Below are 54,743 nucleotides of genomic sequence, written 5' to 3'. Positions count from 1 at the left end.
CACGGCTATTTCGCGCTGCTGCCGGACAGTTTTGGTCCGCGCGGCAAGGCGCACGGCTTCGGCCGCTACACGCATGACGATCCTGATCGCAGCGACGTCAATGAAAAGACCGTGCGGCCGCTCGACGCCGAGGGCGCGCTGAGCTGGCTGCGCAGCCAGAAGGAGATCAGCAGCAACCGCATCTTCCTGCAGGGATGGTCGAATGGCGGCAGCACCGCGCTGAACGTGATGCAGCGGCAAGGCGCGACGACGTCGGGGTATCGCGCCGCGCTCGTGTTCTATCCGGGCTGCGGGCCGGCCGCGCTGCTGGCGCAGACGCTCGGGTCGGCAGCACCGATCACGATGTTGCTCGGCACGGACGACGAGGAAGTATCGCCCGACCGCTGCCGGGACGTCGCCAGCCGCTCCGTTGCTGCCGGCAGCAAGATCGATGTCGTGGTTTATCCGGGTGCCACCCACGATTTCGACGATCCCGGCCGTCGCCGCCAGTCGAATCCCGCCAACAGCGCGGCGCTCCAGGACGCGATGGTGCGGGCGATTGCCGCAGTGGACGGCTTGAAGGATTAGGCCGCCGCAAATCGACCAGAAAGCACCCCTACCCGGGCCGGCGATCCAGCAAGGAACCGAGTCGCTTGGGCAGGAAACTGAAATACGCGGCAGCGGCGATCGTTGCCGTCGCCGCCGCAATCTACCTCAACAACACGAGCCTTCTCGCAACGCATGCCGGCGGCAAGCCGGTGCTGCTCGCCCATCGCGGCATGGCGCAGCGTTTCGACGAGCGCGACCTCAAGAACGACACCTGCACCGCGGCGCGCATGCTGCCGCCGACCCATGACTATCTCGAGAACACGATCCGCTCGATGCGGGCGAGCTTCGAGCGCGGCGCCGATATCGTCGAGCTCGACGTCCATCCGACGACCGACGGCGAGTTCGCGGTGTTTCACGACTGGACCGTCGATTGCCGCACCGATGGCCAGGGCGTCACCCGCGAACAGCCGATGGCGCGGCTGAAGATGCTCGATATCGGCTATGGCTACACGGCCGATGACGGCAAGACCTTCCCGTTCCGCGGCAAGGGCATCGGCCTGATGCCGTCGCTGGACGAGGTGCTTAAGACCTTTCCGGATCGCCGGCTCCTGATCAACGTCAAGAGCCGCGATCCCTCCGAAGGCGAGAAGCTCGCAACGGTCTTGAACCGGCTCGCCGCCGAACGGCGCAAGCTGATCATGGTTTATGGCGGCGACGAGCCGATCGAGACGATCCGGCGGCTTGCGCCGGAGACCCGAACCATTTCGCGCGCGACGCTCAAGAGATGCCTCGTCCGCTATATCGGCTATGGCTGGACCGGCATCGTGCCTGATGCCTGCCGCAACGCCATCGTGCTGGTGCCGATCAACTACGCGCCCTGGCTATGGGGATGGCCGGACCGCTTCCTCAACCGCATGGCCGCGGCCAACAGCGCGGTCTTCGTGCTCGGGCCTTATCAGGGCGGCGAATTCTCGACCGGGGTCGACGATGCCGACCTGTTCCGGCGCCTGCCCGAAAGCTATTCCGGCGGGATCTGGACCAACGAAATCGAGACCATCGCCCGCCTCGCCGGGCGTTAGATCCGGCCTCCTCCTGTCATCTCTCCGTCATAGAAATTGTGCGACTGAAGCGGCCCGTCGCATCGAGGACAACGCTATGAACGCACCGAGCCTGACCCGCCCCAAGATCGCCGAAACCGTCATCGAGCCGACGGTCAAGCTGCGCGAGGTCAGGGTCGGACGTTGCTGTGAGGTTCTCGGCGACACCGCGATCGAATACACCGAGCTTGGCGACTACTCCTATCTCGGCAGCGGCTGCATCGTCGCCGACGCCGTGATCGGCCGCTTCTGCGCGATCGCGGCGCAGGTCCGGATCGGCGCGCCCAATCATCCGCTCGAGCGCCCCTCCCAGCATCGCTTCACCTATTGTCCGGAATATTACACCGCCTCAGCCGAGCGCGATCATGACTTCTTCAGGAACCGACGCGCGGATCGCGTCGTGATCGGTAACGACGTCTGGATCGGCCACGGCGTGATCGTGCTGCCCGGCGTCACTGTCGGAGACGGCGCGGTGCTGGCGGCCGGCGCCGTGGTCTCGCGCGATGTCGCGCCCTACACCATCGTCGGCGGCGTGCCGGCCCGGCCGATCAAGGAGCGGTTCAACCGCAAGATCGCCGCCGAGCTGTCGCAGATCGCCTGGTGGAACTGGCCGGCTGAAACCCTCTGGGAGCGCCTGCCGGAATTCCAGTCCGGCGACGTCGAGGCGTTTTGCGCGCGATGGCGGACTTGAGCTAGCTCCGCAGTCCCGGCGCTTCCTGGCCGGTACGCGCGACATACTCAGTGTAGCCGCCGCCATATTGGTGGATGCCGTCAGGGGTCAGCTCCAGCACGCGGTTGGAAAGCGCGGCGAGGAAGTGCCGGTCGTGCGAGACGAACAGCATCGTGCCTTCGAACTCGGAGAGCGCTGATATCAGCATTTCCTTCGTGGCGAGATCGAGATGGTTGGTCGGCTCGTCGAGCACCAGGAAGTTCGGCGGATCGAACAGCATCTTGGCCATCACCAGCCGCGCCTTCTCGCCACCCGAGAGTACCCGGCACTTCTTCTCGACGTCGTCGCCGGAGAAGCCGAAGCAGCCGGCCAGCGCGCGAAGGCTGCCCTGGCCGGCCTGCGGAAACGCGTCCTCCAGCGACTGGAACACGGTGCGCTCGCCATCGAGCAGGTCCATCGCATGCTGGGCGAAATAGCCCATCTTGACGCTGCCGCCGACCGCGACCGCGCCGTCGTCGGGCTCGGTTGAACCGGCGACCAGCTTCAGGAGCGTCGACTTGCCGGCACCGTTGATGCCCATCACGCACCAGCGCTCCTTGCGACGGATCATGAAGTCGAGGCCGTCATAGATGCGCTTGCTGCCATAGGCCTTGTGGACGTTCTTCAGGCTGACGACATCCTCGCCCGAGCGCGGCGCCGGGTGGAACTCGAACGCCACGGTCTGCCGTCGCCGCGGCGGCTCGACCCGCTCGATCTTGTCGAGCTTCTTCACCCGGCTCTGCACCTGGGCTGCGTGCGAGGCGCGCGCCTTGAAGCGCTCGATGAACTTGATCTCCTTGGCGAGCATCGCCTGCTGCCGCTCGAACTGCGCCTGCTGCTGCTTGTCGGAGAGCGCGCGCTGCTGTTCGTAGAACTCGTAATTGCCGGAATAGGTGGTGAGCTGGCCGGCGTCGATCTCGACCACCTTGTTGATGATCCGGTTGATGAACTCGCGGTCATGCGAGGTCATCAGCAGCGCGCCCTCATAACCCTTCAGGAACTGCTCGAGCCAGATCAGGCTTTCGAGATCGAGATGGTTGCTCGGCTCGTCGAGCAGCATGACGTCCGGACGCATCAGAAGAATACGCGCAAGCGCGACGCGCATCTTCCAGCCGCCGGATAGTTTGCCGACGTCGCCGTCCATCATCTCCTGGCTGAAGCCGAGACCCGCCAGCGCCTCGCGCGCGCGGCCGTCGAGCGCGTAGCCGTCGAGCTCCTCGAACTGATGTTGCACCTCGCCATAGCGCGCGATGATGTCATCCATCTCGTCGGCCTTGTCGGGGTCGGCCATTGCGGCCTCGAGTTCCCTGAGCTCGGCCGCGACCACGCTGACGGGCCCAGCCCCATCCATCACCTCTGCGACCGCGCTGCGGCCGGACATCTCGCCGACATCCTGGCTGAAATAGCCGATCGAAATGCCGCGATCGAGCGAGACCTGGCCCTCGTCCGGGATTTCCCGGCCCGAGATCATCCGGAACAGCGTGGTCTTGCCGGCGCCGTTCGGCCCGACGAGGCCGATCTTCTCGCCCTTCTGGAGCGCCGCGGAGGCTTCGATGAAGAGGATCTGGTGGCCGACTTGCTTGGAGACGTTATCGAGGCGGATCATGCTCTAATACTGGGGAACTGAGGGTTTGCGGCCTCTTATTCGATCTGGGCCGTGGGTGGAAGCCCATTCCGCAGGTTCGTGCCGCGTTTCGTGCATGCCACGATCGTTGCCAATCGAATATGACATGAAGCGGTTCGACGATCGGTTTTGGGGCATCTTATGCAAGTCTGGTTTCTCTATCTGCTCGCGCTCGGCGCCGGCATCTGCGTCGCCGTTCAGCAGGTCCTGAACGGCAATCTCAGGTCCGCCCTCAACTCGCCGGCCTGGGCCGGGCTCGTCAGCTATCTCGGCGGGCTCGTGACGATGGCGGTCGTGCTGGTCGCGACGCGCGAGCCGGTGCCGTCCTGGAAGCTGGTGACGGCGGTGCCGTGGTGGGCCTGGAGCGGCGGCGTCCTCGGCGGCATCTTTATCCTGCTGATGATCCTGCTGCTGCCGCCACTCGGCGCCGCGACCCTGCTGGCACTGGTGGTTGCGGGTCAAATGCTCGCGGGCATCGCGATGGACCATTTTGGCCTGTTCGGGCTGGCGCAGCACCCGGTGTCGGTTTCACGGCTGGCCGGCATCGCGCTGATCATCGGCGGCGTGCTTCTGATCAAGGATTGACGGGCTCTCGTCAGGCGCGGCGCATCAGGCGCAATTCGGCGGACAGGCGAAGGCTGCGCTTGCCGGCCAGCGCGATGCCTTCGAGCTCGGCACCGTCCGCACGGCACGAACCGGCAAAACCGATGCCGACTTCATAACCGCCGAACACCGGGTACTCGCCCTTCGCCGGCGTATGCTCCTGGTTGACGATCTCGCCTCGCCAGCGGCCATCGGCCGACGAATACGAACCGAGATAGTAGAAGAACGCATCGCCGCCGAGGATGCGGCCGTCCATCAGCAGCATGACCCCGGTGAGCCCGGCATCGACCCCGTCGAGCGCGCGCAGATGGATCGAGTACAGTCCGTTGACGATGCCGCCGGGACCGACCGCCCCGCGCGGCGGCAAGGCCTCGTCGTCGAGCGGCGCCAAATTCGCCCAGAACACGCCGTCCGGCATGGCGTCAGCCTTGCCCTCGAGCAGGATGGTGGACCCCTCGCTCCTGCCGCGCACCTTGATGACGGTGACGTCGGCGCCCATCAGCGGCTTGAAGTTCGGATCGTCATTGTGGCGCTCGGTGATCACCTCGGCGGCGATCTCGCCTTCCGTCACCTGATAGGTGCCGAGATGGGCAAAGGCCGAATTGCCGCCCAGCATCTTGCCGTCATGCATGCACATGATGCTGCGGCCGAATGCGCCGTTGATGCCGTACTCGACCTTGTAAAGTCCGTTGAGCACGCAAAAATCCAAAAAATAAAATTGATTCTATTCGCCCCATAGCACCAGGCCGAGCGCCGCACCATTGCGTCTTTTGGCGCAGGCACGCCCGCAATGTCCGGGTGTGGACAGCAGCCGATTCGTCGCTTAGCTGTAGGCACCGCCCGCGTCGTGCTGCGTCACGCGGGATCCGGTCTGCCGGTTCTCTGATCTCCCAGTTCACTGTGTCCAAGCATTTGCGCATTCCGCCAATGGTCGCGCGGCCGCTCCGGCCTCGACACAGGCGAGGCTTCGAGGAGCATCACATGATCAATCGCTTTGGCCTGGCCGCCGCGCTGGCGCTGCTGCTCGGCAGCGGCGGCACAGCCCTGGCCCAGTCGCTGCCCGACTATATGGGGCCGATCTCCGGTAAGACCTCATCAACTCCGGCCGACGTCGCGACCAAGGACGTGCTCGCGCTCAACACCGGCATGTTCGAGCTCTATGGCGATGCGGCGCGGATCTTCCAGAAGAACATCCTCGACAAACACCCCGTGATCCTCGGCCTGTTCTCCGGCGCCGGCGGCCGCCTGATCCTGTACCGGCCAGGCAAGCCGCCGACCGAGGCGCCGCAGGTGCCGATCGTCTATCAGCTGCTCAAATCGGTCGGCCACAGCACGATGGCGCTGGCCGAAGTGGTCGGCCCCTATGTCAACAATCCCGACGACAAGGCATGGCGCGGGTCGATGCAGGCCTATCGCAGCCGGATGCAGTCGGCGCTCGACGGGCTCGATGCCACGCCCATGCAGGCGGACTGGCGCGACAACAACCGTGCCATCCTCAAGAACAACATCGCCTTCATGGATGAATGCCTCACCGCCGGCGCGATCCCCTTCGCGACGCTCGAGGCGTTCGGCAAGAAGCAGGCGCCGCTGCTCGCCAGGAACGTCGCCTGGGCCGCGCAGACCCAGGTCGCGCACTGGATGACGGTCATGGCCGACTGGAAATCCCAGCTCGGCGCCGACTGGGACAAGACCTACGGCGCGAGCAACACGATCTATGTGGCGCGGCAGAACAACGTGATCTTCAGCGTGCTGGCGCAGTTCTTCGGGCCTGACGCCATCAACAGCCGCCTGATGCTGATCGAGACGATCTCCTTCACCACGACGCCGTCGGACATGCTGGAATCGCTGACCCGGATCATCGCGGACCGCTCGGTCGGCGCGCTGTTCTTCGGCAGCTATCACCTGATGGACTATGAGCTGATGGGGGGCGACGCGCGCGAGGCGATCATCGCCGAGACCAGGAAGCGCGGCATGACCGCCTTCCTGCCGCCGCTGGTGCCGTTCGGTTCCAAGCAGTGGCCGACGCTGATCACGCCGGGTCCGGGACCGGCCACCATCGCCGACCTGAAGTGAGCCCAAAGCTACAAGTGAGGCAGCTACGACCTATTGCGGCGTTGCGGTTGCACTCGCTTTGCCGCAATACTTTCGCGTGTATTGCACCAATTATTAAACCCCGGCGCGATATGCCGTCGTCGAGGTGTCGATGAAAGATCAGACCATGCGGCCTTCGCGACGCGATTTCGTGAAGTGGTTGTCGGCAGGCGGCATCTCGGTCAGCCTGTCGCATCTGGCGCTGGCGAAGGAACCGGCTTTCGCGACCCGCGAGACGCTGCCCGGCCGCGGCCATTTCAACCCGGCGGAAAAGGGCGCCGGCCGTGTCGACGGCGTCGCCAAGGTCACCGGCGCAAAACTCTACGCGTCCGACTTCCGCGCCGCCGACATGCCGGGCTGGCCCGCGACCACCGCGCACGCCATCCTGGTCCGCGCCGATGACGCGACGCATGTCTATGCCGGCATGGACCTCGCCCGTCTCGATGGTCCGGCAAAGCCGTCGGTTATCGTAACCGCTGCCGATCTCGACCGGATCGGCACGCGGGTCCCGGAGTTCTACACCGGCGACCTGTTCTGCCCGGTCGGCAAGACGCCGCTCTATCTCGGACAACCGGTCGCGCTGTTGATCTTCGAGCAGTTCGACGCCTTCGACCGGGCGCGCCTCGCGCTGCGCGACGGCGGCTTCGTCAAATTCGGCGACGAGACCGGGCCGGTCATCCTGCCGAACTACGGCGCGTATCGCTTCACGCGCGTGGCTGGCGCCTCGCCTGACGCGCCCGACGTCTATTCGCCGATCCAAGCCGGTTGGGTTTCGCCGAGCCGCATCCAGAACGCGGCGCTGCCGGTCTGGCTGCCGCTCGCCAAGGAGACCAAGGCCGACTACGCCAAGGCCGCAGCCCATGGCGAAGCGATCCGCGCCCAACTCGCCAAGGACGATCCGACACAGCTCGTGCTCGACCGCGAGTTCGAGACCCAGTCGGTCGATCCGATGTTCCTGGAACCGGAGAGCGGGCTCGCCTGGTACAGCGACAACAGCGGCAATCTCGAACTGGTGCTCGGCGTGCAGTCGCCCTATGAGGCGACCGAGTCGATCGCCTTCATGCTCGGCAAGGCTCGTCCGCCGTTCCGGCCCTCGCACATCAACGCGCAGTTCGCCCATGTCGGCGGCGGCTTCGGCGGCCGCGACCATACCCCGTTCGTGCTTTACGTGGCGCTGGCGGCGATGTTCTTCCCGGGCCGGCCGGTGCGGCTGGCGCAGGACCGCTACCAGCAATTCCAGGGCGGCATCAAACGCCACCCGATCAAGATGCGCTCGCGGATCGGCATCGATCGCGCCAGCGGCAGGATCACGGCATTTGCCGCCGATCATGTGCTCGACGGCGGCGGGCTGGCCAACTTCTCGGCCAATGTCGCTGTCGTTGCCGCGACCGCCGCGATCGGCATCTACGACATCCCGAAAGTCGACGTCACCACCGTGGCGCTGCATTCGCGCGGCGTCACCGCAGGCTCGATGCGCGGCTACGGCACGCTGCAGACCATGACCGCGCTCGAAGTCCTGGTTGACGAGGCGGCGAGCGAGCTCAAGGTCGATCCGATCGCGTTCCGGCGCAACAATGCGCTGAAGCAGAACGGCCGGACCATGACCGGCAATCCCTACATCGTGTCGGTGCGCACATCAGACATCCTCGACAAGCTCGAGAAGCATCCGATCTGGCGGCAGCGCGCTGACTTCAAGCAGAAGGCGCCGGAGGGGCGGCTGGTCGGCACCGGCGTCGCCTGCGTCACCAAGGACTACGGCTCGGGCGCGGATTGCTCGCTCGGCCGGGTCGAGATCGACCCCGAGGGACGGATCGCGATCCACTGCGACCACGTCGAGATGGGCAACGGCGTCGGCACCGCGCTCGCCAACCGGGTGGCGAGCCATCTCGGCGCCGTCGCCGACGAGGTCGCGGTCTCCCGGGTCGACAGCTACGACGCGCTCGGGCTCGTCACCTCGGGCGATCCCTACACGATGGATCAGAAGACCCAGGATCTCGCCGAGAAGAACCCGCGCTGGGTGCCAGCGATCAGTTCGGCAACCAGCGCGTCGATCGGCGCCCATGTCGGCACGCACTCGTCGGCCGAGGCGGCCCGCGTCATCTTCCGCTTCGGCCTGTGGCCGGCGGCGCTCGAGCTCTGGCACATCGCCAAGGCCGATCCCCGCACCCGCCAATGGGACAAGGCGCACTGGAAGGATGGCCAGCTGGTGCTCGACGATCTCGCGCCGCTACCCTTGCCAAAGCTTGCCGCGACCGCGCATGCGCGCGGCTTCGTCACCGGCGCCATCGCGCACAGCTTCTCGCGCTGGGCCTGGTCGCGCGCCCGCTTCCCGCTGTTCGGCGAGCAGTACCGCGCCGAGATCGACGCGCTCGCTATTCGTCGCGGCCGGAGCCAGTTCGAGCGGATCGACCGAACAAGCGTGAAATTTCCACCGACCGACAACAACCGGATCGGCACCGCCTACACCTCGATGTGCGGCACGCTGGTCCGCGTCGAGATCGAGCGCGCGACCGGCAGCTTGCGCATCGCCAATGCCTACAGCGTGTTCGAATGCGGCCAGGCGCTGGTGCCTGAAGTGGTGCTCGGCCAGTCGCATGGCGGGTTCGCGATGGGCGTCGGCTACGCCCTGCTGGAAACCCTGCCGCCGTTCGAGGGCGGGCCCGGCAACGGGCAGTGGAATCTCGGCCAGTACCTGATCGCGCGCGGCTCCGACCTGCCGCTGCACGATCTCGAGATCGAGATGCTGCCGCCGCTGACGCCGGACGAGCCGCCGAAGGGCATGGCCGAGGTGGTGATGATCCCGATCGTGCCGGCGCTGCTCAACGCCATCAACGATGCCACCGGCCACCGCTTCCGCTCACTGCCGGTGACAACAAGCCTGCTCAAGGGAGCGCTGGCGTGACGATGCTCAACCTCACCATCAACGGCCAGAAGCACGGTCCGATCGAGGTCCGCGACGACCTCTCGATGAACGATTTCCTTCGGGAAATGCTCGGGATGACCGGCACCAAGTTCGGCTGCGGCGCCGCGCAATGCCTGAGCTGTGCCGTTATCATCGATAATCCCGACGGCACGAGCTACACCACCCCGACCTGCGTGGTGCCGGCGGCCAATTTCGACGGCAAGGCGATCCGCACCGTCGAGGGCCACGCCAGGGACGGCGAACTCTCGGCGTTGCAGCGCGCCTTCATCGACCACTTCGCGTTCCAGTGCGGCTATTGCACCGCCGGTTTCCTCAACGAAGGCCAGGTGCTGCTCGAACGGCTGGCGAAGACGCCGGTGGCGCGGGACCAGCTCGAGAGCGTCATTGCGGATGCGCTCGACGGCCATCTGTGCCGCTGCACCGGCTACATCAAGTATCATCAGGCGGTGCGCGACGTGATCCTCGCCGATTCCAAACGCTATCTGACCGCCAGCAAGTGAGCGCGCGAGCAATGCCATCGCAAACGCGGTTTCGGATCGTTGCGGTGCTGACGGCGCTCGCGACCAGCCTGTGCGCAGGCTACGCGGCGTCGGAAAGCGCGAGCCACGCCCTCGCCTCGCCGGAAAGCTTTGCCGGCATCGAGAATGTCGAGCAGCGCTCGGCGGCGATCTTCACCGAGCTCGGCAAGGTGTTGACGCATCCGCGCTGCACCAATTGCCATCCCGCCGGCGACAGCCCGCGGCAGGGCGACATCAGCCGCATGCATCAGCCGCCGGTGACGCGCGGTGCGGACGGCCACGGCAAGGACGCCATGCGCTGCTCGATCTGTCACCAGCACGCCAATTTCGACCCCGGTCGGGTGCCGGGACACCCGGAATGGCACCTTGCGCCGCGCGAGATGGCATGGGCCGGCAAGACCGTCGGCGAGATTTGCGCGCAGGTCCGCGACCCGGCGCGCAATGGCGGCCGCAAGGTCGAGGAGCTGATCGAGCATATCGGCAAGGACACGCTGGTGGGCTGGGCCTGGCATCCCGGCTTCGGCCGCGCACCGGCACCGGGCACGCAGGCGCAGGCCGGCGCGCTGGTCGAGGCCTGGGTGAAGACCGGCGCGGCCTGCCCAGTGCCTTAAGTCGCGCAACTCCGAACTAGTGGCGCTTGAAATACTGCACGTCGCGCTCGTGCTTCTCCGCCGCCGCGCGCGACTTGAAGGTGCCGAGATTGCGGCGCTTGCCGGTCTTCGGATTGACCTTGCGGGAATAGAGCCGGTACTCGCCGGAACTTAGTTTGCGGATCATCGCAACGCCTCGCCAATGCCTTTCGCATGTCAACGACATGCCGCGGAGAGCGTTCCAGTTCGGTTAGAAGCAGAGATTGGTCACGGCATTGCCGCGCTTGTCCTTGATGACATAGGGACAGCGGGCCCGCTCCAGCGCCTTCTTGGCATCCTCGTCGCCGAGCGCCGCCGCCCGCTCGTAATAAGCTTTCGCGGCATCGCTGTCCTTCGGCCCGCCGCGACCGGCCTGCGCGAAGGCGCCCATCCGCTCCAGCGCGCCCGGATGGTTCTGCGCAGCGGCCTTCTCGAACAGCGCCCGCGCGCCGACATCGTCCTGCGCGCCGCCCTGGCCTTCGGCCAGCATCATGCCGAGCTGGTACTGCGCTTCGGCATTGGTCTCGGCGGATTTGGCGAGCAATTCGCGCGCGCGTGCCGGATCAGCTGCCGCGCCGCCGCCGCCGAGCGCGGCGAGATTGCTGACGCCGCGCGCGTTGCCGGCCTGCGCCGCGCGCTCGAACAATTTGCGGGCCTGCGCCTCGTCTTTGGCAACGCCGGTGCCGTTGCCGTAGAGTACGCCGAGCTCGACCATCGCCGAGGTCGAACCCTTGTCGGCGGCCTTGCGCCAAGCGCTTGCGGCTTCCGCCGTCTGCCGGTTGGCGGCATAGGCCCGGCCGAGCTGGTACATCGCGCGGCGCGACGATCTTGCGGCCACCGCGCAGTACTTGATCGCGGTCGCGATGTCGGCCGACGCGATGTCGGGCACACCCTTCACGTCGGCCGGCTTGTCGGGATCGGTGGGATCGGCGGCGAGCCGGTCGCACAGCACGAGATCGGCGGATTGCGCGTGGGCGAGCACCGGCGCGGCCAGCGCAGCGACGACGACAATAGCTTGGAGAGGTCTGAACATGGGCGGCAGGTTGCGTCGCTGTGCGGGCAAATTCAAGGCTCAAGCCCGGTCTCGCGCAGCACCGGCGCCACATCGGCTGACGACAAATAGCGCAGCAGACGATCAGCCGCTTCCATGCGCTCCGACGTCGTCATACGGCCCGCGGAGAACACCGCCGGCGTCTGCAAACCCAGCGGAATTGGCCCGACCACCTCGATGCCATCGATCTGCTTCAACTCGCTGATCTGCTGGATCGCCAGGTCGGCTTCGCCAGTGACGAGCTTTTCCGCGGTGAAGCCCATCGGAATGATCACCGCCCGCGCGTTGATCGCCTCCACAATGCCGAGACGCTCGATCAGCTGCGCGAACAGGATGCCGCTGGCGCCGAGCCGCGAATAGGCCACCGCCCGCGCACCGAGCAGCGCCGCACGCAGCGCGGCTTCAGTCGCGATGTCGGGATGAGCCGCCCCCGCCTTCACCGCGACGCCGACATAGGAGCGCGCGAGATCAACGGCACTTTCCCGCGCAAAGCGGCCCTCGCCGATCATCTCGTCGAGGCCCTGGCGGGTCAGGATCACGAGATCGGAGCCCTCGCCGCCGCGCAGGCGTTCGAGTAGTGCCAGCGTCGGGGCGAAATCGGCATCGATCGCAACGCTGCTTGCCACCTGATAGGCCTCGGCAAGCCGCGCGACCGCGCCCTTCAGCGCCAGTGTCGAAAGAACGCGAACCGAATTGCCCATATGGCCTATGCCCGCCGCATCAGCTTGAGCGCGGCCGTGAGGCGCAGACTGCGCTTGCCGGCAAGCGCGGTCGCCTCCAGCACGGCGCCCTCGGCGTCGCAGGTCCCGGCAAAGCCGATGCCGACCTCATGGCCGCCAAAGATCGGGTTCTCGCCCACCGCCGAAGTGTGCTCCTGATTGAGGATCTGGCCCTTCCAGCGGCCTTTCTCGGAAGTGTAGGTGCCGAGATAGTAGAAGAAGGCGTCGCCGCCAAGGATGCGGCCGCTGTTCAGCAGCATCACGCCGGTGAGGCCGCCGTCGACCCCGTCGAGCACGCGGATGTGGATCGAATAGAGCCCGTTGATGACGCCGCCCTCGCCGACCCCGCCGGCGAGCGGGATGTCCCCCTCGGTGATCGGCGTCATCACCGACTGGAACGGCACGCCGGGCAACTCCTTCAGCTCGCCCTGGAAGCGGTAGAGCTCGCCGTCCGGCCGGCCCTTGGCGATCAGCGTCGCATCATCGGTGCCGGCCATCGCGCGGTAGTTCGGATCGGGGTTGTGGCGAACGGTCTGGATTTCGACCGCGACCTCGTCGCCGTCTTTCTCGTAGGTGCCGATATGGGCGAACGCCGAATTGCCGCCCAGCATCTTGCCATCGCCGACATACATCACGCCGCGGCCGACGGCGCCGCCGAGTTCGAACCGGACCTTGTAAAACCCCTCAAACAAGCGCCGCATCCCCGGCAGCCAAGATGCACCCGTTATCTAGCGCGCTTCATAACGCGGCGAAACCGCTTTCGGTGGAGAGCCGCCTGCAAACGCTGTCGTTAAAATGCAAAGGTCCGCCAAGGCAATCGCCCCAGCGGACCCTATTGCGGTACCGGATGGCTCCATCCGGGTCCGATAGCAGCTTAGGCCGCAGCCTTGGCGCCGGTCGGAACCTCGGAGATCGTCTTCAGGATCTGCGAAGCGATCTGGTAGGGGTCGCCTTGCGAGTTCGGGCGACGGTCTTCCAGATAGCCCTTGTAGCCGTTGTTGACGAAGGAGTGCGGAACGCGGATCGAGGCACCACGGTCAGCCACGCCGTAGCTGAACTTGTTCCAGGGCGCGGTCTCGTGCTTGCCGGTCAGGCGCTTGTCGTTGTCCGGGCCGTAGACGGCGATGTGATCCATCAGGTTCTTGTCGAAGGCCTTCATCAGGCTCTCGAAGTACTCCTTGCCGCCGACTTCGCGCATGTACTTGGTCGAGAAGTTGGCGTGCATGCCCGAGCCGTTCCAGTCGGTGTCGCCGAGCGGCTTGCAATGGAATTCGATATCGATGCCGTAGCTCTCGGTGAGGCGCAGCATCAGGTAGCGGGCCATCCACATCTGGTCAGCGGCGGTCTTGGAGCCCTTGCCGAAGATCTGGAATTCCCACTGGCCCTTCGCCACTTCGGCGTTGATGCCTTCGTGGTTGATGCCGGCGGCGAGGCAGAGATTGAGATGCTCTTCGACGATCTTGCGGGCGACGCTGCCGACGTTCTTGTAGCCGACGCCGGTGTAGTACGGGCCCTGCGGCGCCGGATAACCCTCTTCCGGAAAGCCGAGCGGACGGCCGTCCTTGTAGAAGAAGTATTCCTGCTCGAAGCCGAACCAGGCGCCTTCGTCATCCAGAACGGTGGCGCGCTTGTTCGAGACATGCGGCGTCTTGCCGTCGGGCATCATGACTTCGCACATCACCAGCACGCCGTTCTCGCGCGCGGCGTCGGGATAGCAGGCGACCGGCTTCAGCACGCAGTCAGAGCTGTGGCCTTCAGCCTGCTGGGTGGACGAACCGTCAAAGCCCCACAGCGGAAGCTGTTCGAGGGTCGGGAACGACGCGAATTCCTTGATCTGCGTCTTACCGCGCAGGCTCGGCGTCGGCGTATATCCGTCGAGCCAGATATACTCGAGCTTGTACTTGGTCATTGAACCTCTCTGTTGATGATGCAAAACCGTGAGGAACCGAAAGCCAGTCGGCCGCCGCACGCGTACCCGGCCACCATCGGCCGGCTCTTACTAAGCAATTAAAATGCCAGTCGCTGCACTGCGGCGGCCGCCCGGCCGCGGATGTCCACAGCGGAGATCGCATTTTTTTCTGCGACATAGCAGCGCGGCTGACATGCGCCGCGGTCAGTCAAAATCTTCTCCCAGCGCCCTCCGCCGCCCGTTTCTGCAGCAAATTCGGCTACGGCATCGCCTGCCGCTTAATGCGGCGGCAGGGCCATGTGACAGTTCGTGTCCAACGATCGGGTGCCCCGCAACCATCGTCGCGGCTCAAGCGTTGGTCAGCAGCATCCTGCCTCACAGGAAGCAAACCCGAATCTGCCCACGAATTGATCAAGCAATGACTATTTCTTGTTCACTTGCACCCCGCCCAGCCCGGGCCGATATCGAAAACACGGTAACCACACGCGAATGAGTCGGGCGCACCATGGAGGCTCGCTCCGGCCAAAGGAGACTTTGACATGATCACCACGGGCCAAAACCAAGGACCGATCCAGGGATCGGCAACGATCTATCAATTCCCAGCAGGAGGCCGCGCGGCTCTCGGCGGACGCCGCTACGGCGAGACGCGGACGGCGCTCGAACTCGCCGCTGAGGTAGAAACCTCGGCCTGCAGCGAGAGCTGGTACCATCAGGCGGCCATCGACGACGCCAAGCCGGGCCGCGATCACTGATGCCGATGCGATCGAGGGGCGCGACGCAAAAACGTCAGACAGCAGCAGAACAATAACAAGGGTCGGAACGCGAGCGTTTCGGCCCTTTTTTCATGCCAACTCGCATGCCGTCGCCGGCCGCCTCGCATGCCGGAGCCTGGCAAGCCCGGCCCGGCTGATCTCGAGCGTGACCCCGCCGCCCTTGTAGCGCGTGCCCGTCAGCGACAGGCGCTTCTTCAGCGTCACCGCCTTGCCGTCGAGTTGCAAATGCGCGCGCGTATCCCCGTTGAAGAACCCGGCAATGAATTGCGTGCCGTCGGCGCAGCGATAATTCCGGAAGGCGGACTGCGCCGACACGTTCGAGGAACCAAAGAGTTCGAAAAGAATTGCGCCGATGACAATGGCGCCCCCGCGATAAGTCATATTCTCCCCCCAACGGGCCGGTTATAGACCTGTCTGCGCCGCTATTCCTGCGCCAAGACCTCATCAGCTGCAACAGGCCCGCCCGATGTCCGAAGCCCCTGCCCGTCATCTCAATCTCGCCGGCGCCAGCAATTTTCGCGACCTCGGCGGCTACCAGACGCGCGACGGGCGGACGGTGCGCTGGCGCCAGATCTTCCGCTCCAACCATCTTGCGCATCTTACCGAGCAGGACGTCGCCGTGGTGCGCTCGCTCGGGGTCAGAAGCGCGTTCGATTTTCGCGGCGTCGCCGAGCGCGCCGAGGCGCTATGCGGCATGAGCGACGTCACCGTGCATTCGCTTCCCGTCGAGCCGACCGTGGTGGCTTCGCTGCGCGAGATCGCCAGCAACCGTCAGCTCTCGGAAGCCGATGCGATCGACGTGATGCGGGACTCCTACCGGGGCTATGTGCAGGACAACACCGCGCGCTACCGCACGCTGTTTGCCCATCTTTTGGAAGACCGCGCGCCGCTGGTGATCCACTGCACCGCCGGCAAGGATCGCACCGGCTTTGCCTGCGCGCTGATCCTGCACGCACTCGGCGTATCCGATCAGGTGATCGCGGACGACTATCTCCTGACCAACCGGTTCTACAAACGCGACCCGGCCCACAGCACCGAGCTGCCTGACGACGTCAAGCAGGTGCTCGGGACCGTGCGCGCGGCATTTCTGGAGGCTGCATTCGAGGCGATCGATGCCGACTATGGCAGCCTCGACGGTTATTTCCGCGAAGGCCTCGGGCTCGGCCAGGCCGAGCGCAAGGCGCTTGAAGGCCGCTATCTGCAGGCCTGATCAGTTCGCCCGACTTTTCGCCCGACTTTTCGAGCGACGTGCACACCGGTTCGCGTGAAGAAAATGCGGCTGAACCAAAAAAGCTCAGGCCGCTGCGGCCTCGAGCTCGAGTTCCGCATCGAGGTCGGCAATCACATCCTCGAACGCCGAGATCGCCTGCTGGATCGCGGCGATCTGCATCAATTCCCAGCTGCCCACTGGTCCCTTGCGGTTTTGCAGCGCCACCACGAGATCGCGCCGCTGCTCCTTAAGCTGAACCAGCGGTAAACCGTGATCCGGAAGATTTCCCATTCGCATAACCCCTACCTTGGCTGGAGTTCCGCTTCTAAGGAAAGGGTTCTGCAAACGACTTACAGAACTGCTGCAAATTTTATCCAACAGGCCCTACCCCGTAGTCTTACGTAGTCGGGCCGACGTCGTTGGGCTTACGTGATCGCCTCCGGTTTCAAGGCGTCGTCGATCGCGCCGAACAGCGACTGGGTTACGCAATTGGTCGCCCATTCGCTGGTATGAAGCAGCCCGCCATCGTCGAGCTCGGCGAGTGGAATCCCGTCATCGGTCCAGCGCTTCATCAGCGCGAAGCGGCTGAACAGATTCACCTTCTTGCTTGCAGTCACTTCGGCGATCATCGGCATGATCACGTTGGCGAGATTGAGCGCAGCTTCCGTACCGACGATCGCCTGCGTGTACTGGGAATCCATCACGACCACGTCAAGCGGAAGCGCAGCGAGCACGTCGAGCCCGGCCTCCAGCGCCGCACGCACCTCGGCCGGATTGTAGCTCTTGTAGACGGCGTTGGTGCCGACCTGCCAGATCACCAGCACCGGCGCCTCAGCCGTCACGTCGGACTCGATGCGCGAATATTCCTCCGGCGCCTCCTGCCCGCCGATCCCGCGATTGATCACGTCGATCATCCGGCCGAAGAAGCGTTGCCGCAGCAGCATCTCGAGCCGCGGCGGGAACGGCAGGATGTTGTCAGCGCCCGCGGTCGAGGACGATCCGAGCGCCACCAGCTTGATCTTGCGCTGATCCCGGAGCGCATCCGCGAAGTGCGGCAGCTTATGTCCGAACCTGACGAGATCGGGATGGGTTTCGCACGGTCTGGGTGTCGGCATAGCAAACATCCTTGAGGTGAATGAATTGATGAATGCGCGCAGTAGGCGGCGAAATTGGCGGCATTGCAAATGAATTCCGCCTGATCATAGTGGGCATTCGTTTGCTCGCGAATGCGGAGACCGCCATGCACGGAAAAGCCATCGTCATCACGGGCGCCCTTGGCGCGCTTGGCAAAGTGGTCGCCACAGAGGCGCTGGCGCGCGGCGCGCGCGTCGCCGGCATCGATCATGCCGCGTCAACGCTTGCGGCGACGGCCGACCATATGGAGCTGGGCGGTGTCGACCTCACCGACACGGCGCAGGCGACCGCCGCGATCGACAAGGCGGCCGCGCATTTCGGCCGGCTCGACGGGCTGATCAACATCGCCGGCGGCTTTACCTTCGAGGCGGTCGGCGACGGCGACCCGGCGACCTGGCAGCGCATGTATGCGATGAACGTGATGACGGCGCTCAACACCTCGCGCGCCGCTATCCCGCATCTCACCAAATCGGGCGCCGGACGGATCATCAATATCGGCGCACTCGGCGCCTTGCAGGCGGCCTCCGGCATGGGTCCCTATGCCGCCTCGAAGGCCGGCGTGCACCGCCTTACCGAGTCGCTCGCCGCGGAACTGAAGGGCAAGGTCACGGTCAACGCGGTGCTGCCCTCGATCATCGACACCGCAGCCAATCGCGCCGCGATGCCGAAGGCCGACATCTCCAAATGGGTGACGCCGAAGGAGCTCGCCCAGGTGATCCTGTTCCTCGCCAGCGATGCCGCGAGCGCCGTCACCGGCGCGCTGCTGCCGGTGAACGGGCGGGTTTAGATGCGCTCCCTCTCCCGGATGCCTTTCGGGTCGATCTGGCCGATGCCATATGCTCGTGATGACTACTGCAGAAGACATCGAAAAGGCCGTCGAACGGCTGCCTCCTCGTGAGCTGGCCCGCTTTCGCGCCTGGTTTGAAACGTTCGATGCCGAGCGTTTCGATGCAGCGATCGAACGGGACGCAAAGGCCGGGAAACTCGACGCCTTGGCGGACGAGGCTTTGGCAGCTTATCGCGCCGGACAGTCGCGCGACTTGTGAAGCACTCGGCCTCCCCCAAATTTTGGACTGCCTACGAATAACTACCCGTTGCAATCCGTGAGCTCGCCGACGCGAACTTTGCGCTGTTGAAGCGCAATTCACGTCATCCATCTCTACAATTCAAGAAGATCGGGCGATTTTGGTCCGTTCGGGCTGGCTTGCGCTATCGCGCGCTTGCCGTCGAAACAAACGAGGATACCTCTGGTTCTGGATCGGCTCGCACGCAGAATATGATCGCCTGATCAGCTGAGGCCGCGAGCGCGACTAGCATCGGCAGTTCAGTCCGCAACCAGCAGCCGCAGCTTCGACCGGAAGCGGATGCTCTGCTTGCCGGCGAGCGCCATGCCGTCACCTTCGGCTGTCTGGTCGGTGTAGGTGCCGGTAAATCCGATCGTGACCACCTTGCGTTCCCACACCGGGCGCTCGCCATAGGTCGGCGAATGCTCCTCGTTGGTGACCTCGCCCTTCCACTTGCCATCGGCTGCGGTGTAGCTGCCGTAGGCAAAGAAAAACGAGTCGCCGCCGCGCATCTGTCCGTCGCGCAGCACCATGACGCCCTGGTTGCCGCCATAGACGCCGTCGAGAAATTCGACGGTGATATGATAGAGCCCGTTCCGGATCATGAGCTGCGCCTGGTCCCGGTTCCGACAATAGCCGCACGGCCGTGTCTTGGGCAAATTCCAATCGCATCGGCGGGCGCAATTCCGCGCTATGCTGGCGCACCGAGTCGCGGCCGATGCCGCAGGAGCCTGCCTGTTGGAAACCGCGCTTTATCTGCCCGTCAAACGCTTCCTGGAAAAGCTCGGCTTCACGGTGAAGGGCGAGATCGGCGGCTGCGACCTCGTGGCGCTGAGCGGCGATGATCCACCGGTCGTCGTGGTCGGTGAACTCAAGCTCGCCTTCAATCTCGAACTGATCCTGCAGGCGGTCGATCGCGCCGGCGCCGCTGACGAGGTGTGGATCGCGGCCAAGGTGTCGGCCCGCGGCAAGGGCCGCGAGAGCGACGCGCGCTATCGTAATCTGTGCCGGCGGCTCGGCTTCGGCATGCTCGGTGTCACCGACCGCGGCGACGTCGAGGTGCTGGTGCCGCCGCCGACCGCGGCGCCCCGCCGCAATCCGAAGAAACGTTCACGGCTGATCACCGAGCACCAGAAGCGCAAGGGCGATCCCGCAATGGGCGGATCGACGCGGGCGCCGATCATGACCGCCTACCGGCAGCAGGCGCTGGCCTGCGCCTGTGCGCTTTCGGATGGGCCGCGGCGGGTGCGCGACCTCCGCGCGGATATTCCCGACGCCGGCAAGATCCTGCTGCATAATGTCTATGGCTGGTTCGATCGCGCCGAGCGCGGCATCTATGTGCTGACCGATGCCGGTCGCGCCGCGCTGAAGCGCTGGCCGCAGCAACAGATGAGTGCATCCGGGGCAGAAGCCATCCCGTAGAGCATGATCCGGAAAAGTGCGAAGCGGTTTTCCGAAAAGATCATGCTCAAACAAGAACCTAAAGTGCGATGATGACTTGGCTTCATCGCGCATTGGAGGGGGAAATCATGATCGTCGTCACCGGCAGCGTCACCGCCCGCCCCGACTCGTTCGACGAGGTGCGGCGGCTGAGCCTTGAACATGTTCATCGCTCGCGCACCGAGCCCGGCTGTATCTCCCACGCGGTCCACGTCGACTGCGAGAATTCGCTCAGACTGGTGTTCTTCGAGCAATGGGCCGACCGCGCCGCGCTGGCGGCGCATTTCGCGGTCCCTGCGTCACGCGATTTCGTCCGCTCGCTGCAATCTCTCGCGGCCGCGGCGACCACCATCGAACTTTATGACGCTCACAAGATTGAGAGACTCTAGCTGCATGGCTGGATTGCCATCTCACATTCATATTGCAATGCAACATTGGGGACCTTACGTATCTCTCGCGATTCAATGATGAGGCGGCGATGAGCGGAGACTGGAACACCAAGTATGGCACCCGGCGCGTGCGGCATGATCCGCCGACGCTGGAAGAAGCAATCTTCGCTGCCATCGGCATCACCGATGACGTGGAGGCCCAGGCCGAGATCGCGTCGGCCCTCATGGGGCTGCCCTATGACGACGTGCTCGCCGAGGTGAAGAAGACCGCGCGCGTCAGTGCCCGCACCGGCACGGCAACCCGTGTCATCGCCGGCGAACAGGGCGCGCAGCGCTCCGTGGTAGTCGAGCGCCGCGTGGTCCGCCGCTTTGCGACCGACAAGCGCACCGGCACCTGAGACGCACCATCCAATTGCTGAAAGAAAAAGCGCAATCCATTGAGTGGATTGCCCTTTTTCGTTTGATCTGGGATTCTTGTTGGACGCGTTTCCTTCACGCGAACTGGTATCCACTTCGCTTGGAAACGCTGCCGATTCAGGCCGCCCGGCCCCAGCCGGAGATCTGCATCACCATGCGCCAATACGCGCGGTTCATTTCGACGATCGCGTGCGCAGCCTCGACCGGCGTCACCGCGGCGACAGCCGGCGCCGCTTCGGGCTGCTGCTGCTCGCTCAGGTCGATGCTGCCGGTCGACTCGCCATGACGGAAGGTCAGCTGGGCACCGAACTTGGTGGCGAGCGCCCGCATCGCATCGTTCTGTGCGCCAGTGGTGATGCGCAGGCTGCCGTAGCCCTTGGCGTGCGCCTCGGCGATCAGCTTGCGGAACAGGGTGCTGCCGACGCCCTTCCGCCGCGCCGACCGCTCGACGCTGAAAGCGATCTCGGGCTGGGCATCCGGTGACTGCTCCGGCGGATGCAACTCGGCCGCGCCGCGGACCACGCCGTCCTCGAAATAGGCGATGATGACCGTGCCGTCATTGGCGCAGCGCTCGGCGTAGCGGCGGATGAAACTGTCGTCGATGAAGCCATGAAAACGATCATGACGGCTGGTGCGATCCAGCCGCAGCAGGTGATCGCGCAGCAGCGGAAGCTCTTCCTGCTGGCTCAACGTCCGCACGGTGCCCTTGGCGGCCGTCGAACGAATGGAATCATAGTTCATTTCATAACTCCTCTTGGTAGCCCTCGAGGAGGCGTCGAGTCCCTAGCAACCCCTATATTGTGCGACGCACCATAAAATTCAAGCGCCAAGATTCATTCAATTAAGGCATGTGGTGATTGGTAAATCACATTATCGCCCCATCATAGTACCAGCTGTGTCTGGGTCACCACCGCGACCAGCTTGCCGTCTTCGGTCTCCAGCCTGGTCTGCCACACCTGGGTCCGCCGCCCGCGGTGAACCGGTGTTGCGGTCGCAATCACGGTCGTCCCCTCCTTGGCGCCGCCGATGAAGTTGGTCTTGCTCTCCAGCGTCGTGGTGCCCTTGGCGTCCCCAGGCAGGTTGATCACGGTCGCGGCGGCGCCGACCGAGTCCGCAAGGGCCATCACCGCGCCGCCATGGATCGTGTTGCGGAGGGTGCAGAGGTCCGGCCGCACCACCATTTTCGCGACCACCCGGTCCTGATCGGCCTCGATGAACGTAACGCCCTTCAGTTCCGCAAACGGCATCTTCATCGACTGGATCTTTTCGAGCGGCGTCATGGGCACTCCCTGCTTTGTGGCCTTCTTCGAGGTTGAGATCGGGCATGATGGATTGCCAGAGCGGGCCCGGCAATGACGTCTGAGGTAATGGCGCGAATGACGTCATGACATCAGTGACAATGTGCCTCGGAGCCTGCATACCGCCTGCCATGCGCGACTTCCCTCCCCGTCGGATCGTCTGCCTGACCGAAGAGACGGTCGAGACGCTCTATCTGCTCGGCGAGCAGGACCGCATCGTGGGCGTCTCCGGCTACGCGGTGCGGCCACCGCAGGTCCGCCGCGAGAAGCCGCGCGTGTCGGCGTTCATCTCCGCCGACATGCCAAAGATCCTGGCGCTCGACCCCGATCTGGTGCTCGCCTTCTCCGATCTGCAGGCCGACATCGTCGCCGATCTCGTGCGCGCCGGCGTCGCCGTCCACGTCTTCAACCAGCGCGACGTCGCCGGCATCCTCGCGATGATCCGCAGTCTGGGCGCAATGGTCGGTGCCGCCGACCGCGCCGATCGGCTCGCGCAAAACCTCGAACAACGGCTGGCGACGATCGCGGCAACGCCGCGTCCGGCACCGCGGCCAAAGGTCTATTTCGAGGAATGGGACGATCCGCTGATCAGCGGCATCGGCTGGGTGTCCGAACTGACCGAGATCGCCGGCGGCGAGGACGCGCTGCCGCATTTGTGCGTTCACAAGGCGGCCAGGGATCGCATCGTCACGCCTGACGCGGTGCGCGCGGCGATGCCCGACGTGATCCTGGCGTCCTGGTGCGGCAAGAAGGTCGTGCCCGACCGCATCCGCAAGCGTGAGGGCTGGAGCGAAATCCCGGCGGTGCGCAACGACCGCATCGTCGAGATCAAGTCGCCCATCATCCTGCAGCCCGGCCCCGCGGCGTTGACTGACGGGCTCGATGCGATCGTGAAGGCGTTGTGGGCGGAGCGCTGAAACCTCCAGCGTCGTCCCGGCGCAGGCCGGGACCCATACTCCGCGGCTAATGTTGTGATCGGGACTCGTCCTCGCAGCGCTGCACAACAAGCAAGATTTGTGGTTATGGGTCCCGGCCTGCGCCGGGACGACAGCGAATTTGTTGCGCAATCACGCACAAGACTATGATTGCAATGGCATAGGGAGAACGAAGCTACGCCTTCTCTACGCCGCACCATTCCGCGATGAACAGCGCCATCGCCTTGGTCGCTTTCCGCAGCGACTCCAGTTCGACATATTCGTTGAAGCCGTGCATCGCCGCGCCGGTGGCGCCGAAGCAGAGGCTCGGGATGTTGTGGTTCAAACCGTAGAAGCGCGTGTCGGTCAACGCGGTGAAGGCGCGGTCTTCCACAGCGCCGCCATAGACGACCGAGTGCGCCTTGGCGAAGGCAGCTTCCGGTGCCTCGGAGTTCACCAACTCGTAGCCTTCCGACAGGAAGCCCGACCATTCGACCTGCGGCGGATTGTTGGAGAGGAAGCGATGATCGCGCGCCGCCGCCGACACGCAGGCCAGAATCTCCTTCTGGCACTCGGCGATCGACCAGCCCGGCAAGACCGCGATGCGGCAGTCGACGTCGCACCAGGCCGGCACGCTGGAGGCCCAGTCGCCTCCCTTGATGATGCCCGGATTGAAGTTGATCGGGTGATTGACGCCCTTGAAATGGCGGTCGGCCTTGGCGCGCTCGTTCCAGGCGATCTCGAGCTTCTCCAGCGCATGCACCAGATGATACGTCGCCATGATCGCGTTCGAGCCCGCGCCGGCCTCGAACACATGCACCGGGAAACCGCGCACCTTCAGGCGGAACCAGATCACGCCGACCTGCGAGCGGATCATCTTGCCGTTGGTCGGCTCCGGGATGAAGCAGGCATCGGCGCGATAGCCGCGCTGCAAGGTCGAGAGCGCGCCGACGCCGGTGCTCTCCTCCTCGATCACGGACTGGAAGTGAATCCGCGCCGTCGGCTTCAGGCCGGCCTTCCTGATCGCATCCAGCGCATAGAGCGCGGCGATGGTGCCGGACTTCATGTCGCAGGCGCCGCGGCCATACATCCTGCCGTCCTTGATGACGGGCGAGAACGGCGGCGTCTCCCACATCTCGAGCGGACCGGTCGGCACGACGTCGCAGTGGCCCTGCAGGATCAGCGATTTGCCGGCATTGCTGGCCGGGCGGTAGGTGCCGACCACCGTGCGTGCCTTCGAGAAATCATGCTCGATCGGGCCGAAGCCGCGCAAATCCTTGAGCTCGTCGAGATTGATGTGCCAGTCGTCGACCTCGTAGCCGCGCTCGCGCAGGAGATCGCCGATCATGTCCTGGCACGGCCCCTCGGCGCCGCGGGTCGAGGGGATCGCGACGAAGGCCTGCGTCGTCGCAAGCTGCGCATCGAATCCCTCATCAACAGCGGCAAGGATTCGTTGTTGCGTCTCGGCAGTCATGCTTTGGCTCCATCGGGAAAACAGATCAGGCGGGAGCCGCAGCGTAGCCCGATTTCACTCCGCGGGGTATTGCGCAAAATAGGCGTCCCGCAATGCATCTTCGAGCAGCCGGCCCTCCGAATAACCATCGAGCGTCTTCGGCCGCGTCACGCCGTCGAGCAGCCGCGGACACGGCTCCGGCGCGCCGAGCACGGTGCGCACCGGAATGCGCTCGGCATAGATCGGCAACTCGTAATCCTCGTCATCGTCGGCGACGCCCTTGGCGCGAATTTTTGCCGAGGCCTCCTCGATCTCCATCGCGATGAACGAGGTCGCCTTGATCTCCTGCTTGTTGCTGGCACGCAGGCTCGCGGTGCGCTCGGGAAAGAAGCGGTCGACCATCGCGACGATCGCGCGTTCCTTCTCTGCGGGGTCGGTGACGAGATAGGCCGACCCGAACGCCATCACCGCGCGATAGTCGGCCGAGTGGTTGAAGCCGCAGCGCGCCAGCACCAGGCTGTCGAGATGGGCGACCGTCAGGCACACGCGTTGCCCTTCGGACTGGTTCTCCAGCATCCGGCTCGCGCTCGAGCCGTGCCAGTAGAGCCTGGTGCCCTCGCGCCAGAAGAAGGTCGGCGTGCAATAGGGCTGGCCGTCGATCACGTAGGAGACGTGGCACAGCATCGAGGCGTCGAGGATCTTGTGCACGGTGGCGTGGTCGTAGAAGCCGCGGTCGTGGCGGCGCTTCACGCGGCTGCGGGACGACATGGGATAGGACGGAGCGGATGCGCCTTCGGTCACGGTGAGCCTTTCGAAATCTGGAATCTGTCCAGAGTTGTAGCGGCTCATTTGGTCTGCGATAGTGCCAATTCCATGCGAAAAATTCCGACCAATTCCCGGGAGCCCGCGGCGCGCAAGGCCGAGCTGCCGCTCGATCTCGCCGGCCCGCACGTCACCCCCGGCGCGGCCTCGCAGCAGCGGCTCTATCAGGCGCTGTGCCACGCGATCGTCGGCGGCCTCGTCAAGCCGGGCGAGCCGCTGCCGCCGTCGCGCGCGCTCGCCAAGCAGACCGGCTTCCGCCGCAACGCGGTCACCACGGCCTATGAGCGGCTGATCGCCGACGGCTTTGCGGTGGCAACAACGGGCGCCGGAACCTTCGTCGCGGCGCGCATTCCGGCGCAGGCCGCCGCGCCGCGCCGCGCAAGGATCGCGATCGAGCCGCCGCAGCACAATGCGCTGTCGCTCGGCTGCACCCATATAGACGAGCGCGCATTGCAGCGCTTCCGCGCCTTCGCCGGCCGCAGGCTGCGCGCCTTCGGGTCCGAGCATCTGCATTACGGCGATCCCCGCGGCAGCAGCGAGTTGCGCGCGGCGATATCGGACCATCTGCTGTCGGCGCGCGGGCTGCGCTGCGACCCCGACCAAATCATGCTGGCGTCCGGCACGCTGCATGCCCTGCGCATCGTGCTCGGGGCGATCCTCAAGCCCGGCGACCAGGTCTGGTGCGAAGACCCCGGCTATCCGGCGGCGCGGCGCGCGATCGAGCATTGCGGCTATCGTCCGGTGTCGGTGCCGGTCGACATGTCGGGCATGCGCATCGACAAGGGGCGCGCGTCCGCGCCGCAAGCGCGCGCTGCCTATGTCACGCCCTCGCACCAGTTTCCGCTCGGCGTGCAGATGTCGATGCCGCGCCGGCTCGAGCTGCTCGACTGGGCACGGGATGCCGGCGCCTTCGTGTTCGAGGACGACTACGACAGCGAGTTCCGCTACGACGGCGCGCCGCTGTTGTCGCTGGCCGGCATCGATCATCTGCGCCGCGTGATCTACATGGGCACGTTCGCGAAGACGCTGTTTCCCGGATTGCGGATCGGCTATTGCGCCCTGCCCGAAGCCTTGATCGGCCCGGTGACGGCGGCGCGCGCCGCGCTCGACCGCTTTCCCGCCACGTTGATGGAAGGCGCGGTCGCCGACATGCTGAACTCCGGCGCCTTTGCGGCCAACTTACGCAAATCGCGCAAACTCTATCGCGAGGCGCGCGACATCCTGGCGTCGACGCTTGTGAGCGCATCCGAAGGCGAGCTCACGGTTCCCGTGCCCTCGCAGGGCCTGCACCTCGTGGCGCGGCTCGATCCCGCGACCGATCCGCTGATTGCCGCGCAGGCAAAGGCTAATGCCGGCGTCGGCGGCTGGCTGCTCGCCGAGACCTATCATCGCGCGCCGGCTCTGCCCGGCTTCGTGCTGGGATTTTCCGGCCATCCGGTTCCGCAACTCGTCGCGTCGGCGGAACGACTGGCGAAGACTACGCTCGCCGCGCTGCGCGCGACGCGCAAGGCGTCGGTCAAGCCTTCCGCCAAGCCGCAGCGCTCTAGGAGAATCGCAGTCACCTGACTAAGGTCGCCCGCGTTCAGTCAGTGTCCGCTTACGGAGATACCGGATGCCAAATCGCAACGTCCTGTATCTCGTGATCGCCGCGCTGGTCGTGATCGCAGGCATGCTCGGCTACAATCTTTATCAGGCGAACAAGCAGCCCGAAGGCCTTCAGATCAATGTCGGCCCCGACGGGCTCAAGATCCAGAACAAGTGAAGGAGGCTGCGATGCTGCGCTTGGGATTCGTCGCGCTGGTCAGCGTCGCAGCTCTTGGCGCGATGACTCAATCCGCCGCAGCAGAGCAGTCCTACATGCGCGAGGGCGACATCGTCGATCTGCGGGTCGGCCAGCGCGTCCTTGTCGATGACGGCTCGTGCCCGGCCGGGCAGATCAAGCAGGTCGTCGGCTCCAGGCTGAGCCAGAACGGCGTGGTGCGGACCAGCAGCTGCGTGCCGCGCCTCGCCAAAAAGTAAAACGCCCCGCTGACGCGAGGCGCTGCGGTCCTCATTGCTTTGAGGCGCGGCTCAGTTCGAGACCGGCTCAAACATGCATTGCAGGGTCGGCTTGGCGATCTTGGTGAAGGTCGGCCCGATCTCGCCCTGCTTGGACGGCGGCACCCAATCGGTCTCGATGGTCGGCACGCCGGTCTCGCTGATACCGCGCAGCAGCGCCTGGCGCAGGTCGGGATCGTCCACGGTCGCGGCGGCGTGGTCGTGCAGGCAGCCGCACACCGCCTCGGGATGCGCCCAGCGGCCGAGCATATGCGGCGCGCATTGCCGCACGAACTCGTCGCGCGGTTCAGGCACGCGGTACAGCGAGCGGATCTGCATCGATTCGAGGGGGAGTTGGGATTGGGCCTGCGCGGCGCCCGCCAAGGGCCCCATCAGGACGAGCGATGCCAACATCGCGGCGGAACAGATACGGAGCAGCATGGGGAGCCTTTACCGGCAGTTCTATTTTTTGCGTCGCGCTCAGTTGGCCTGCGCCAGCACCATCGGGGCTGGGGTGACCACCGGCGAGCCGTTATAGGAGAAGGTGCCGATCCCGGGCAAACCGCTGTCCGGCGAGCCTGCCATTGACGAACCGGCCATCACAAAGGCGAGGGCGAGGATCAGGCTCATGGTTCGCATCTGACAGTCTCCGTTATTCCGCTCGGCATCCGGCGCCGTTGTGTGACGGTCTGATAACGATCTGCCGTTTCCGGAGTTCTGCGGAACAAGCCGAAAATGGTTTCGTCGGAACTCGAATTGTTTCGTCGACCAGCGGTCCACGAAACATTCGGCGGAAAACACCAATGATTTCAGCGGCAGAAGCGTGACTGAAAAGCTGTTGAAAACTTCGCGCGACAATGCCGGACCTCGGCCACTGCCGGAGCGACGGCCAATTATGCGTGCAAACTGAACGAGCTACCGCGCTTTGTTAACTTTCCTCTGCTGAGAGGAGAAGCAGCACAGCAATGGCGGCGGTGAACCGGGCGGCGGTTTCGTCGACTCATGTCTGCGTGCCGTGCAACCATCTTCGCGGTGGCACGTTGTCGTGATCCCTCCCGATCCAACGAAGGATGTCAGTCGTGGGCAATGGCAACATTGGTGTTGGCAATGAATCCGCGGCGAGCAAATCCGGCCAGCAGCAGATGACGGCCGCGATGCCGCAGCAAGGCGCCTACGTGATGGGCGACAATGAGTGCGCGCCGCAGAAGCTGGTCCGCCTCGTCGGCTGCCGCGACTCGAAGGTCAAACCGGGCCTTGGCATCAGCGCGAAGCAGTTCGGGCAAACCGAGCGCTAGCTCGCCCACCGCCTCAGCCGCCTGGGCCAAGCCCCTGCTCCAGCTATTGAATGAACTCGCCGCACTTCTGCACGGCAGCATCGGCCGCGCCCCACGGCATGATCGGCACCGACGACGTCGAGTTCTTTGGCGAGCCCTCGATCAGGCGGTCCGAATAGACCATGTAGACCAGCACGTTGCGCTTGGCGTCGCAGCCGCGCACGATCTGCATCTTCTTGAAGAACAGCGACCGGCGCTTGCTGAACATGTCATCGCCCTGCCCGAGCTTGGTCTTGAAGCGGATCGGCCCGATCTGCCGGCAAGCCAGCGAGATATCGGAGACTTCCTCGGCAAGGCCAAGCCAGCCCTTGAAGCCGCCCCTCTCCGGCACCGTGAAGTGACAGGCGACGCCCTCGACCTCGGGATCGTCGACGCCATAGGTCGCGAGCTTGTCGTTGGGGCTCACCCATTTGAACACGGTGGAGCGGCGAAAGATCAGGTCCGGCTCGTCGGCCGCGACCGCAGGACCCGCCTGCCCCAAAGCCAGCAACATCAGCAGCACCGTGCATCCCCATCGAGACAACCGTCGCAGGTCACACAAGCTCACAGTTCTCGATGTCATTGAGGTCTCCGCGGGGTGGGTCCCGCCTATGTAGTGCGCAAACGCCGCACAGGAAGGCGCTGACAGTTCGGTGATCGAACGCGGCGCTTTAACCTCTTGTGAGGCTTTTTTGTTACTCTTTCGTCGAAAATACCGCCCTCACGGAAGGGTTAGATCGCTTGCGCTGGTGAACGCTTTGTGCGTCTGCGACAACCAACATGTAGTTTGGACTGGGATTCGGAATATGCGCGCAGGTGGACGGCGGATTTCGGTTTTTGACTTCGCGAATGAGCGGTTCTGGCAGCTGGCAATTCTGACGACCGCCGGCACCGTCGCCGCCTCCACGCAGGCCGATGCAGCGCTCTATTACTGGAACCGCGACTCCGCCTTCTACGGCGACTACGAGCCGATGCCGCAGCCGCACCCGCAAAAGCCGAAGCGCAACACAGCCAAGAAGAATCCGGCGATCGAGAAGGAGGCCGGCAGCAAGCCGCAAGGTCCCCTGATCATCTCGGTCTCGATCGACCAGCAGCGGGTCAGCCTCTACGACGCCAACGGCCTCTATGCCGAGAGCCCGGTGTCGACTGGCATGAAGGGGCATTCGACCCCCATGGGTGTCTTCAGCGTCATCCAGAAGCAGAAGTACCATCAGTCCAACATCTACAGCGGCGCGCCGATGCCGTATATGCAGCGCATCACCTGGTCGGGCATCGCCATGCATGCCGGCGTGCTGCCCGGCTATCCGGCGTCCCACGGCTGCATCCGCATGCCGATGTCGTTCGCGGTCAAGATGTACAATTGGACGCGGATGGGCGCCCGCGTCTTCGTCACGCCGGGCACGATCTCGCCGGAAAGTTTCTCGCACCCGCTGCTGGTCACGCAAAAGGTGGCGCCGCAGCAGCCGGTCGCCGACGACATTCTGAAGATGGATGCGCCGCTCGGCGTGAAGAGCGACAAGGGCGCCGACAAGCAGTCCAGTCTCGATTTGCGCAGCAGCGTCGGCCATGCCGCCGCGTCCCTGCGCGACAACACCCACACCGCCGACGCCAGCAGCGCGATGCCGGCAGCGAGTGCGTCAGTGACAATGTCCGATGCATCCTCTTCCACGGCGCGCGACGCCATCGCGGAGAAGATCGCAGCGGACAAGTCCGAGACAGTGAAGCCCGAGACGGCCGCCGCCGACAAGCCGGCCGAGACCAATTCCGCCGGCCACGACGGCAACCCGACCACAGATGACAACACGGTCGGCGAAACCACCGCCAGCACCGACACGCCAAAGAGCGAGGTCTCCGCAAGCGATCCGGCGAAGGCGGAAGCCAAGGCCGACGAGCCGAAGGTGGACGCCGCCAAGCCTGGTGTTGCCGAGGCGCCCAAGATCGATGCACCGAAGACCGACGCACCGAAGGCCGATGCCTCGAAGGCCGCTGACAAGCCCGCCGAGGCAGCGACCGCAGCTGATGGGCCCGACGCCAAGAAGGATCCGGCGCGGCTGCCGGGCACCGCCAGAATCGACGTGCCGAAGCGCGCCGGCCAGATTGCGGTGTTCATCAGCCGCAAGGATTCCAAGCTCTACGTGCGGCAGAATTTTGCACCGCTATTCGAGGTGCCGGTGACGATCGCGGCAAGCGACCGGCCGCTCGGCACCCATGTGTTCACCGCACAAGCCGACAAGACCGATACGAACCTGCTGCGCTGGTCGGTGGTGACGCTGCCGACCCGCAACGTCGCCCGCATCGACGTCGAAGAGCGTACCTTGCATCGCCGCAAGGTCGCGGCCGCAGCGGTGGCCGAGGCCAAGCCGCAGCCGGTGACCAACAGTCCGGCCGAGGCGCTCGACCGCATCTCCATTCCGGCCGACGTGATGGCGCGGATCAGCGAAGCGCTCGGCACCGGCGGATCGATCATCGTCTCCGACCTCGGTGTGAACCAGGGCGAGACCGGCGAAGGCACTGACTTCATCCTGCCGCTGCGTTGAGGCGATCCGGGCGACCCGCTTCCGGCAATAACGCCTTCTTGAAAGCCTGCGCGTCCCCTCCGGATTATGATCCCGACGAACATCTGTTCCGGGGATGAGACCATGATGGACCGCAGGACCCTGATCGTGACAGCGATCGCCGCAGCCGCGGCATCCCGCCCGCTGCATGCCGAGCAGCCTGCGATGAGCCGGATCACCGCCTACGCCTTCTCATTTCCGGCACTCGGCGGCGGCGATATCAGACTTGCCGACTATGCCGGCCGTCCGCTGATGATCGTGAACACGGCCTCGCTTTGCGGCTTCACGCCGCAATATGCCGGCCTGCAGCAACTCTGGACCGAATTCCGCGATCGCGGCTTCGTCATCATTGGCGTCCCCTCCAATGATTTCGGCGGCCAGGAGCCCGGCGGCCCGACCGAGATCGCCGAGACTGCGCAGCATCAATATGGCGTCACCTTCCCGATCGCGGCGAAAGCAATCGTCCGCGGCGCGAGCGCGCATCCGTTCTACCGCTGGGCGGCGGAGGCTCGGCCAAAGGACGTGCCGCGCTGGAATTTTCACAAATACCTGATCGGCCGCGACGGCTACATCGCCGACGTTTTCGCTGAGTCGGTTGCGCCCGACGACACGCGCATCAAGACCGGGATCGCACGGGCATTGGCGGCCGCCTGAGATATGACGATAATCCCCGGAATTAACTGATCCGACGAGGATTTTGGACACGCGCTCGCCACGTTCATTGCCTTGGCGTCGCCACTGCGACTAGGGTACGATCGGTTGGGGGCGAAGCGACCCGGTCGCGGCAATGCCGGCGCCGGGCGCGCGAGCAGCAGGGAACACGCCATGCGCATTGCGACAGGTCTGATTTTTGCGGGGACCGTATCGTTGCTCGCGTCGAGCGCAGCTTGGTCGCAGACGTCGCCCCCCAAGGGCGCTACTGCGGCACCGACAGCACCAGCGGCCGCGGCTCCCGCGCCCGCCGCCGCAGCCCCGGCAGCGGCCACCGCAACCGCAGCCCCGGTTCCGCCGAAGCAACCGCCACAACCGGCGCGCGCCGCCTGCAACAATCCGAACGCGCTCGGCGTCGGCCGCACGGTCGAGATCGATACCACCGGCGGTCCGGGCTTCGGCTTCGAGCATTTCAAGCAGCTCGACTTCCTGCGCGACCATGAGGTGGTGCTGACCTTCGACGACGGCCCGTGGCCGGGCAACACGCCGGCAGTGCTGAAAGCGCTCGCGGATGAATGCACCACGGGCATCTTCTTCCCGATCGGCAAGCACGCGACCTATCACCCCGAAATCCTGCGGCAGGTCTATGCCGCCGGCCACACGGTCGGCGCCCACACCTGGTCGCACGCCAATCTGAACAACAAGAAGCTGACCGAGGATCAGAAGAAGGACGAGATCGAGCGCGGCTACGCTGCGGTCAAGTGGGCGCTCGAGACCTCACCCTCGCCGTTCTTCCGCTTCCCGGCGCTGCAGCATCCGCCGGAGATGGTGACCTATCTCGGCAACCGCAACATCGCGATCTTCTCCTGCGACCTCGACTCCTTCGACTTCAAGGCGAGCAAGCCGCAGCAGGTGATCGACACCGTGATGAAGAAGCTGAACAAGCTCGGCAAGGGCATCATCCTGATGCACGACTTCCAGAAGCACACCGCGGAAGCGCTGCCCACGCTGCTGACGCAGCTCAAGGCCGGCGGCTACAAGGTGGTCGCGATGCGCGCCAAGTTCCCGGTGACGGTGCTGCCGCAATACGAGCATGAGCTCGCCAAGGACGTCAAGCTGCCGACCGTAAGCTCGCGCCCGGTGAACAGCGTCGTCACCACCGTCGATCAGCAATAACGCCGGCGACAATCCTGGTGCCGGCGCTGCGTATCGAAGGCTTCGTCATCGTCTCCGCCGATGGCCGGCTGGCGAATGCGCGGAATGTGATGCCCGACGACCTCAAGATCGAGGGCGACAAGCGGTTCTTCACCGCGGCCCTCGACCGCGCCGACCTCGTCGTGCATGGCCGTCACTCCCAGGAAGAGCAGCCGAACGCGCCGAAGCGGCGGCGGCTGATCCTGACCAGCAAGGTCGCGGCCACCGCGCCCGACCCCGACAATCCGAAGGCGCTGTTGTGGAATCCCGCCGGCTGTCCGTTCGAGACGGCGAGCCGCGAGGCCGGCGTGACCTCGGGCATGGTCGCGATCATCGGCGGCCCCGGCGTGTTCGGCATGTTCATGGACCGCTACGACACGTTCTGGCTCTCGGTCGCCCCGAAGGTGCGCATCCCCGACGGCGAGCCGTGCTTTCCGGGCGTCCCTGCCCACACCCCGCAACAGGTGCTATCAGCGCACGGCCTGCACGCCGGCGCGCCGCAGCTGATCGATGCCGCGCAGGATGTCAGCGTGACGCCGTGGCGGCGAAGCGCATAGATCCCGAGCCAGCTTGCGATGAACAACGGCATGACCTCCCTGGCGAACGCCGTAGCTCTTGTGGCGATGGCGTCGCTGGTCGCAACCAGCGCAGTCGGCGCCTGCAAAACCACCCTGCGCGGCGAACTCGTGCAAGCGCCCGGCGACCGCAAGGCCTCTGTCGGGGAATTCCTGTACTTCTATCTCGTCGAAATGACGCCGGAGAGCCCGACGCGCTCGGAGAAGCTCTTCCAGTCCTTCGTGGTTCCCAACATGAGCAAGACACCTCCAATTCCGTTCGCCCTGGAGATCGAACAGCCCAAAGACTGCCCAGGCAAACTCGAGCTGCGCGTCGATACCAAAGACCGAGACATCATGCGACTTGGCACGGATGCGTCGTCGGCTGGCAGGAAAACGGTCCGCCTCGAGAGGTTTGAAAGCGTACCTATGTGGGGACCATCTTTCTGAACGTCGCAGAGGGGGTTAGCGCCAGCGTAACCCGCCACCCCTCTTGCCGAATGCGCAGGTCGGCGGGTTACGCCTTCGGCTAACCCGCCCTCCACAGCTGCGTATCGTGCTACACGTCCCCATAGGCCGGGTCGTCGCGGCGCGGGCCGCGGCCGTAGCCGGCGATGATGAACAGCGCGCCGATCAGCGACAGGTTCTTCAGCGCATCGATCAGCGTCCTGAGGTTGTCGGGCGCCGGCTGATTCCAGAAGTCATGGAAGTAGAAGGTGGCGAAGCACACGAAGATGATCAGGAGAATCGCGAAGAACCGCGCCAGCACGTTCACCGCGATCATCAGCCCCGCGACGATCTCGAAGCCGCCGATCGTGACCGCCAGCAGCTGCATGAAGGGCATGCCGACGGCGGTTTCGATCTGCTGCGTATAGGGCGCGACCACGGCCGGGATCGTCACCTTGGCCGCCAGCAGATCCGCCGTCGCCTGGATGCCGAACAGCTTGCTCGCTCCCGAATAGAGGAACAGCACGGCGAACAGGATCCGCCCGAAGGTGATGAACGCTGGCATGGGTCGGCCTCACTGGATGGCAGAAATCGGACGAAGCAGGCGAAGCGATTATGGTCGCTCCACCTGCCTCGATCAAATCGAATCCATCTCGGTTCAAACACGATGCGGAAAACCGCGCTGCGGTTTTCCGAACATAACGTGCTCAAACAACGGCCGTCAGCCGAACAGCGTCGGCTGCGCGCGGCCGGCGCGTTCCTGGGCTTCGACGGCGGCCACCGCCGTCATGTTGAGGATGCCGCGCGCCGTCACGCCGGGGGTGAGGATGTGCGCCGGGCGCGCCGGACCGATCAGGATCGGCCCCACCGGCAACGCGTTGGCCAGCGATTTGATCATCTGGTAGGCGATGTTGGCGGCATCGAGGTTCGGCATGATCAGGATGTTGGCCTCGCCTTCCAGCCGCGACTGCGGCAGCACCAGGCGCCGCGCCGCCGCCGACAGCGCGGTGTCGCCCTGCATCTCGCCGTCGGCCTCGATCTCCGGATGCTTGTCCTTCAAGAGCTGGGTCGCCCGCCGCATCTTGCGCGAGGAATCCGTGTCATAGCTGCCGAAGTCGGAATGTGACACGAAGGCGACCCTCGGCTTGAAGGCGAAGCGCTGGACGTGGATCGCCGCGAGCGATGCCACTTCAGCGAGTTCCTCCGCACTCGGGTTCGGCCGCACCTGGGTATCGGCGAGGAAATGGGCGCCGGTGGAGGTGATCATCAGCGCCAGCGCGGCATAGTCGCTGACCCCCGGCAGGAAGCCGATGATCTCGCGGACATGGCGCAGATGGCTCATGTAGCGGCCCTCGACGCCGCACAGCATCGCGTCGGCCTCGCCACGCGACACGGCAAGCGCCGCGATCACGGTATTGTTGGTGCGGACCACGGTCCGCGCGGCCTCCGGTGTCACGCCGCGCCGGCCGGCGACGTCGATATAGGACTGCACATAGGAACGGTAGCGCGGATCGTCCTCGGGATTGATCAGGTCGAAATCGCGGCCGGCCTTGATCGACAGGCCGAAGCGCTTGATCCTGGTCTCGACCACCGACGGCCGGCCGACCAGGATCGGCCGCGCCAGCTTTTCCTCGAGCACCACCTGCGTCGCGCGCAGCACACGCTCGTCCTCGCCTTCGGCGTAGATCACGCGCACCGGCTGGGTCTTCGCCTTGGCGAACACCGGCTTCATGGTGAGGCCGGAGCGGAACGCGAAGCGTTCGAGATTGGCGGCGTATTCGTCGAAATTGGTGATCGGCCGGGTCGCGACGCCGGACTCGATCGCGGCCCTGGCCACCGCCGGCGCGATGCGCAGGATCAGGCGCGGATCGAACGGGCTCGGGATCAGCGAACCGGGGCCGAACCCCTGGGTCTCGCCGCTCTCGAAACCATGGGCCACCGCATCCGACGGCGGATCGCGCGCGAGCTGCGCGATCGCGTCCACCGCGGCATGCTTCATCGCCTCGTTGATCGCGGTGGCGCCGACGTCGAGCGCGCCGCGGAAGATGAAGGGGAAGCAGAGCACGTTGTTGACCTGGTTCGGAAAGTCCGACCGCCCCGTGCAGATCATCGCGTCGGGACGCGCCAGACGCGCCTCATCCGGCATGATCTCCGGCACTGGATTGGCCAGCGCCATCACCAGCGGCTTGTCGCCCATCTGCTTGACCATTTCGGGCTTCAGCACACCCGGTGCAGACAGTCCGATGAAGATGTCCGCGCCGGGAATGACGTCGGCGAGCACGCGTGCGTCGGTCTTCTGGGTATAGACCGCCTTCCAGCGATCCATCGTGGTGTTGCGGCCCTCATAGACCACACCGTCGATGTCGCAGACCCAGATGTTCTTGCGCTGCGCCCCCATCGAGACCAGCAGATTGAGGGTTGCGATCGCGGCGGCGCCGGCGCCCGAGCAGACGATCTTCACGTCAGACAGTTGCTTGCCGTTCAACAACAGCCCGTTGACGATCGCAGCGGCGACGATGATGGCGGTGCCGTGCTGGTCGTCGTGGAAGACCGGGATCTTCATGCGCTCCTTGAGCTGCGCCTCGATCTCGAAGCACTCAGGTCCGCGGATGTCCTCGAGATTGATGCCGCCGAAGGTCGGCTCCAGCGCGGCAACGGTCTCGACTACGCGCTCGATCGTGTCGGCCTTGATCTCGATGTCGAACACGTCGATGCCGGCGAATTTCTTGAACAGCACCGCCTTGCCTTCCATGACGGGCTTCGAGGCCAGCGGACCGATATTGCCGAGACCGAGCACCGCGGTGCCGTTCGAGACCACGGCGACCAGATTGGCGCGCGCGGTCAGCGTCGCCGCCTCGGCCGGGTTCTTGGCGATCTCGGTGCAGGCGGCGGCCACGCCCGGCGAATAGGCCAGCGCCAGGTCACGCTGGTTGGCAAGCGGCTTGATCGCCTGGATCTCGAGCTTGCCCGGCCGCGGCAGCCGGTGATAGGCGAGCGCCGCGTTGTGGAGTTCTTCAGACGATGACGACATGCGTGCTCCCCGCGTTTCCGGCCCAAATTTCTTGTTTCTGTGCTAATCCAGGCAAAAGTCAGTTGTCCGGCAAATCGAGCCGGATGTGAAGCATGTCCAACCACTTGGATGCAACATCCGATAATATCCCCGTCAACAGGTCCGGGCCGGCCGTTCATCGACGCCTGCCCCTCCCCGCGCCATTCGGCCGGGATTGGCAATTTTTTTCCCTTGATGATCCGGAGTTGACCGAATGAAGAAAATTCTGCTCGGCCTGATCGCCGTGGTTGTGATCGCGGCCGCGGGCTTCTTCGGTTTCGACTTCTACGCCCAGCGCCGGGTCACGCGCGACGTCGAGGCCGCCTTCGAGCAGGTCCGTGCCACTGGCGCCAAGGCGAGCCACGGCAAGATCACGTTCGACGTCAAGAGCCGCACCCTGACGATCGCGGACGTCGCCACCGAGTCGGGGACGCAATCCCCGGTCAGCGTCAAGGTTGCCAGTCTCACGATGACCGGCCTCGGTCAAACCGACGCGGCACGGGTCTCCGCCGGCAATGTCGAGTTCAGCGATGTCGAGATCGGCATGTCGGGACCGACCCCGACGATCGCCTCACTGACCTACAAGGCGCCGCGGATCACGGTGAAGGATTATTCCGGCCCCGCCAGCCTGCCCCAGCTTCCGGCGTCGTCGTCGATCTTCGAGCTGTACCGGTCCGCGTTCGGACTGCTCGCGAGCATCAACGCATCATCGGTCGCTGCGCCTAGCCTGACCGGAACGATGACCTTCAGCGCCGCCGCAAAAGCCGGCGACGGCGCCGGCGGCGAATTCGCCTATTCGGGCATCGCCATTGAAAACATGAAGGACGGAAAGGTCGCGTCCAGCAAAACCGACAAGGTTGTGTTCACGATCAACCAGCAGGCGGCCGGCAAGCCAATCAAAATGACCGGCGAGCTAGCCAACGTCGCCGCGACCGATATCGACGTCGGCGCGATGGCGGCGATATTCGATCCAGGCAAGGCCAACGATGACAGGGAGTACCGGATCCAGGGACACGTTTCGGCCGGTCCTTATGTCATTACCGCCGCGCCCGGCGTGAACATGCGGATCGAGGGAGTGACCGTCGACGACACCAGGATCAATCCGTCACGGATGCAACTGCCGGCGCTGCTGGCAATGATGCCGCCGCAAGGGAGCCCGCCGCCGTCTGCCGCCCAGGCACGCGAACTGCTGGACAAGGTCGCCGGCCTCTATTCGGGCATCGGAATCGCAGATGCCGAGATGCATGGGCTCTCGGTCGAGACGCCGCAGGGCCCGCTCAAGCTCGCCTCGATGCGGTTCAACTTCGAACACGGCAAGATCGGCGAGCTTGCGGTCGAGGGACTCGATACCCGTGCGCCGAACGGTCCCATCAAGGTCGGACGCTTTGCGCTGAAGTCGCTCGACGTCGCCAACTTCATGCGGCTCTCGGCGCAGTTCGCCGCGCAGAAGCCGTCGGCCGAACAGGCGCTGGCGCTATTCCCGCTGATCGAAGGCGTCGAGGTCAAGGGCGTCGCGTCGCCCTACAAGGCCACCGGCAAGCCGGTCAACATCGACGTCCTCAGCCTCGACTGGGGTCAGTTCGTCGGATCGATCCCGAGCAAGCTGCGGCTGACCGCGAAGCTGGCGGCGCCGCTCGATGCGGCCGATCCGCGGCAGCAACCGCTCGTCGCTGCCGGGATCGACCGGATGGCGGTCGACGCCGATCTCGGCGCCGTCTGGACCGAGACCTCACGCGCGTTCGCGCTCGAGCCGGTCAAGCTCGACATCGCGGGCCTGCTGAACGCGTCGGCAAAGGTCACGCTCGACAACGTGCCGCGCGAGGCATTCTCGACCAGCGCCGCGGAAGCGATGGGCGCTGCCGCGCAGATCGAAGCCGGCACGATCGAGCTCACGGTCCACGACCTCGGCGTCATCGATCTCGCGGTCGCTCAATTTGCGCTCACCCGGAACATCAGCCGCGACGAGGCGCGCAAGGTCATCCTCGACGCCATCAAAACGCAGGGCGGCGAGATCGGCGGGGGTAATCCCGACGCCACCGCGCTCGTCACCGCGATCGGCCAGTTCATCGAGACGCCGGGACAGACGCTGGTCATCAAGCTCACTCCGCGCGCGAAGGCGCCGGCGCTTCAGCTGATGCAGCTCCTCAAGACCGATCCGCAATCGGCGCTGGCGCAGTTCCGGATCGAGGCCTCGACGGGGTTGTGATTCTCCCGCCCGTAGCCCGGATGGAGCGAAGCGCAATCCGGGAACGGGGTCGCCGCAGGAGGGACCGCCCCGGATTTCGCTTTCGCTCCATCCGGGCTACGCACCTCTCCTGCCCGCCTAACCCTTCGCCGGCAGGTTGGTGCGGATGTGCAGCTCCTTAAGCTGCTTCGGCGTTGCTTCCGACGGCGCGCCCATCAGCAGGTCCATGGCCTGCTGGTTCATCGGGAACAGCGAGATCTCGCGCAGATTGTTGGTGCCGCAGAGCAGCATCACGATACGGTCGAGGCCGGCCGCCATGCCGCCGTGCGGCGGGGCGCCATACTGGAACGCACGGTACATGCCGCCGAAGCGGTCGATGACCTCCTGCTCGCCATAGCCTGCGATCTCGAACGCCTTCACCATCGCTTCCGGCTTGTGGTTGCGGATGCCGCCGGAGGCGATCTCGTAGCCGTTGCAGGCGATGTCGTACTGGAACGCCTTAATGGTCAGCGGGTCCTGCGACGTCAGCGCGTCGAGGCCGCCCTGCGGCATCGAGAACGGGTTGTGCGAGAAGTCGACCTTCTTGTTCTCCTCGTCATACTCGTACATCGGGAAGTCGACGATCCAGGCGAGCTCGAACCGGTCCTTGTCGATCAGGTTCAATTCCTCGCCGAGCTTGGTGCGCGCGAGACCCGCGAACTTCCAGAATTTCTCGGGATCGCCGGCGACGAAGAACGCCGCATCGCCTTCCTTCAGTCCGAGCTGGTCGCGGATCGCAGCGGTGCGCTCGGGGCCGATGTTGTTCGCCAAGGGGCCTGCGCCCTCGCCGCCCTCGCGCCACATGATGTAGCCGAGACCCGGCTGGCCTTCGCCCTGCGCCCACGAGTTCATGCGGTCGCAGAACGCGCGGCTGCCGCCGCCGGTGCCCGGGATCGCCCAGACCTGGTTCTTCGGGTCTTCGAGCATGCGCGCGAACACCTTGAAGCCGGAGCCGCGGAAGTGCTCGGAGACTTCCTGCATCACGATCTTGTTGCGCAAATCGGGCTTGTCGGAGCCGTATTTGCGCACGGCCTCCGCAAACGGAATCCGCGGCCAGTTCCTCGTGACCGGCTTGCCCTTGGCAAAGTCCTCGAACACGCCGGTGATGACAGGCTCCATCGCCGCGAACACGTCGTCCTGGGTGACGAAGCTCATCTCGACGTCGAGCTGATAGAACTCGCCCGGCAGACGGTCGGCGCGCGGGTCCTCGTCGCGGAAGCACGGCGCGATCTGGAAGTAGCGGTCGAAGCCCGACATCATCAACAGCTGCTTGTACTGCTGCGGCGCCTGCGGCAGCGCGTAGAACTTGCCGGGATGGATGCGCGACGGCACCAGGAAGTCGCGCGCGCCTTCCGGCGAGGACGCCGTCAGGATCGGGGTCTGGAATTCGAAGAAGCCCTGCTCCTTCATCCGCTTGCGCATGGAATCGACCACCGCGCCGCGGGTCATGATGTTCTGGTGCAGCTTCTCGCGACGCAGGTCGAGGAAGCGGTATTTCAGCCTGATATCTTCGGGATATTCCTGCTCGCCGAACACCGGCAGCGGCAGCTCGGCCGCCGGGCCCAGCACCTCGATCTCCTTGATGTAGATCTCGACCATGCCGGTCGGCAGCTCCGGATTGTCGGTGCCGGCGGGACGGCGGCGCACCTTGCCGTCGATCCGCACCACCCATTCGGAGCGGAACTTCTCGACCTCGGCGAATGCCGGCGAGTCCGGATCGGCCACGCATTGGGTGATGCCGTAATGGTCGCGCAGATCGACGAACAGCACGCCGCCATGGTCGCGGACCCGGTGAACCCAACCCGAAAGCCGGACCGTCTGGTCGATATCGCCCTCTCGGAGCGCGCCGCATGTGTGTGACCGGTAGCGATGCATAGTCGTTCCAAAAACTGATGTCGGAGGAGAATCGCGATAGGAAATTTCCTATCCGAAGGCGCTGGGTTTACCCGAGCCCGCTCGGGGCGGCAACCAAGGGAACGCCCGCTTTTGGCCCGAAACTGCAGATTTTGCTGCGATCCGGCGCCAGATGGGCGCCAATCGTTTGCCTATTCGGCCCGCAGGCCTATCTTCGGGATATGACCATTCATTTCCCGTTCCAGAACACCTATTCGGCGCTGCCGGCGAACTTTTTCGCCCGCGTCGCGCCGACCCCGGTGGCCGCCCCCCGCCTGATCAAGCTGAACCGGCCGCTCGCGGTCCAGCTCAGGCTGGACCCGGACCTGCTGTCGACGCCGGAAGGCGCCGAGATCCTTGCCGGAAAGCGGCTGCCTGACGGCGCCGACCCGATCGCCATGGCCTATGCCGGCCATCAATTCGGGCACTTTGTTCCCCAGCTCGGCGACGGCCGCGCCATCCTGCTCGGCGAGGTCATCGACAAGGACGGCGTCCGCCGCGACATCCAGCTCAAGGGATCCGGCCCGACCCCGTTCTCCCGCCGCGGCGACGGCCGCGCCGCGCTCGGTCCGGTCTTGCGCGAATACATCGTCAGCGAGGCGATGTTCGCTTTAGGCATCCCAACCACCCGCTCGCTCGCTGCCGTCGTCACCGGCGAGCCCGTGATGCGCGAGACCGCGCTGCCCGGTGCGGTGCTGACCCGCGTCGCCGCGAGCCACATCCGCGTCGGCACCTTCCAGTTCTTCGCCGCCCGCGGCGACACCGACGGCGTGCGCGCGCTCGCCGACCATGTCATCGCCAGGCACTATCCCGAGCTGAAGGACGCCGCCCAGCCCTATCACGCGTTGCTCGCCGGCGTCGTCGCGCGGCAGGCCGCGCTGGTCGCGCGCTGGCTCCTGGTCGGCTTCATCCACGGCGTGATGAACACCGACAACACCTCGATCTCGGGCGAAACCATCGATTACGGTCCCTGTGCCTTCCTTGATGCCTACAACCCGGCGCAGGTGTTCTCATCGATCGACGAGATGGGCCGCTACGCCTATGCCAACCAGCCGCGCATCGCGTTGTGGAATCTGACCCGGCTCGCAGAATGCCTGCTGCCGCTGTTCGCGGACGAGCAGGAGAAGGCCATCGAGCAGGCGCAAGTGATCCTCGGCGAATTCCCCGAAAAGTTCACCGCAGCCTATAACGCCGGCCTGCGCGCCAAGGTCGGCCTGTTCACCGTGCGCGACGGTGACGAGGCGCTGATCCAGGATCTGCTCGACGCGATGGCCAAGAACGCAGCCGACTTCACGCTGACCTTCCGCCATCTCGGCGAGGCCGCAAGCGATGACGCCGCAGACGTCCGCGCGCAGTTCACCGATCCCGCGGCGTTCGACGAATGGGCCGCCCGCTGGCGCACCCGCCTCGCGCTGGAGCCGCAAGCGCCGGCCGAGCGCAAGGCCGCGATGCAGGCGGTCAATCCGGCCTTCATCCCGCGCAACCACCGGATCGAGGCGGTGATTGCGGCTGCGGTGAACTCGGATGACTACGCGCCGTTCGAGGAATTGCTGACGGTGCTGGCAAAACCCTATGAGGACCAGCCGCAGTTCGCGGCCTACGCCGATCCGCCGCTCCCCGAGCAGCGCGTGACGCAGACGTTCTGCGGGACGTGAGGTCTTTCCGCCGTCATTGCGAGGAGCGCAGCGACGAAGCAATCCATACCTCCGTGCATGCGAGCCGATGGATTGCTTCGCTTCGCTTGCAATGACGTTGGTGCGACCCTCACACCGTCACCACGATCTTGCCGAACTGCGTGTTCGACTCCAGGTACCGGTGCGCCTCGACGATCTCCTCGAACGCAAACGTCCTGGCGATGATCGGCCTCAAGGTGCCATCGGCAAGCCCGTCGAGGATGAACGCCTTCGCCGCGGTAAGCCGCGCGGGATCGCGCACGATCTCGTGCACGAGGTAGCCGCGCAGGGTCAGGCTCTTGCCGAGCACGTTGGCGAGCGGAAACGGCGTCGGCTCAGGACTGAGTCCACCATATTCGATCAGGATGCCGCCGGGTGCCATCGCCGCCGTCAGCGGCACGAAGGCGGGGCCACCGACGGCATCGAGCACCACGCGCACGCCGTTCGGTCCCGCGATCTGCTCCAGCCTTGATTGCAGATCCTGCTCCGCCGACGCGATCACGTGCGCCGCGCCGGCCTCGCGCAGCGCCTGCGCCTTGGCCGATGTCCGCGTCACCGCTATCGGGACCGCGCCGATACGGTTGGCGATCTGGATCGCCGCGAGCCCGACGCTGCTCGACGCCGCTGTGATGACGACGAACTCGCCTCGCCCGAGCCTTGCAAGATCGACCAGCGCACCGAACGCGGTGAGATACTGCATCCACACCGCAGCGGCCGTTTCAAAATCGAGCGCGGGCGGATGCTTGACGACAAGCTCCGCCGGAAAGGTCGCGAGCTCGGCATGGGCCGGCCAGCGCACCATCGAGACCGGCGGCACGATGCTCACGGCATCGCCCGGCGCAAATTCTTCGACGCCTTCGCCGATCGCCGCGACAATCCCGGCGGCTTCCAGCCCGAGGCCGGACGGCAGCGTCGCGGTCTCGATATAGCTGCCCCGGCGCAGCGAGGCCTCGGCGCGGTTGAGCCCGAGCGCCTTGACTCGGATCTGAACCTCGCGGGGCGCCGGCGGCGCAACCGCGATCTCCTCGATACGCAGCACCTCGGGACCACCATGCTGGTGAAAGCGGACGCCGCGGGCCATGGGCGAACTCCAAAACAATTGAATGGAATGCCGCTATGCCCGGCGGCGATCGCCGGATAAATCACCCGGTAGCTCCGACAATCGAAACCAGGAGTTTTGAATTGGATCGCCTCACCAGCATGGCCGTCTTCGTCAGGGCGGTCGATCTCGGCTCGTTCGCGGCCGCCGCCGATGCGCTCGAGATGTCGGCCCCGATGGTCGGCAAGCATGTGCGCTTCCTCGAACAACGGCTCGGCGTCCGCCTGCTCCATCGCACCACGCGGCGGCAGAGCCTGACCGATTCAGGGCAAGCCTATTACGAGCGCTGCCGCATCGTGCTCGGCGAGGCCGAGGCGGCCGACGCGCTCGCCTCCGATCAATCGTCGCAGCCGCGCGGGCGGCTGCGGGTGACGATGCCGGCGCTGCTCGGCCGCTACTGCATCGTCCCCACGCTGCTGAAGCTCGCGCAGAAATATCCCGCGCTCGAGCTCGATCTTTCGTTCGGCGATCCGATCGCCGATCTGATGGAGGGCGGTCACGACCTTGCGATCAGGACCGGCGAGCTCAACGAGCAATCCGGCGTGATCGCGCGGCGCATCGCGCGCCAGCGCATGGTGGTGTGCGGCTCGCGCGCCTATCTGAAGGCCCATGGCAGGCCGCGCACGCTCGACGAGCTCGGCCGGCACCAGGCGATCGTCTACCGCCGCTCGGGCCGCGTTCGCCCCTGGCTGTTCCCGCGCGCCGGTCTTGAGCCGCACGAGGTCTGGCCGGCCGGGCGGCTCAGGCTCGACGACCTCGAAGCCATCGCGGATGCCGCAGCGCGCGGCATGGGGCTGGCGTGGCTGCCCTCCTGGCTGGTGCGCGAACGCCTCGACACCGGCGCGCTGGTCCGCGTTCTCGGCGACAGCGGGGAATTTCCCTACGATTGCCACGCGCTGTGGCTGCCGACGCCGCGACTGCCACTCAAGATCCGCTTTGCGGTGGATGCGCTCGCGGCCGCGCTTCCGAAGCTCGTGGCGTAGCGCCGCGCCCCCGATTTGTTTGCAACGATTTCGCGCGCGCATCGTTGGCCGTGCAGCGCGGAACGTGCCGCCTCGTCCGATCCAGGTTCCGTGCCGCCGTGATGATGGAGCGCCAGCATGAACCAGCGCGATGACGACCTGAAAACCGCGATCGAGCGCAGCAACCCGAACGGCGTCGAGCCGCCCTTCTCCGAGGACGATCTGCAGCGACAGCAACTCGGGCCGCGCGGCGTGCCCGGGCAACCGGACCCGGCGAAGATGACGCCACAACGCGCCAAGAAGACGCCGGTCGATTCCGGTTCCGGCGGCCACACCGCCTGAACGCCGAAACAACCTGAACGCCGAAACAAGAAAGGATTCACGATGAGGATCACCAGCTTCAAGGACATGTATGTCGCCGAGCTTCAGGAACTCGCAAGCGTCGAGGAGCAGCTCGCCGTGGCGCTGGCGCGGATGGCGGAGATCGCCTCGCATCCGTCGCTCAAGGATGCGTTCAGCCGCCATCACCGCGAGACCATCGTGCAGGGCGAGCGGTTGAAGTCGCTGCTGCGGATGCACGGGGCCGATCCGCTGGAGCACACCGACCAGGCCATGCAGGCGCTGATCCACGAGACCGCCAAGATGGTCTCGCTGCTGCCCGACGACAATCTGCGCGATGCCGGCCTCGTCGCGTCGGCGCAGAAGCTCGCGCATTACGAGATCGCCGCCTATGGCAGCGCGGCCGCCCTCGCAGGCCAGCTCAACCTGCGCGACGACCAGCGGCTCCTGCACGACAGTCTCGACGAAGAGCGGCACGTCGACACGCTGCTGACGGCGCTCGCCAAGGGTGAGATCAACCAGGACGCCCTCGCCGCGTGACACGGCAGGATGGGTAGCCCGTAGGATGGGTAGAGCGCAGCGAAACCCATCAGCTCATCTCGCGAGCGGCACCACTATGGGTTTCGCGGAGTTCTATCATCTGGACGCGCCTTGCGCGGCCCCGTTGGCTCTACTCATCCTACGCATCGACGCGCGCGGGAAAAATGCTGCTGCAAATTTCGCGCTTCGCGGAGCTGCTGTCGTTTTTATCTCGCGACTATTGCCCTGCATGGGCCGTTCGATCAGCCTCTCGTGATTGATGCCATGGGGAAGACGAACGATGAGCTTCAGGTTCAAGCAGGTTTTCGCAGACACCCAACAGGCGCTCGGCGCCGAACCGGCGCAGGCGCAGGCCGTGTTCCAGGCGACTTCGCAACTCGGCGACGGCGTCAATAGCCGCGTTGCCGTGCGGCAGTTCAACGTCAGCGTCGACGAGCCACCGGCGCTGGGCGGCGAGGACACCGCACCGAACCCGGTCGAGTACATTCTCGCCGCGCTCGGCTCGTGCCAGGAGATCACCTATCGGCTCTATGCCGACGCGCTCGGCATTCCCCTCAACGGCGTCTCCGTCAAGCTGTCGGGCGCCATCGATCTGCGCGGCTTCTTCAGCGTCGATCCAGACGTGCGAGCCGGTTTCCAGCAGATCGAGGCCGAGGTCGCCATCGACAGCCCGGCCTCCGCGGCCGACATCGCCCGGCTGAAGGAAACCGTCGACCGTCATTGCCCCGTGCTGGACATCCTGCGCAACCCGACGCCGGTGGATCTGAAGCTGCGCACCGGACCGCTCAGCGTAGCCGCCTAGCTTCGCGATGTGAGCGTTAACTCACTCTCCACCATGCGCCGAGGCCGGCAGCGGTAACCATAAGGCTTAACAGCGCGTCAACGCTCCCCCAACAAGTCTAACTGTTTCTGATGGGGAGAATGGCCCGTGGACGCATTTGCATTCGAATTTATGGGATTGGCGATGATCGCGCTCTGTCTCGTCGTGCTGGCGATGCCCGCCGCGCGCCGGCCGTCGAAGAACATCCGCTACGAGTGAGAGCCGCGAGAAATAAGGCGCTCAAACGTCATCGAATGGCGATATACTCGCGCTGACAAGTCCTGACCTGGACACAAGTTGCGGGAATTGACGACGCTTGAACAACACCGACGTCCCGCAGCCCGGCACACCGCCCGCCACCGCGAGCTCGACGCACTCGCCGCTGGAGGTGCTGCTCATCTTCTTCAAGCTCGGCGTCAGCTGCTTCGGCGGCCCGATCGCCCATATCGGCTATTTCCGCGACGAGTTCGTCACCCGCAGGCGCTGGCTTGACGAACAGGCCTATGCGGATCTGGTCGCGCTCTGCCAATTCCTGCCGGGCCCTGCGAGCAGCCAGGTCGGCTTTTCGCTCGGCCTGATGCGCGCCGGGTACCTGGGGGCGCTGGCCGCCTGGACCGGATTCACGCTGCCCTCGGCGATCGCGCTCGTGCTGTTTGCCTTCGGCGCCAGCGGATTGAGCGGCCCTGCGGGTAGCGGCCTGGTGCATGGCCTCAAGCTGGTTGCGGTGGCGATCGTCGCCCAGGCCGTCTGGGGCATGGCGCGCTCGCTTTGCCCCGATCGCGAACGCGCCTCGATCGCGACGGTCGCAGCACTCGTCATCCTCGCCAGTTCGTCGTCGATCGCGCAGATCGGCGCGATCATTCTCGGCGCCATCGCCGGGCTTTGGTTCTGCCGGGCGCACCAGGCCAACGGAGTCACCCATATCGCGATGCCGGTATCGCGCCGCGTTGGCGTCGCGGCGCTGATCCTGTTTGTCGCGCTGTTGGTCGGACTGCCGCTGCTGTCGCGGACATGGCCCGGCCTCGGCCTGTTCGAGGCCTTCTACCGCTCGGGCGCGCTGGTGTTCGGCGGCGGCCACGTCGTGTTGCCGCTGCTGCGCGAAGCCGTGGTGACGCCGGGCTTTATCGGCGACGATGCGTTCCTGACCGGCTACGGCGCCGCGCAGGCGGTGCCGGGCCCGCTGTTCACCTTTGCCGCCTATCTCGGCGCCGTGATCGGCGGCCTGCCGGGCGCGATCGTCGGCCTCGTCGGCGTCTTCCTGCCGGGACTTCTCGTGCTGCTCGCGGCGCTGCCGTTCTGGGATAGCTTTCGCAAACGGCCGGCGGCGCAGGCGATGATGCGCGGCGTCAACGCCGCCGTCGTCGGCCTTCTGGGGGCCGCGCTCTACAATCCGGTGTGGACCAGCAGCGTGCACCGTCCGCTCGATTTCGGCATCGCGCTGGCCGGCTTCGTCCTGCTCACGGCATGGCGCGCGCCGCCGCTCGTGGTGGTCGTGCTCAGCGCGGCCGCCGGCATCGCCACGGGGCTCCTGCAATCGTGAACGATCGCGCGGTCGTTTCGCCGGGTGGATTAAGAACGCCTTCATGCCTCGCCGCCACGATAGCGGATATATGCCGAGCGTTTCTAAACAACCGGATCCGACCCGAGTTCCCGTGCTGGACCTGCTGCGGCTCGCCGCGGTCGGGGCCGTGATCCTGTACCATTACGGCTTCTGGGGCGTGGCATCGAACGGCGTGCAAAAGGTGGCGATGCCGTACCTCGCCCCGGTCGCGCAATACGGCTTCCTCGGCGTCCCCGTGTTCTTCGCGATCTCTGGCTTCGTCATCGCCTATTCCGCCGAAGGCCGCACGCCGGTCGGTTTCGCGATCGCCCGCTTCAGCCGGATCTATCCGACCTTCGTCATCTGCATGACGCTGACCTTCCTCGCGACGCTGCTGTTGGGCCACGCGTACTTCCACGTGACGTGGGGGCAATGGCTGGCAAACCTCTTTATCGCAGCCCCGATGCTCGGTCAGCCCTACATGGACGACGCCTACTGGTCGCTAGTGATCGAGGTCGTATTCTACGTCTGGATCACGCTGTTCCTGGCCTGGGGCATCTTTCCGCGGCGCATCGACACGCTCATCGTGGCGTGGATCGCAATCACCTTCGCCAACGAGCTGACCCTCGACGTTCCCCTGTTCGAAAAGCTGTTCATGGCCGACGACAGCGGCTTCTTCGCCGTCGGGCTCCTGATCTATGAGCACTACCGGGGACGGCGCGACACCAGGCTGTACAGCCTGCTGACGCTGGCGATCGGCACGGCGACGTTCCAGGCCGTGCACAAGCTGGAGCGGCTCGGCGTCCACACCCATGGCAGCTTCGATCCCCGCGTCGTGACGGTGATCTGCATCGTCTCGCTCGGCATCGTGTTCGCCGCCACTCGCATCAAGTCGGTAGCCCTGCCTGCAGGCCTCGTCAGGGCCGTCGGCGGCATCACCTATCCGCTCTATCTGCTGCATCTGCAGCTCGGCTACGTCATCCTGCTCTTGATCACACCAACGCCGGACGCGCTGTCGACCGCGCTGGTCGTGACGGGCATGGTGGTGCTGGCATGGCTCGTCTGGCGCTTCCTCGAAGGCCCCGCGCATTATCCCGTCAGGGACAGGCTGACGATGCTGGCCTCGCGGCACGGATGGCCGTCACGCGTTCGCGCGAACGAAGCCCGGATCGATCGGGACGACGTTGCCTCGCCAATCGAGGCCAGCAGCATCGCCAACCGCTGATCAGTTCGGCGCACATCGCCGGAACAGCATCCACCCAACGTTGCCGCCGCCGCGAACTTGGGCCGAAGCGAACACCATCATTCATCTGCGATGCGTGGAGACGACGGTCAGGCGCAAGCGGGCGGACGGGCCCCGGGGCGCCTCTGTATCCTTAGACCCGCCCGCTCCATTCTTGATCTCCGGGCATTTCCATTGCCAGTTCATTCGCCAGCTCGAGCGCTTCCTTGACGTCAGGCGTACCTAGACCTTCCGTGAACGTTCGAACGACGGGTAGCAACAGCTCGGCCGCTCGCGCCTGTTTGCCGGAATGTCGCCATAGGCGCGCCAGGCTGACAGCTGACCGTAATTCAAAGGACCGCGCGCTTTGCCTGCGCGCCAGCTCGATCGAGGCGAGGAACATTCGCTCGGCGGATTCAACGGACGATGATCTCGAGTCATTGAGCGTCATCTCACCTTGCAGACGATAGATCTCGGCTTCGTAAAAATGCTCTCTCGTTCTTCTCCCGATCGCCAGTGCGCTGTCGAGTTCGTGCAAGGCAGCATCCGGCAAGCCGGCACTTGCATAAGCCTTCGCGAGCAGGCTTCTGAACCAGCAACTGGCTAGCCGGGCGCTCATGCCCTCGTAACCGTCGATAGCCATTCGCATCTGGTTCAATCCCTCATCGACATTCCCGAGCTCGGTCATCGCCCATCCTCGCAGGATGGTCGTCTGATGCTTCCAATGCAGGAAGCCGTGTTCCGATGAGAGAGCCAGTGCCCTGTTGGTGTAGTCGTGGGTCCCTTCGACATCGCGGAGATGCTGGCAAACGTAAGCGCCGAATGTCAGCGCAAATGACAGCGTGAAGGGGTGGCGAAGGTCTTCCGCTTCCGAAATAGCCTGCTGGCTATATCGGCGCGCCGCGTCAGGACGGCCCAGAAACCACGACACGTACCCGAGATACGAGAGCGAGACGATGCCAGGATGGATGCCATGCGTTGCCGTCAGGGCGCCGTGTAGATCAGGACTGTACAGATTCCTGAAGCGATGAAGGTGATGTTCGGCGGCGACAAACCGCCCGCGGTACAGCATGGTCATCGCGATCGCCCGATGCGCCTCGATCAGATATCCCGTCTGTTGCGTCGCGGACGAACTTTGGTTCGATGCCTCGCGCCTTGCGAACTGCAGGAGCTCCGCGCTCAGCTCATGCGCCCGTGCGAGATCGCCGCGGATGAAGTGGCACACCCAAAGTCCGCGCGTCGCCGCAAAGACCTTCGCCATGTTGCCAAGATTCCGGCCGAGTTCGAGCGCGCGAACATAGTTCTCCTCGACTTCCTGCACGGCGTATCCCTTTGCCGCGATCAGGGCGGTGCCCAGGGCGATGCGAAGCTCAAGCTCGGACTCGTTTCGGCCCTGCATGCCGGGTGAGGCTTGCAGAACCCCGAGCCCACGACGCAAATGACCGATCGCCTCCAGAGTCGCACCCTTCATTGCGGCCTGCTTTCCGGCCTTGAGCCAGAAACCCGCAGCCGGCTCGCTTTGTCCAGACTCGGTCAGGTGGTAGGCGAGAAGCTCCGGTTCGCGCTCGATCTTTTCCGGATATTTTTCGGCCAGCACGCGTCCGATCTTGGCGTGCAGCGTCCGTCTTTCCCTGTGCAACAAGCTTTCATGCGCCGCATTCTGGATCATCACGTGCTTGAACGAGTACAGCGCCTCCGGCAGAAAGCCGAAGCGGACGATTAATCCGGCTGCCTCCAGATGGTTCAGGGCGGCTTCGATCTGGTCCGCCGGCGCTTCGGCAACCTCGCGAAGGATCTCATAAGAAAACTCGCGGCCGATGGTAGCGCCGATCTGCGCGATTTTCTTGAACGATCCCATCCGGTCGAGGCGGGCCATCAGGGAATCGTTCAATGTCGCGGGAATAGCGAGCTGATGCCACGGACCGGACAAGACGTAACGTCCATGTTGCTCAGTCAAGACGTCGGATTCGAGAACGGCCTTGGTCAGCTCTTCAAGGAAGAGCGGCACGCCATCGGTTTTGACAATGATGTCCTCAATCACCTCTCGGGGAAGCTCCTTTTCTCCAGCCACACGTTCGACCAATATCGTGCGGACCTGTCGGCCGAGACGCTTGAGGTTCGCACTGATGGTGTGCGCGTGATCCTTCCAACCCGGCTGAAACTCCGGACGACCGGTGATCACGACAAGGATCGACGTGGTGCGAACGTTCTCCACCAGCAGATCGAGTACGGCCCGCGAGGTGGGATCGATCCAATGTGCGTCCTCAAAATCGATCAGGAGCGTCTGCCCGCGCGCTTGCGCGAGCAGATGGTTGACGAGCGTGGCGATCGTCGCATCCTTCAGCTGTTGCGGCGAGAGATCCAGGGCCGCGTAGCGGTCCCCGGTGGGAATTGAAAGCAACGCCGCAAGGATCGGCACCACTGTGTCCGCCTCGCCGTTCGAGGCGGCGACACCAGCTTCAAGCTTTGTCAGCCAAAGCGCAGACGCGTTCTCGCCGTCAAGGCCGAGCGCGAATTTGAGATGCTCGATGAAGGGGTGAAAAGCGGTGCTGCTGTAATAGGGAGAGCACTGGAACGAAACTTGTCCGTGCTGATCACCTGCGATCCGCTCCCGCAATTCCTGAACGATCCTGGACTTTCCAATTCCCGGCTCGCCGGTCAGCAGCACGACCTGCCCCTCATGGGCTTTCGCTTGCTGCCAACGCGTGAGCAGCAGCGCAACCTCTTCGGTGCGGTTGACCAGCGGCGTCAATCGGGAGCCCATGGCTGCGGCAAATCGCGTCTCGGCGCGGCAGGGCCGAACCACGAGCCAGGCCTGGGCCTTCGCGGATATCCCCTTCAGCGCGTGAAATCCGAAGTCCTGGTAGTCGAACTTTCCTCTCAGCAGGGATTGCGTCGAAGACGCAATGACGACGCCGTCCGGAGGCGCCAAGGCCTGCAGACGGGCAGCCAGATTTGGGGTCTCGCCGACTGCGGAATCGTGCTCCTCGGTGTCCTGTCCGACCAGGTCTCCGACGACAACAAGGCCGGTCGCAATCCCGATGCGCACACTGGGCTCATGACTTGCAACGTCGCGGGCGTCACTCGCTCTCGCCGACGACAGGCTCCGTACAATTTCGAGCGCCGCGCGCACCGACCGCTCGGCGTCATCCTCATGCGCATTCGGATAGCCGAAATAGACCAGAATGCCGTCCCCGAGGTAGCGGGCCGCGAAGCCTTCGTACCGCTTGACCACGCTGACGCACTTTTCCCTGAAGCTCGCGATCACGTCGCGGACGTCTTCGGGATCGAACTGCTCGGACAGCGAGGTCGAACCGACCATGTCGCAGAACATCACGGTCAGCTGGCGCCGCTCGGCGCTCACCGCCGCGCTTTCCGCGACGCTCCTACCGCCGGCGGGACCTTTTGCCGAACGGGTCAGGGAAGCAACCGCGCGCTGCAAGCGCTTGCGGTCTCCCAGCGGAAGTCCAAGTTCGACCAGATCCTGCTCGGTCAAATCGGGCAGGATGTCCAAACCGATGCGATGCAGGACAAAGAGGTCGCTATACTGGCCGAGATCAACGGTTTCGAGCCAGTGCTTGAGAGCAGCCTCCATATCGGCGCTTGGCTGTTTCTCCGGCATTGTGATCCGTCCGACTGCGGGCCATCGGCGACAATGGGCCTCGTTCGACGATGCCAAGGGACCTGTTTACCCCAGACTGGACGCGTTCACAAAGTGCGAAAACAAGGAGCAGACCGATCGAAGACGCACTCTGCCCTCGGTCACTCGGATATTCGAGATAGCGCACGCGCTGGTATTTTGGCCCTTCGCCGACTGCGATGGCGCTGTAGGCGAAACCAGAGTCGCCCCCTCGGGCGCCATCATCCAACCTCCGGCATGTTCGGTACTCGGCGCGACAAAGGCGCCCGGCGAACGACGGCGTGACTCACGAATTTGCGCGCGGAGCCATTCGATTTTGCGCGCTATGACAGGCAGCCCCTGCCACCGAGTTGCCCGTCTGGGGCTATCCAGTCCTTGGCAACGCTGCCCGGTGCCGTGACCAGCGATTGCTCGCCAATCCGGCACGGAACACCGCGTCAGCGCTGTTGGGGATGGTCTGCGCGAACCATCGGTCGACATCCGGCGAGGTTTGGGTCGTCGGCTCGTCGCGATAGCGAAGCCGGCCATAGGCCCCCCGCATCACCATCGTCGTCTTCTCGACGGTTTGACGAGGGTACAGGGTTGCAGCCAGTTTGAGACAGAGATCGTCGAGATCATCCGCGTGCGTGTCGTCCGAGATAGCCGGCACGACGCTGCGGCACTGCGCGCGACCCAGCACGTAGATGACGGGATTTCTCGTTCGCCAGCACAAGCAGAATTCAGCCGGCGCCGCCGGGTGACCGAACTCCGCCGTCATAGCGGTATCGAACATCCGCTTGAAAGAGCCGCGACCACGATGCGTGTCTCTGACGGCGGTACCCGAGAGATAGATCACCGACGTGCTGGCAAGGGCGAGGCGCTGAATGATGAGGTAAGCCACGCATTCACCGCCGTGATGGAGCAGGACAATGCCGTGGTCGGGCTTGAACGGAGAGTGTTCGCGGGACCAGAACTTTTCCTCCGTCAACCAATTCGTGTCGATGATGCTGTTGATGCTCTCGAGCACTGCATCGCGGCGTTGTTCCGGGACTTCAGAGGCGATTTGAAACAGCTCGCTGGTGACAGCCCCGGGCTGCGTCGCGATCACGATAGCGGCTCCTTGGTCATCGACTTCAGGTTGCTTTGGCAGAATACGGCACCCATGATCGGCCAGGCAAGCCGGCCCCGAGAAAGTGTCAGTAGCTCGTGATCTGTCGCCTGTTTGTAGCTCGTGAAGTGTCGTGTTTTCGGTGCTCCGGAACAAAGGGGGCGCGATGGGCACGGCATCCATTCACGAGGGTGTACGACGGATGCGGTTTTCAGATTTGCTGGATCGGACGGAGGCGAAGGAACTGACGCAGGAGGCAGCATCGGAGGTTCTTGGGATCAGTGTTCGGACGTTTCAACGCTGGGCGGAGCGCTATGAGGCGGAGGGCGACGACGGGCTTGTCGACCGCCGGCTGGGGCGTCGTTCGCCACGGCGGGCGCCGGAGGAGGAACTGGAACGAATGCTTGCGCTGTACCGGGACAAGTACGCGGACTTCACGGTGAAGCACTTCCACGAGCAGATGCAAAAGCGGCATGATTATGTGCTGGGCTATACGGTGACGAAGCTGGCGCTGCACGCGGCGGGGCTGGTGCGGAAGGCTCCGAAGCGTTCGGCGCACCGCAAGAAGCGGCCGCGGCGGCCGCTTCGG

The 54,743-nt window shown here is 65.0% G+C and carries 58 protein-coding genes (1 of these 58 running past the window's edge); 34 read left to right on the top strand and 24 right to left on the bottom strand.

Annotated features, from left to right (window positions below; all coding sequences use genetic code 11):
- The 3 genes from ACZBJS_RS19770 to ACZBJS_RS19760 all read left to right on the top strand — a co-directional run.
- Positions 1–567: the 3' portion of a dienelactone hydrolase family protein gene (locus tag ACZBJS_RS19770; protein ID WP_463439036.1), read on the top strand. 345 nt of this gene lie to the left of the window's left edge; the window shows 567 of its 912 coding nt (coding positions 346–912); its start codon lies beyond the left edge, outside the window; the stop codon is at positions 565–567.
- Between the two features lie 65 nt (positions 568–632).
- Positions 633–1,607: a glycerophosphodiester phosphodiesterase family protein gene (locus ACZBJS_RS19765; RefSeq protein WP_168857004.1), complete on the top strand. Its 975-nt coding sequence runs from the start codon at positions 633–635 to the stop codon at positions 1,605–1,607.
- Between the two features lie 76 nt (positions 1,608–1,683).
- Complete coding sequence (locus tag ACZBJS_RS19760) at positions 1,684–2,316, top strand: DapH/DapD/GlmU-related protein (protein ID WP_253608874.1); 633 nt, start codon at positions 1,684–1,686, stop codon at positions 2,314–2,316.
- A gap of 1 nt (position 2,317) precedes the next feature.
- On the opposite strand, the gene ACZBJS_RS19755 is transcribed toward ACZBJS_RS19760, so the two are convergent.
- Entirely contained in the window at positions 2,318–3,940 is a 1,623-nt protein-coding gene (locus ACZBJS_RS19755) for an ABC-F family ATP-binding cassette domain-containing protein (protein WP_316395818.1), read from the bottom strand.
- A 159-nt stretch (positions 3,941–4,099) separates the two neighbouring features.
- Between ACZBJS_RS19755 and ACZBJS_RS19750 the strand changes: the two genes are divergently transcribed.
- Positions 4,100–4,543 (top strand): DMT family transporter, encoded by a 444-nt coding sequence (locus tag ACZBJS_RS19750; RefSeq protein WP_016843015.1) that lies wholly within the window; start codon positions 4,100–4,102, stop codon positions 4,541–4,543.
- Positions 4,544–4,553: 10 nt separating this feature from the next.
- Here ACZBJS_RS19750 and ACZBJS_RS19745 read toward each other — a convergent pair whose 3' ends face one another.
- Positions 4,554–5,258, bottom strand: coding sequence for a GrlR family regulatory protein (locus ACZBJS_RS19745; RefSeq protein ID WP_092086343.1), 705 nt, complete (start codon positions 5,256–5,258; stop codon positions 4,554–4,556).
- A 284-nt stretch (positions 5,259–5,542) separates the two neighbouring features.
- Here ACZBJS_RS19745 and ACZBJS_RS19740 point away from each other — a divergent pair, with 284 nt between their 5' ends.
- The 4 genes from ACZBJS_RS19740 to ACZBJS_RS19725 all read left to right on the top strand — a co-directional run bounded on the left by ACZBJS_RS19740 (position 5,543) and on the right by ACZBJS_RS19725 (position 10,704).
- Positions 5,543–6,634, top strand: coding sequence for a hypothetical protein (locus ACZBJS_RS19740; RefSeq protein ID WP_316395819.1), 1,092 nt, complete (start codon positions 5,543–5,545; stop codon positions 6,632–6,634).
- 145 nt (positions 6,635–6,779) lie between these two features.
- Positions 6,780–9,554 carry a xanthine dehydrogenase family protein molybdopterin-binding subunit gene (locus tag ACZBJS_RS19735; RefSeq protein ID WP_316395845.1) on the top strand — a complete coding sequence of 925 codons (2,775 nt, stop codon included), beginning with the start codon at positions 6,780–6,782 and terminating at the stop codon, positions 9,552–9,554.
- A complete protein-coding gene (locus ACZBJS_RS19730) occupies positions 9,551–10,075 on the top strand; it encodes a (2Fe-2S)-binding protein (RefSeq protein ID WP_316395820.1) in 525 nt (174 codons plus the stop codon). Before ACZBJS_RS19735 ends, ACZBJS_RS19730 begins: the two co-directional genes overlap by 4 nt.
- 11 nt (positions 10,076–10,086) lie before the next feature.
- Complete coding sequence (locus ACZBJS_RS19725; protein ID WP_316395821.1) at positions 10,087–10,704, top strand: Isoquinoline 1-oxidoreductase subunit; 618 nt, start codon at positions 10,087–10,089, stop codon at positions 10,702–10,704.
- 16 nt (positions 10,705–10,720) lie between these two features.
- Here the strand turns inward: ACZBJS_RS19725 and ACZBJS_RS19720 are convergent, their stop codons facing one another.
- The 5 genes from ACZBJS_RS19720 to ACZBJS_RS19700 all read right to left on the bottom strand — a co-directional run bounded on the left by ACZBJS_RS19720 (position 10,721) and on the right by ACZBJS_RS19700 (position 14,401).
- The gene (locus tag ACZBJS_RS19720) at positions 10,721–10,870 is read right to left on the bottom strand and encodes a hypothetical protein (RefSeq protein WP_092086355.1); all 150 of its coding nucleotides are present in this window, start codon (positions 10,868–10,870) and stop codon (positions 10,721–10,723) included.
- 63 nt (positions 10,871–10,933) lie between these two features.
- A complete protein-coding gene (locus ACZBJS_RS19715) occupies positions 10,934–11,755 on the bottom strand; it encodes a tetratricopeptide repeat protein (protein WP_141340479.1) in 822 nt (273 codons plus the stop codon).
- Between the two features lie 32 nt (positions 11,756–11,787).
- Positions 11,788–12,474 (bottom strand): substrate-binding domain-containing protein, encoded by a 687-nt coding sequence (locus tag ACZBJS_RS19710; RefSeq protein WP_316395823.1) that lies wholly within the window; start codon positions 12,472–12,474, stop codon positions 11,788–11,790.
- A 5-nt stretch (positions 12,475–12,479) separates the two neighbouring features.
- Positions 12,480–13,184: a GrlR family regulatory protein gene (locus tag ACZBJS_RS19705; protein ID WP_316395824.1), complete on the bottom strand. Its 705-nt coding sequence runs from the start codon at positions 13,182–13,184 to the stop codon at positions 12,480–12,482.
- Between the two features lie 182 nt (positions 13,185–13,366).
- Positions 13,367–14,401: a glutamine synthetase beta-grasp domain-containing protein gene (locus ACZBJS_RS19700; RefSeq protein ID WP_024581543.1), complete on the bottom strand. Its 1,035-nt coding sequence runs from the start codon at positions 14,399–14,401 to the stop codon at positions 13,367–13,369.
- A 539-nt stretch (positions 14,402–14,940) separates the two neighbouring features.
- Between ACZBJS_RS19700 and ACZBJS_RS19695 the strand changes: the two genes are divergently transcribed.
- Entirely contained in the window at positions 14,941–15,153 is a 213-nt protein-coding gene (locus ACZBJS_RS19695; RefSeq protein WP_051002896.1) for a DUF2735 domain-containing protein, read from the top strand.
- Between the two features lie 90 nt (positions 15,154–15,243).
- Here the strand turns inward: ACZBJS_RS19695 and ACZBJS_RS19690 are convergent, their stop codons facing one another.
- Positions 15,244–15,555 carry an MliC family protein gene (locus ACZBJS_RS19690; RefSeq protein ID WP_057019926.1) on the bottom strand — a complete coding sequence of 104 codons (312 nt, stop codon included), beginning with the start codon at positions 15,553–15,555 and terminating at the stop codon, positions 15,244–15,246.
- An 85-nt stretch (positions 15,556–15,640) separates the two neighbouring features.
- On the opposite strand from ACZBJS_RS19690, the gene ACZBJS_RS19685 reads away from it, so the two are divergent.
- Positions 15,641–16,384, top strand: a complete 744-nt coding sequence (locus ACZBJS_RS19685) for a tyrosine-protein phosphatase (RefSeq protein WP_076832061.1) — start codon at positions 15,641–15,643, stop codon at positions 16,382–16,384.
- A gap of 84 nt (positions 16,385–16,468) precedes the next feature.
- On the opposite strand, the gene ACZBJS_RS19680 is transcribed toward ACZBJS_RS19685, so the two are convergent.
- Both ACZBJS_RS19680 and ACZBJS_RS19675 read right to left on the bottom strand, forming a co-directional pair.
- Complete coding sequence (locus tag ACZBJS_RS19680) at positions 16,469–16,675, bottom strand: hypothetical protein (RefSeq protein ID WP_035634033.1); 207 nt, start codon at positions 16,673–16,675, stop codon at positions 16,469–16,471.
- A gap of 134 nt (positions 16,676–16,809) precedes the next feature.
- Positions 16,810–17,499: an SGNH/GDSL hydrolase family protein gene (locus ACZBJS_RS19675; protein ID WP_463439035.1), complete on the bottom strand. Its 690-nt coding sequence runs from the start codon at positions 17,497–17,499 to the stop codon at positions 16,810–16,812.
- Positions 17,500–17,624: 125 nt separating this feature from the next.
- Here ACZBJS_RS19675 and fabG point away from each other — a divergent pair, with 125 nt between their 5' ends.
- Both fabG and ACZBJS_RS19665 read left to right on the top strand, forming a co-directional pair.
- On the top strand, positions 17,625–18,305 hold the full coding sequence (fabG, locus tag ACZBJS_RS19670; protein WP_316395826.1) for a 3-oxoacyl-ACP reductase FabG: 681 nt from the start codon (positions 17,625–17,627) through the stop codon (positions 18,303–18,305).
- 49 nt (positions 18,306–18,354) lie between these two features.
- Positions 18,355–18,564, top strand: coding sequence for a hypothetical protein (locus tag ACZBJS_RS19665; RefSeq protein ID WP_371852171.1), 210 nt, complete (start codon positions 18,355–18,357; stop codon positions 18,562–18,564).
- Between the two features lie 278 nt (positions 18,565–18,842).
- Here ACZBJS_RS19665 and ACZBJS_RS19660 read toward each other — a convergent pair whose 3' ends face one another.
- Complete coding sequence (locus ACZBJS_RS19660) at positions 18,843–19,187, bottom strand: hypothetical protein (protein WP_316395827.1); 345 nt, start codon at positions 19,185–19,187, stop codon at positions 18,843–18,845.
- 133 nt (positions 19,188–19,320) lie between these two features.
- Here ACZBJS_RS19660 and ACZBJS_RS19655 point away from each other — a divergent pair, with 133 nt between their 5' ends.
- The 3 genes from ACZBJS_RS19655 (at position 19,321) to ACZBJS_RS19645 (ending at position 20,809) form a co-directional block, all read left to right on the top strand.
- Positions 19,321–20,004: a DUF2161 domain-containing phosphodiesterase gene (locus ACZBJS_RS19655; RefSeq protein WP_057020059.1), complete on the top strand. Its 684-nt coding sequence runs from the start codon at positions 19,321–19,323 to the stop codon at positions 20,002–20,004.
- 107 nt (positions 20,005–20,111) lie between these two features.
- Positions 20,112–20,411, top strand: a complete 300-nt coding sequence (locus ACZBJS_RS19650) for a putative quinol monooxygenase (protein ID WP_076832055.1) — start codon at positions 20,112–20,114, stop codon at positions 20,409–20,411.
- An 89-nt stretch (positions 20,412–20,500) separates the two neighbouring features.
- A complete protein-coding gene (locus ACZBJS_RS19645; protein WP_016843036.1) occupies positions 20,501–20,809 on the top strand; it encodes a hypothetical protein in 309 nt (102 codons plus the stop codon).
- A 136-nt stretch (positions 20,810–20,945) separates the two neighbouring features.
- Here the strand turns inward: ACZBJS_RS19645 and ACZBJS_RS19640 are convergent, their stop codons facing one another.
- Both ACZBJS_RS19640 and ACZBJS_RS19635 read right to left on the bottom strand, forming a co-directional pair.
- Positions 20,946–21,569 carry a GNAT family N-acetyltransferase gene (locus ACZBJS_RS19640; RefSeq protein ID WP_141340474.1) on the bottom strand — a complete coding sequence of 208 codons (624 nt, stop codon included), beginning with the start codon at positions 21,567–21,569 and terminating at the stop codon, positions 20,946–20,948.
- A 140-nt stretch (positions 21,570–21,709) separates the two neighbouring features.
- Positions 21,710–22,108 (bottom strand): PaaI family thioesterase, encoded by a 399-nt coding sequence (locus ACZBJS_RS19635; protein WP_057019919.1) that lies wholly within the window; start codon positions 22,106–22,108, stop codon positions 21,710–21,712.
- A 149-nt stretch (positions 22,109–22,257) separates the two neighbouring features.
- On the opposite strand from ACZBJS_RS19635, the gene ACZBJS_RS19630 reads away from it, so the two are divergent.
- Positions 22,258–23,043 (top strand): cobalamin-binding protein, encoded by a 786-nt coding sequence (locus tag ACZBJS_RS19630; protein WP_316395829.1) that lies wholly within the window; start codon positions 22,258–22,260, stop codon positions 23,041–23,043.
- A 193-nt stretch (positions 23,044–23,236) separates the two neighbouring features.
- Here the strand turns inward: ACZBJS_RS19630 and ACZBJS_RS19625 are convergent, their stop codons facing one another.
- Both ACZBJS_RS19625 and ACZBJS_RS19620 read right to left on the bottom strand, forming a co-directional pair.
- Complete coding sequence (locus tag ACZBJS_RS19625; protein WP_463439034.1) at positions 23,237–24,514, bottom strand: ArgE/DapE family deacylase; 1,278 nt, start codon at positions 24,512–24,514, stop codon at positions 23,237–23,239.
- A 54-nt stretch (positions 24,515–24,568) separates the two neighbouring features.
- Positions 24,569–25,261, bottom strand: a complete 693-nt coding sequence (locus ACZBJS_RS19620; RefSeq protein WP_371852173.1) for a pyridoxamine 5'-phosphate oxidase family protein — start codon at positions 25,259–25,261, stop codon at positions 24,569–24,571.
- 105 nt (positions 25,262–25,366) lie between these two features.
- On the opposite strand from ACZBJS_RS19620, the gene pdxR reads away from it, so the two are divergent.
- Genes pdxR through ACZBJS_RS19605 form a run of 3 tightly spaced genes read left to right on the top strand, consistent with a single transcriptional unit; the run spans position 25,367 to position 27,334 of the window.
- Complete coding sequence (gene pdxR, locus ACZBJS_RS19615) at positions 25,367–26,881, top strand: MocR-like pyridoxine biosynthesis transcription factor PdxR (protein ID WP_316395830.1); 1,515 nt, start codon at positions 25,367–25,369, stop codon at positions 26,879–26,881.
- A gap of 46 nt (positions 26,882–26,927) precedes the next feature.
- Positions 26,928–27,077, top strand: a complete 150-nt coding sequence (locus ACZBJS_RS19610; protein ID WP_167350431.1) for a hypothetical protein — start codon at positions 26,928–26,930, stop codon at positions 27,075–27,077.
- An 11-nt stretch (positions 27,078–27,088) separates the two neighbouring features.
- A complete protein-coding gene (locus ACZBJS_RS19605; RefSeq protein ID WP_210262764.1) occupies positions 27,089–27,334 on the top strand; it encodes a DUF6719 family protein in 246 nt (81 codons plus the stop codon).
- A gap of 51 nt (positions 27,335–27,385) precedes the next feature.
- Here ACZBJS_RS19605 and ACZBJS_RS19600 read toward each other — a convergent pair whose 3' ends face one another.
- Entirely contained in the window at positions 27,386–27,793 is a 408-nt protein-coding gene (locus tag ACZBJS_RS19600) for a hypothetical protein (protein ID WP_057019915.1), read from the bottom strand.
- Positions 27,794–27,832: 39 nt separating this feature from the next.
- The gene (locus ACZBJS_RS19595) at positions 27,833–28,210 is read right to left on the bottom strand and encodes a hypothetical protein (protein WP_143271143.1); all 378 of its coding nucleotides are present in this window, start codon (positions 28,208–28,210) and stop codon (positions 27,833–27,835) included.
- Positions 28,211–28,422: 212 nt separating this feature from the next.
- On the opposite strand from ACZBJS_RS19595, the gene ACZBJS_RS19590 reads away from it, so the two are divergent.
- Complete coding sequence (locus ACZBJS_RS19590) at positions 28,423–28,647, top strand: hypothetical protein (protein WP_076832039.1); 225 nt, start codon at positions 28,423–28,425, stop codon at positions 28,645–28,647.
- Positions 28,648–28,690: 43 nt separating this feature from the next.
- On the opposite strand, the gene ACZBJS_RS19585 is transcribed toward ACZBJS_RS19590, so the two are convergent.
- On the bottom strand, positions 28,691–29,248 hold the full coding sequence (locus ACZBJS_RS19585; protein ID WP_410469721.1) for a CreA family protein: 558 nt from the start codon (positions 29,246–29,248) through the stop codon (positions 28,691–28,693).
- A gap of 223 nt (positions 29,249–29,471) precedes the next feature.
- Here ACZBJS_RS19585 and ACZBJS_RS19580 point away from each other — a divergent pair, with 223 nt between their 5' ends.
- From ACZBJS_RS19580 to ACZBJS_RS19560, 5 genes are all read left to right on the top strand, one after another.
- Positions 29,472–31,202 (top strand): L,D-transpeptidase family protein, encoded by a 1,731-nt coding sequence (locus ACZBJS_RS19580; protein WP_316395831.1) that lies wholly within the window; start codon positions 29,472–29,474, stop codon positions 31,200–31,202.
- Between the two features lie 102 nt (positions 31,203–31,304).
- Complete coding sequence (locus ACZBJS_RS19575; RefSeq protein ID WP_168856989.1) at positions 31,305–31,874, top strand: glutathione peroxidase; 570 nt, start codon at positions 31,305–31,307, stop codon at positions 31,872–31,874.
- A gap of 171 nt (positions 31,875–32,045) precedes the next feature.
- Positions 32,046–33,047, top strand: coding sequence for a polysaccharide deacetylase family protein (locus ACZBJS_RS19570; protein ID WP_057019910.1), 1,002 nt, complete (start codon positions 32,046–32,048; stop codon positions 33,045–33,047).
- 17 nt (positions 33,048–33,064) lie between these two features.
- On the top strand, positions 33,065–33,622 hold the full coding sequence (locus tag ACZBJS_RS19565) for a dihydrofolate reductase family protein (protein ID WP_076832031.1): 558 nt from the start codon (positions 33,065–33,067) through the stop codon (positions 33,620–33,622).
- An 18-nt stretch (positions 33,623–33,640) separates the two neighbouring features.
- A complete protein-coding gene (locus ACZBJS_RS19560) occupies positions 33,641–34,069 on the top strand; it encodes a hypothetical protein (protein ID WP_316395832.1) in 429 nt (142 codons plus the stop codon).
- Between the two features lie 109 nt (positions 34,070–34,178).
- Here the strand turns inward: ACZBJS_RS19560 and ACZBJS_RS19555 are convergent, their stop codons facing one another.
- On the bottom strand, positions 34,179–34,631 hold the full coding sequence (locus ACZBJS_RS19555; protein ID WP_057019907.1) for a DoxX family protein: 453 nt from the start codon (positions 34,629–34,631) through the stop codon (positions 34,179–34,181).
- Positions 34,632–34,787: 156 nt separating this feature from the next.
- On the bottom strand, positions 34,788–37,097 hold the full coding sequence (locus ACZBJS_RS19550; RefSeq protein WP_057019906.1) for an NADP-dependent malic enzyme: 2,310 nt from the start codon (positions 37,095–37,097) through the stop codon (positions 34,788–34,790).
- 232 nt (positions 37,098–37,329) lie between these two features.
- Here ACZBJS_RS19550 and ACZBJS_RS19545 point away from each other — a divergent pair, with 232 nt between their 5' ends.
- Complete coding sequence (locus ACZBJS_RS19545) at positions 37,330–39,321, top strand: hypothetical protein (protein ID WP_316395833.1); 1,992 nt, start codon at positions 37,330–37,332, stop codon at positions 39,319–39,321.
- Positions 39,322–39,438: 117 nt separating this feature from the next.
- On the opposite strand, the gene aspS is transcribed toward ACZBJS_RS19545, so the two are convergent.
- On the bottom strand, positions 39,439–41,214 hold the full coding sequence (gene aspS, locus ACZBJS_RS19540; RefSeq protein ID WP_316395834.1) for an aspartate--tRNA ligase: 1,776 nt from the start codon (positions 41,212–41,214) through the stop codon (positions 39,439–39,441).
- Between the two features lie 200 nt (positions 41,215–41,414).
- Between aspS and ACZBJS_RS19535 the strand changes: the two genes are divergently transcribed.
- The gene (locus tag ACZBJS_RS19535) at positions 41,415–42,887 is read left to right on the top strand and encodes a protein adenylyltransferase SelO (protein ID WP_310884755.1); all 1,473 of its coding nucleotides are present in this window, start codon (positions 41,415–41,417) and stop codon (positions 42,885–42,887) included.
- Between the two features lie 109 nt (positions 42,888–42,996).
- On the opposite strand, the gene ACZBJS_RS19530 is transcribed toward ACZBJS_RS19535, so the two are convergent.
- On the bottom strand, positions 42,997–43,986 hold the full coding sequence (locus tag ACZBJS_RS19530; protein WP_316395835.1) for a zinc-dependent alcohol dehydrogenase family protein: 990 nt from the start codon (positions 43,984–43,986) through the stop codon (positions 42,997–42,999).
- A 101-nt stretch (positions 43,987–44,087) separates the two neighbouring features.
- Between ACZBJS_RS19530 and ACZBJS_RS19525 the strand changes: the two genes are divergently transcribed.
- The 6 genes from ACZBJS_RS19525 to ACZBJS_RS19500 all read left to right on the top strand — a co-directional run bounded on the left by ACZBJS_RS19525 (position 44,088) and on the right by ACZBJS_RS19500 (position 49,430).
- On the top strand, positions 44,088–44,987 hold the full coding sequence (locus ACZBJS_RS19525) for a LysR family transcriptional regulator (protein WP_463439033.1): 900 nt from the start codon (positions 44,088–44,090) through the stop codon (positions 44,985–44,987).
- Positions 44,988–45,104: 117 nt separating this feature from the next.
- Positions 45,105–45,308, top strand: coding sequence for a hypothetical protein (locus tag ACZBJS_RS19520; RefSeq protein WP_253590428.1), 204 nt, complete (start codon positions 45,105–45,107; stop codon positions 45,306–45,308).
- Between the two features lie 42 nt (positions 45,309–45,350).
- A complete protein-coding gene (locus tag ACZBJS_RS19515) occupies positions 45,351–45,845 on the top strand; it encodes a YciE/YciF ferroxidase family protein (protein WP_028344824.1) in 495 nt (164 codons plus the stop codon).
- Between the two features lie 280 nt (positions 45,846–46,125).
- Entirely contained in the window at positions 46,126–46,647 is a 522-nt protein-coding gene (locus ACZBJS_RS19510) for an OsmC family protein (protein ID WP_076832005.1), read from the top strand.
- 334 nt (positions 46,648–46,981) lie between these two features.
- Positions 46,982–48,205 (top strand): chromate efflux transporter, encoded by a 1,224-nt coding sequence (gene chrA / locus ACZBJS_RS19505; RefSeq protein ID WP_210262763.1) that lies wholly within the window; start codon positions 46,982–46,984, stop codon positions 48,203–48,205.
- A 112-nt stretch (positions 48,206–48,317) separates the two neighbouring features.
- Positions 48,318–49,430, top strand: coding sequence for an acyltransferase family protein (locus ACZBJS_RS19500; protein ID WP_463439032.1), 1,113 nt, complete (start codon positions 48,318–48,320; stop codon positions 49,428–49,430).
- A 151-nt stretch (positions 49,431–49,581) separates the two neighbouring features.
- On the opposite strand, the gene ACZBJS_RS19495 is transcribed toward ACZBJS_RS19500, so the two are convergent.
- Together ACZBJS_RS19495 and ACZBJS_RS19490 are read right to left on the bottom strand one after the other, a co-directional pair.
- Positions 49,582–53,049: an ATP-binding protein gene (locus ACZBJS_RS19495; protein ID WP_463439031.1), complete on the bottom strand. Its 3,468-nt coding sequence runs from the start codon at positions 53,047–53,049 to the stop codon at positions 49,582–49,584.
- Positions 53,050–53,431: 382 nt separating this feature from the next.
- Complete coding sequence (locus tag ACZBJS_RS19490) at positions 53,432–54,154, bottom strand: GNAT family protein (protein ID WP_316395838.1); 723 nt, start codon at positions 54,152–54,154, stop codon at positions 53,432–53,434.
- Positions 54,155–54,320: 166 nt separating this feature from the next.
- Here ACZBJS_RS19490 and ACZBJS_RS19485 point away from each other — a divergent pair.
- On the top strand, positions 54,321–54,743 hold a 423-nt coding region (locus tag ACZBJS_RS19485), incomplete at its 3' end, for a helix-turn-helix domain-containing protein (RefSeq protein WP_463439030.1).

Source organism: Bradyrhizobium sp. KZN70725, from assembly GCF_055264925.1.
The sequence above is the reverse complement of the archived record's forward strand: the minus strand, read 5'-3'. Positions and strand labels throughout refer to the sequence as shown.

Excerpts from the sequence above, each read along its gene's own strand:
- ACZBJS_RS19690 (WP_057019926.1), bottom strand. The coding sequence starts at position 15,555 with ATGACTTATCGCGGGGGCGCCATTGTCATCGGCGCAATTCTTTTCGAA.
- ACZBJS_RS19650 (WP_076832055.1), top strand. The coding sequence starts at position 20,112 with ATGATCGTCGTCACCGGCAGCGTCACCGCCCGCCCCGACTCGTTCGAC.
- ACZBJS_RS19725 (WP_316395821.1), top strand. The coding sequence starts at position 10,087 with ATGCCATCGCAAACGCGGTTTCGGATCGTTGCGGTGCTGACGGCGCTC.
- ACZBJS_RS19710 (WP_316395823.1), bottom strand. The coding sequence starts at position 12,474 with ATGGGCAATTCGGTTCGCGTTCTTTCGACACTGGCGCTGAAGGGCGCG.
- ACZBJS_RS19570 (WP_057019910.1), top strand. The coding sequence starts at position 32,046 with ATGCGCATTGCGACAGGTCTGATTTTTGCGGGGACCGTATCGTTGCTC.
- ACZBJS_RS19750 (WP_016843015.1), top strand. The coding sequence starts at position 4,100 with ATGCAAGTCTGGTTTCTCTATCTGCTCGCGCTCGGCGCCGGCATCTGC.
- ACZBJS_RS19535 (WP_310884755.1), top strand. The coding sequence starts at position 41,415 with ATGACCATTCATTTCCCGTTCCAGAACACCTATTCGGCGCTGCCGGCG.
- ACZBJS_RS19755 (WP_316395818.1), bottom strand. The coding sequence starts at position 3,940 with ATGATCCGCCTCGATAACGTCTCCAAGCAAGTCGGCCACCAGATCCTC.
- ACZBJS_RS19605 (WP_210262764.1), top strand. The coding sequence starts at position 27,089 with ATGCTGCGCTTGGGATTCGTCGCGCTGGTCAGCGTCGCAGCTCTTGGC.
- ACZBJS_RS19675 (WP_463439035.1), bottom strand. The coding sequence starts at position 17,499 with ATGCCGACACCCAGACCGTGCGAAACCCATCCCGATCTCGTCAGGTTC.
- ACZBJS_RS19665 (WP_371852171.1), top strand. The coding sequence starts at position 18,355 with ATGCTCGTGATGACTACTGCAGAAGACATCGAAAAGGCCGTCGAACGG.
- ACZBJS_RS19555 (WP_057019907.1), bottom strand. The coding sequence starts at position 34,631 with ATGCCAGCGTTCATCACCTTCGGGCGGATCCTGTTCGCCGTGCTGTTC.
- ACZBJS_RS19530 (WP_316395835.1), bottom strand. The coding sequence starts at position 43,986 with ATGGCCCGCGGCGTCCGCTTTCACCAGCATGGTGGTCCCGAGGTGCTG.
- ACZBJS_RS19740 (WP_316395819.1), top strand. The coding sequence starts at position 5,543 with ATGATCAATCGCTTTGGCCTGGCCGCCGCGCTGGCGCTGCTGCTCGGC.
- ACZBJS_RS19660 (WP_316395827.1), bottom strand. The coding sequence starts at position 19,187 with ATGATCCGGAACGGGCTCTATCATATCACCGTCGAATTTCTCGACGGC.
- ACZBJS_RS19625 (WP_463439034.1), bottom strand. The coding sequence starts at position 24,514 with ATGACTGCCGAGACGCAACAACGAATCCTTGCCGCTGTTGATGAGGGA.
- ACZBJS_RS19600 (WP_057019915.1), bottom strand. The coding sequence starts at position 27,793 with ATGCTGCTCCGTATCTGTTCCGCCGCGATGTTGGCATCGCTCGTCCTG.
- ACZBJS_RS19580 (WP_316395831.1), top strand. The coding sequence starts at position 29,472 with ATGCGCGCAGGTGGACGGCGGATTTCGGTTTTTGACTTCGCGAATGAG.
- ACZBJS_RS19515 (WP_028344824.1), top strand. The coding sequence starts at position 45,351 with ATGAGGATCACCAGCTTCAAGGACATGTATGTCGCCGAGCTTCAGGAA.
- ACZBJS_RS19635 (WP_057019919.1), bottom strand. The coding sequence starts at position 22,108 with ATGACGCCGCTCGAAAAGATCCAGTCGATGAAGATGCCGTTTGCGGAA.
- ACZBJS_RS19610 (WP_167350431.1), top strand. The coding sequence starts at position 26,928 with ATGCCAAATCGCAACGTCCTGTATCTCGTGATCGCCGCGCTGGTCGTG.
- ACZBJS_RS19640 (WP_141340474.1), bottom strand. The coding sequence starts at position 21,569 with ATGAACTATGATTCCATTCGTTCGACGGCCGCCAAGGGCACCGTGCGG.
- ACZBJS_RS19700 (WP_024581543.1), bottom strand. The coding sequence starts at position 14,401 with ATGACCAAGTACAAGCTCGAGTATATCTGGCTCGACGGATATACGCCG.
- ACZBJS_RS19645 (WP_016843036.1), top strand. The coding sequence starts at position 20,501 with ATGAGCGGAGACTGGAACACCAAGTATGGCACCCGGCGCGTGCGGCAT.
- ACZBJS_RS19720 (WP_092086355.1), bottom strand. The coding sequence starts at position 10,870 with ATGATCCGCAAACTAAGTTCCGGCGAGTACCGGCTCTATTCCCGCAAG.
- ACZBJS_RS19560 (WP_316395832.1), top strand. The coding sequence starts at position 33,641 with ATGAACAACGGCATGACCTCCCTGGCGAACGCCGTAGCTCTTGTGGCG.
- ACZBJS_RS19510 (WP_076832005.1), top strand. The coding sequence starts at position 46,126 with ATGAGCTTCAGGTTCAAGCAGGTTTTCGCAGACACCCAACAGGCGCTC.
- ACZBJS_RS19590 (WP_076832039.1), top strand. The coding sequence starts at position 28,423 with ATGTCAGTCGTGGGCAATGGCAACATTGGTGTTGGCAATGAATCCGCG.
- ACZBJS_RS19620 (WP_371852173.1), bottom strand. The coding sequence starts at position 25,261 with ATGTCGTCCCGCAGCCGCGTGAAGCGCCGCCACGACCGCGGCTTCTAC.
- ACZBJS_RS19495 (WP_463439031.1), bottom strand. The coding sequence starts at position 53,049 with ATGCCGGAGAAACAGCCAAGCGCCGATATGGAGGCTGCTCTCAAGCAC.
- fabG (WP_316395826.1), top strand. The coding sequence starts at position 17,625 with ATGCACGGAAAAGCCATCGTCATCACGGGCGCCCTTGGCGCGCTTGGC.
- ACZBJS_RS19735 (WP_316395845.1), top strand. The coding sequence starts at position 6,780 with ATGCGGCCTTCGCGACGCGATTTCGTGAAGTGGTTGTCGGCAGGCGGC.
- pdxR (WP_316395830.1), top strand. The coding sequence starts at position 25,367 with ATGCGAAAAATTCCGACCAATTCCCGGGAGCCCGCGGCGCGCAAGGCC.
- ACZBJS_RS19520 (WP_253590428.1), top strand. The coding sequence starts at position 45,105 with ATGAACCAGCGCGATGACGACCTGAAAACCGCGATCGAGCGCAGCAAC.
- ACZBJS_RS19630 (WP_316395829.1), top strand. The coding sequence starts at position 22,258 with ATGCGCGACTTCCCTCCCCGTCGGATCGTCTGCCTGACCGAAGAGACG.
- ACZBJS_RS19585 (WP_410469721.1), bottom strand. The coding sequence starts at position 29,248 with ATGACATCGAGAACTGTGAGCTTGTGTGACCTGCGACGGTTGTCTCGA.
- ACZBJS_RS19685 (WP_076832061.1), top strand. The coding sequence starts at position 15,641 with ATGTCCGAAGCCCCTGCCCGTCATCTCAATCTCGCCGGCGCCAGCAAT.
- aspS (WP_316395834.1), bottom strand. The coding sequence starts at position 41,214 with ATGCATCGCTACCGGTCACACACATGCGGCGCGCTCCGAGAGGGCGAT.
- ACZBJS_RS19680 (WP_035634033.1), bottom strand. The coding sequence starts at position 16,675 with ATGGGAAATCTTCCGGATCACGGTTTACCGCTGGTTCAGCTTAAGGAG.
- ACZBJS_RS19550 (WP_057019906.1), bottom strand. The coding sequence starts at position 37,097 with ATGTCGTCATCGTCTGAAGAACTCCACAACGCGGCGCTCGCCTATCAC.
- ACZBJS_RS19715 (WP_141340479.1), bottom strand. The coding sequence starts at position 11,755 with ATGTTCAGACCTCTCCAAGCTATTGTCGTCGTCGCTGCGCTGGCCGCG.
- ACZBJS_RS19545 (WP_316395833.1), top strand. The coding sequence starts at position 37,330 with ATGAAGAAAATTCTGCTCGGCCTGATCGCCGTGGTTGTGATCGCGGCC.
- ACZBJS_RS19575 (WP_168856989.1), top strand. The coding sequence starts at position 31,305 with ATGATGGACCGCAGGACCCTGATCGTGACAGCGATCGCCGCAGCCGCG.
- ACZBJS_RS19695 (WP_051002896.1), top strand. The coding sequence starts at position 14,941 with ATGATCACCACGGGCCAAAACCAAGGACCGATCCAGGGATCGGCAACG.
- ACZBJS_RS19760 (WP_253608874.1), top strand. The coding sequence starts at position 1,684 with ATGAACGCACCGAGCCTGACCCGCCCCAAGATCGCCGAAACCGTCATC.